Here is a 56,519-nt window from a genome sequence, read left to right as displayed (position 1 = left end):
CGTCATAAGAAACACCCCAATCGGTAATTTTAGGCGAATACAAAACCTCCAAAGCAAACTTAGATAAACGCGCCTCGATGTAACGGGAAGCCGCAGCACCGTCACCTGTTAAAATATTTCCCCAGTTTCCCTGGCAATCAATCAATAAATCTTTCTGACCTATTTGAACCATAGCATCACCAATACTCGCATCTCCGTGCGGATGATACTGCATCGTGTGTCCTACTACATTGGCCACTTTGTTGTAACGACCATCGTCCAATTCTTTCAGCGAATGCATAATTCGGCGCTGAACAGGTTTAAAACCATCCTCAATAGCCGGAACTGCACGTTCTAAGATTACATAAGAAGCATAATCCAGAAACCAGTCTTTGTACATACCGGTAACTTTGGTTATGGTATCACTGCCGTCACTTTCTTCCTGATGATCATAAAAATGCTCTCCTTCAAAAGAATGAGCTTCTACTTTAATAATTTCTTCGCTGTCTTCTCCTTCTTGATTCGCATCAATAGAATTTTCTTCTGAATTATTTTCTTCGTTATCAGGAATGATGTTATCGTCTTCTTCGTCTTTCATTTATGCTGAATTTATTTCAGTTCTTAACTTAGTAATTTTTATAACCTCTACTTTTCAAAAATGCAATTTCTTCTTGCTCATTTCCATCCTCAATAAAAAGTTTGATTCCAAATTTCTTCAATAATTCTTCCATGTCTGAATAACAATATTTTTGAAAACCGTTCAAATTACTTGAATTTCTCGAGCCAATACAGTTTATGCAAAATTCGTCATAACCAATAATATGATCTTTATTATCTCTAAACAATATCATATGTCTTGGCATATAACAGCCTGATTCCATTTCACTAGGAATACAAGTGTCACATACAATCAAATTTAAAAGTTCTTTCTCTTGATATTTATTTAAAATAACTCTTTCTCGAATCATTGTACTATCAAAAGTCAATTTATAATTATCTACCAATATTTTATTAAAAGGTTGTTTACCTTTATACGGTAAAGTATCCCATAATATCCGGTCATAATAAGAAACCAATTCAATTTTTGAAAAATTCTTTATCGGAAATTCTCTTTTTTCAATTATTTTACTAACTGATCTAGCCATCGGAATACCTTCTGTTACAGTTGACCTCTTAGTTTTCTCATTTTTGCAAGAAACTAAAACTATAATAACAACCAAAAAAAAATTCTTCATTTATTATAAATAATGGTTCAAGTTAGTTTGAAAAACAAAATCAACAATTGCGTTTTTTGAGTTTTAAATTTCGCAGACACTGTGTTTTTTTCAATATTAAAAAATACTAGACACTGTCTCGTATTTTTATTCTATTTTTAAGCTTCCTCAAGAGTATCTAATTCCACTTTCAAATTTTTGATGATAAATTCTTGTCGGTCTGGGGTATTTTTTCCCATATAAAAAGACAACAATTGCTCTACCGAAGTATTCTTGTCCATCATGATAGGATCCAAACGAATGTCTTCTCCAATAAAAAACTGAAACTCATTAGGAGAAATTTCTCCCAAACCTTTAAATCGGGTAATTTCTGGTTTTGGTTTTAATTTTTCTATAGCTGCTTTTCGCTCTTCTTCAGAATAGCAATAAATAGTTTCTTTTTTATTTCGAACCCTAAACAATGGTGTTTGCAAAATATACAAATGTCCTTCCTTGATTAATTCGGGGAAAAATTGCAAAAAGAAAGTTATCAGCAATAAGCGAATGTGCATTCCATCGACATCGGCATCGGTTGCGATTACAATGTTGTTGTAACGCAGATTTTCCATGTCGTCTTCAATGTCTAAAGCAGCTTGCAAAAGGTTAAACTCTTCGTTCTCGTACACAATTTTTTTGCTCATACCATAAGAGTTCAAAGGCTTACCACGTAAACTAAAAACCGCCTGTGTATTCACATCTCGTGATTTGGTAATCGAACCTGAAGCCGAATCTCCCTCAGTAATAAAAAGAGTACTTTCTAAATAACGCGGATTTTTAACATCCGGTAAATGCACACGGCAATCACGCAATTTTTTGTTATGCAAACTCGCCTTTTTAGCTCGGTCTTTGGCTAATTTTCGAATACCTGAAAGTTCTTTTCGCTCCCTTTCTGCCTGCAAAATTTTGCGTAACAGCAAATCAGCTGTTTCTGGATTTTTATGCAAATAATTGTCCAGATTATTTTTGACAAAATCATTGACAAAAGTTCGAACCGATGGCATTCCCGGTTCTGAACCTATTTCGGTAGAACCTAATTTAGTTTTGGTTTGCGATTCAAAAACCGGCTCCATAACCTTAATACTCACCGCACCCACAATAGATTTTCTAATATCCGAAGGTTCAAAACCTTTGTTGTAAAATTCCCTGATGGTTTTTACAATCGCTTCTCTAAAGGCAACTAAGTGTGTTCCTCCCTGAGTCGTATTTTGTCCGTTTACAAACGAATGGTATTCTTCACTGTATTGGGATTTACTGTGAGTCATGGCAATTTCGATATCATCTCCTTTTAAGTGAATGATATCGTAAACCTTATCTTCTTCGGCTATGTTTTCATTTAATAAATCTTTTAATCCGTAATCTGAAAAGAATTTTTCCCCATTGTAAATGATCGTTAATCCTGTATTCAGGTAGCAATAATTCTTTAACATTTTAACTACATACTCATTTCTGAATTTGTAGTTTTTAAAAATAGCTTCATCGGGTGTAAAAGTAACTTTAGTCCCTTTTCGCTTTGTGGTATCAATTACATCTTCTTCAAGCACTAAATTTCCAGCAGAAAACTCAGCTGCTTTTTGTTTATCCTCTCTAACTGATTCTACGCGAAAGAAATTAGACAAGGCATTTACCGCCTTAGTACCTACCCCATTCAAACCAACGGATTTCTTAAAGGCTAAGGAATCGTACTTTCCTCCGGTATTCATCTTAGAAACTACATCAACCACTTTTCCCAGCGGAATTCCACGGCCATAATCTCTCACGGCCACCGTTTTGTCTTTTATAGATACTTCAATCGTTTTACCGGCACCCATGACAAACTCATCGATACAGTTATCGAGTACTTCTTTTAATAAAATATAGATACCATCATCTGGCGAAGAACCGTCTCCCAGTTTCCCAATATACATACCGGGACGCATACGAATATGTTCTTTCCAGTCCAGTGACCGAATATTATCTTCGGTATATTTACTTTGATCTGACATTAAATTTTGTGGATTTTTTGCTAATATAGCATATCTCACCCTATTTTAAAAGGGCTTAGCAGCAAAGTTATCAAGAATGATATTGACAAAGCAAATTTAGAAATTAGAAGAACAAATTTAGATTATTTTGTAAACCATAATTCAGCGTCACAATTACTTTTAGTTTTAATAATACTTCCCATTTCAGGAACAATAAAACTCATATTTTCCTCTTTAGCCTTTTTTACAAATCGCTCAACCGGTTCTGTCCAAGAATGTTGCGCTAATGCAAATCCTGCCCAATGTACCGGCATCATGTTTTGAACTTTAGCATCTAAGGCAGCTTGTACACTTTCCTCGGGATACATGTGAATTTGATGCCAGTTTTCATTGTACTGCCCACATTCCATGAAAGCAAAATCAAAAGGGCCTAATCGCGTTCCAATTTCCTTAAAATGTGTTCCATAACCACTATCGCCACTAAACCAAATATTTTCAGTCTCGGTTTTAAAAACCCAACCACCCCAAAGGGATTTGGCTCTATCGGTCAATCCGCGACCCGAAAAATGGCGTGTAGGCGTGAATGTAATTTTTATGTTTTCAAAAACTGCTTCGTCCCACCAATCAAATTCGCTGATGCTATCGGCTTCAATTCCCCAGGAAACCAAATGTCTTTTTACGCCTAAAGCCACATAAAATTGTTTCGCTTTCGTTTTTAATTTCAAAATACTCTCATAATCCAAATGATCGTAATGGTCATGCGAAATAACAACCAAATCAATTTGGGGAAATTCATCAATCAAACCTAAAGTATTTTCACTAAAACGCTTTACTTTGAAAGGTGCAATGGGTGCTGCATCCGAACCAAACATAGGGTCAATCAAGATAGTCTTAGCGTTCAATTGCATAAAAATGGCCGAGTGCCCGTACCAAATGGCTTGCATCAAATGATTTTCTGATTCGAATTCTTTTTTTATCAAAAGGAAATATTGGAAGTGGCTTCAATGGTTCTCTGTCTTTTTTTTCACAGAATTGCTTATGCAAAAATTTAGGCAAATTGGACAAAGCAAAATCCATTTTGGTTTCTTCTAAATTTTCAAAAATACTGTCATTCCAATTCACTGATTGCGCGTACTTTCCTATATCGGATTTTGAAGGTTTTGCTCCAAATTGTTTTCTCATCTTACATTAACTATTTGAATTTTTAATCCCCAAAACTTCTTGAGCCAAAGCAATCATTTTTGCAGTTCCCGTATATTTATTTTTTTCGTCAGAAAGTTTTACCACTCCTTCCCAATGACTATTTTCAGGCTGGGTTTCTACCATTTTAATCACCATATTCATCGATGGCAAACCGACATCGTTACTGAAGTTGGTTCCAATTCCGAACGACATTTTTATTTTTCCACGGCAAAAATCAGCAATTACTTTTACCTTATCTAAATTCAAAGCATCAGAAAAAATGATAATTTTAGACTTTGGATCGATTCCTAATTTTTCATAATGAGCAATGGTTTTTTGCGCAAATACAATAGGATCTCCGCTGTCGTGACGCACTCCATCAAACAACTTAGCAAATTTTTTATTGAATTGCTCCAGAAAAACATCTGTAGTATAAGTATCGGTCAATGCAATTCCTAAATCGCCTTGATACACTTGGGTCCAATTTTCTAAACCAATGGTATTGGCCATTTTAAAACCATATTGCGCAGCGTGATACATAAACCATTCGTGTGCGTGTGTACCCGAAGGATTTTTCCCTTGCAGCATCGCAAAATGTACGTTACTCGTTCCCAAATAACTGGCTGCTCCGTATTTATTCAAAGTTTCGTTGACCAATTTATGAACTTCATACGAATGACGACGGCGTGTACCAAATTCCAAAACGACTACTCCTAAGGCATTGTAATTTTCGATTTTTTCTTTGGTAATACGTACAACCTCTTCATCGTCCACACGAACGAGATTTTGAGAAACATAAAACAGTTCGGAAATCAAAGCCATCAAAGGCACTTCCCACAAAATCGTTCGGTACCAATAGCCCTCAACAGTTACCATTAAATTGCCCCCTTCTTGAGAAATAACAACTTCGGAGGGATCATAACGATAACCTTGTAAAAAATCTAAATAAGTAGGATCTAAATACGGACAATGTGTAGCTAGGTAATTTTTCTCTTCTTTAGTCAATTGCAGCTGCGTCATCGCATCGACTGCTTCTCTAAGCAAAACTGCAAAATTAGAAGGAAAGATATGTTTTCCTCGATTGATAAAAGCATACTTAACCTGAGCTTTAGGAAACAATTTCACAACTGCATGCTGCATAGTGAATTTATAAAAATCGTTATCTAAAATCGATTTTAAAGTAACTGTTTCCATCTATTAAGATATTACAAAGCATTTATTAAATCTTTTAGTTCTTTATCCAAATCGGCATTAATGATCGATCCTTTTTCACTATCAAAATTAGCATTAAAACTAGGCAAAGAAAAAGTAGCTTTAACATTGGCACCATAGCGAGGAAAAGCATTTTTAGCAATTTCTAAAACAGTTGCTCCACCTCTTCCTCCAGGAGAAGTTGCCATCAATAACATGGGTTTTTCTTGAAATACTTTGCCTATAATTCGAGAACACCAGTCGTAAAGATTCTTGAAAGCTGCCGAATAGTTTCCGTTGTTTTCGGCTAATGAAACTACTAAAAAATCAGCAGACTCTATTTTAGACAAAAAAGCTTTAGCTAATTCATGCTGACCAATTTCGGCCTCAATATCCACACTAAAAAGCGGCATTTGGTAATCATTTAAATCCAAAACTTCTACTTCGGCATTTTCAAACAATGAAGCGGCATAGGTGGCTAATTTTTTATTGATGGAATTTTTACTGGGGCTTCCGCCAAAAGCGATTATTTTCATAAATCTGTTTTTAAATAAAAGTAATCAAATTTAAATAATTCTATTACAGCAAAAAACCTCTTTTTAAAAGAAATCACTTATAATATTTTCGCAATTTCATATTCAATTCTTTTGGATTAAATGGTTTTATAATATACTCATTCAGACCAATCTTCAATCCTTTTTCAAGATAACTATAAGATGAAGAAGCAGTTAATGCAATAATAGGAATCAACGAATTGGTACTTCTTATAAGCGCAGTTGCTTCATAACCATCCATTACTGGCATTGATAAATCCATTAAAATCAAATCATATTCATTCGATTTAAATTTTTCAACAGCAATAAGTCCATTCTCAGCAGTATCAACATTTACATTCCATTGCTTTAATATTTTTTCTGCAATTTTGATATTAATTAAATTATCTTCAACCAAAAGAACTCTTAATCCGTCTAGGTTTTCTTCTTTATAATCATGATGTACAATACTGTTTTTTAACTCTAAATTTGTCAAAAAGAAAGGTAATTCGAGAACAAAACTAAAATTAGACCCTACGCCTATTTCGCTTTGTAATTCGATATCTGAATTTAATAAATGAAGTAGTTTTTTTGTTATTGCCAAACCTAAACCTGTTCCACCAAATTGACGGGTAGTTTTGACTTCAGCCTGTTCAAACTTTTGAAATATAGATTTAAACTTTTCGACATCAATTCCAATTCCGGTATCAATAATTTGAACTTTAAAAACAGAAACAGTTCCCTTTTGTTTAATTTGATCAATTTTAATCTGAATCAATCCGTTTTTAGTAAATTTTATAGCATTCGAAACTAAATTTGTAATAATTTGTCCAATTCTTAAAGGATCACTAATTATATTGGAAGTAAAATTATCATCAATAATTACTTCAATCTTATTTAAATTTTCTGATGCTTTAATTTCTAAGGATTTTGCAATATGCGTGACCAATTCTTTAAAATCAAATGGAATTTTTTCAAGATCAATTTTCCCTGCTTCTATTTTATTAAAATCTAAAATATCATTTATGAGCATGTATAAATTTTGTGCGGAATACTTTAAAATACTCAAGTTTTCCTGAAAACTATTCAATGTATTTTCTTTCTCCATTATATAAATCAAACCTATGATTGCATTTAACGGAGTTCTAATTTCATGACTCATGATGGAAAGAAAATCAGACTTGGCTTCATTAGCTTTTTCAGCATTCATTTTTGCCGAATACAATTCTTCTTGAAATTCTTTCTTATATTCTATTTCATTACGCAAAATTTGCAGCAAGTTATTTGAATCATCTCCATTTTGAAGTTTTATTTCATTGCTATTTAATTGTTTTATAGCTTCAATTAAGTTGTTCTGGATACTTTCTTTTTTTTCTAATTCTGATTTTAGCTTTTGATTTATTTCATTGTATTCCAAATCATTCAAACGAGAGGATTGCTCAAATAAGTCGGCATCTTTCTCAAAATTTAAATAAGATAGATTTACAACTTCAATAAATTTTTGAACTGATTCATTACTAGCAATGAAATCATCCGAAAAATGCTTTTTTATCTGTCTATTAAGCTGTCTATGTATGTTCCCTTTATCCATCTATAATTCTTCATAAATAGTTGCAATAGTCATCGTTTGGTTGTGTAACTCACAGGCTACTTTTTTAAGTGTTGGGGAAATTTCTCCATAAGAATAAAAACCACAAACTAAGGTATCATCTCCAAAAATCTCTTTTGCCACTTCAAGTTCTTCTTCAATCCTATTACCCAAAACAATTTTTCTCCCTACACAACTCACCAACAAAGCTAATTGTGGTTTTGCAGATTTCTCTGAAAAAGTTTGGGAAGCAGCACTATAAGAAGCATCAATTATTTTATCTAAGTTTCCTTTCATCAATCTAACAAAAGAACCTTTAGGAATATTACCTGCAAAAGTCATCGATTTTTTTTCTTCATCAATAGATAAAATAGTTCGTACAACTGGTTCGGAATTTTTATCTTCTTTCATCGAAATTGGAAAATACAATGACGAACTCGGTAAATCTTCGGCATATTTTCCAAGATATTCCTTGTATAAATCCAATGCAAACCGATCACCTATCTTATACAAGATATTTTTTTCAGAAAGTGTAACTTCTCTTTCTGGTCCAAAATCGCTCCAACCTCCTTCAGACCCAAAACCAAAATATATTGCATCTCCATAAAAACCAACAGCTACAACTTTTCCTTGAGAAGCATCCTTATTTAAACCTACAATTGTTTTTTCAAACTTATATTCATCTCCTGCCAATCCACCAAAAATAGGAATCCTGCCATTAGTTTGTTTAATGAGTTCATTTATAAGTTCCGTACCATTTACAAAACTACCTTCGGAAAGGATTAGTATTGATTTTAAATCTTTATTGTAAAGGTCTAGATTAATTTTATTTCCCAATTCCTGAATATTTAAGTCATTCAGAATATCAATTTCAGATACTTTTATGGTTGTTTTTTCAAAATTTATAGCCGTGGCTACAATGCTTTGTTCAATCAAACTACCATTCGAAATTTGTCCGGAAGTAGAACTAATAATAATATCTGCTTCTGGATATAATTCTTTTATTTTTTTATAAGGTAATAAATCATCTAATAAAACTCTTTCACCAAAAGCCAACACCAGATTTGCTTTACTTGAGATGAAACCATCGGAAGAAAAAAGAATCCGCTCTTCCATTTTTTCATTAATAATAACTTGTTGAAGTTTCATAGTTAAAAAATTTTAGATTGGGGTATATAAAGCAACAAAAAAAAAGCCACATAACAAAAAAACACCTACAAAATATTTTTCCCCTTTTCTCTAATTAAAACACGATCAACTTCAATAATTTCTTTTTTTATCCGTACTGAATATTTATTAGGCTGAATAGAACCCCCAAATTTCTGGGCATATACTTTAGTAAACTCAGCTCCAAAATACAGAATTATAGCCGAATAATACACCCAAACGAGAATAATTATTACGGAACCCGCTGCTCCATATAAATTAGTTATCGATGAACTTCCTAAATAAAAACCTATGGCAAATTTGCCTATTATAAATAACAATGCAGTGAATGAAGCACCAATTAATGCGTCTTTTTTTTGGATAATTCCGTCAGGAAGTGTTCTAAAAATAATGGTAAACAACAAGGTAATTATCACAAAAACTATAATAATATTCACTACATAAAACAGATAAAAGATACTGTCCGGAAAGTAGTTCATAATACGCTTACTTAACACATCTAAAACCGTATTAACCATTAAACTCACTAGCATTAAAAACCCAACAGAAGCAATCATAGAAAAAGACATCAACCTGTTTTGGATAAACTTCTTCAAACCTCTTTTAGGTTTTGCACTAATTCCCCAAATAAAATTGATAGAACTTTGAATTTCGGCAAAAACCCCTGATGCCCCTATAAGCAACATCAATACTCCAAAAACGCTCACAAAAACATTACTATCAGCAAGGGCTACATTCTTAATAGCATCTTGGATCTGGATGGCTGCATCATTTCCTATTAAATTATTAATTTGCCCATATAATTGTCCCGCAACAGCATCTTCTCCATAGAAGAAACCACAAACAGTAATAATGATAATTAACAAGGGCGGAAGTGCAAAAATGGTATAATAAGATAAAGCAGCACTTAATTTAACCGCATTATCATCTAAGAAAGCCAGACCACTTTCTTTTAACAGAAATCCTGCTTTAGACAAAAATTCTTTAGCTTTCATATTTCTACATTTTATAATCCTATCAAATTTAAGCATTATAAAAAGTAAAATAATTGCAATATTTATTTTAAAATTTACAGGATAACCATATTAAATAAGTCGAAAACTTAAAAATCACAAAATCAATTTTAAACTAAAATTACTCATAAAACTCTAAATTAAATACATAAAAAAAAACTGCTCAATTACTTGAACAGTTTATCTATATTCTTTTTTCTTTTTTCTTTTTTCTTTCTTCTAAAAAAACTATACATTAAAACGGAAATGCATGACATCACCATCTTTAACAATGTATTCTTTTCCTTCTACACGTAATTTTCCGGCTTCTTTTACTTTTGACTCAGAACCATAGTTTGAGAAATCTTCATAAGCAATAACTTCGGCACGAATAAATCCTTTTTCGAAATCGGTATGGATTACTCCAGCAGCTTTAGGCGCTGTATCACCAATGTTGATGGTCCATGCACGAACTTCTTTTACTCCTGCTGTAAAATAAGTTTGCAGGTTTAATAATTTATAAGCTGCACGAATTAATACTGCCGAACCCGGCTCAGACAATCCTAAATCCTCCAAGAAAACCTGACGCTCTTCGTAACTTTCTAATTCGGTAATATCAGCTTCAGCACCTACTGAAAGTACAATTACTTCGGCATTTTCATCTTTTACTAATTCACGCACTTGATCTACATATTTATTTCCATTTACCGCAGCAGCTTCATCTACATTACATACATACAAAACCGGTTTCGTGGTAATTAACTGAAAATCTTCCATCAAAGCCTCTTCATCATTCGATTGAGGAACAATCGTTCTGGCTGATTTTGCCTGTAACAATGCTTCTTTAATACGATCCAAAAGTGCTTTTTCAGTCTGAGCTTCTTTATTTCCGGTTTTTGCAGCACGATTTACTTTTTCTAAACGTTTTTCAACTGTTTCTAAGTCTTTTAACTGCAACTCAATATCTATCGTTTCTTTGTCACGAATAGGATTTACATTTCCGTCAACGTGAACAATATTGTCATTGTCAAAACAACGCAATACGTGAATAATAGCATTACATTCTCTAATATTCCCCAAGAATTGATTTCCTAAACCTTCACCTTTACTTGCTCCTTTAACTAAACCAGCAATATCTACAATATCTACAGTAGCCATTTGTACACGTTCCGGTTTTACTAACTCCTCTAATCTAGAAATTCTAGGGTCTGGAACATTTACCACACCAATATTAGGTTCGATAGTACAAAATGGAAAGTTTGCACTTTGTGCCTTAGCATTGGACAAACAATTAAATAAAGTTGATTTCCCAACATTTGGTAATCCTACAATTCCTGCTTTCATGTTTTTTATATTTATAGACAGTACGAGTTTATGGTACGTTTTGAAAATTTTTATTTTTAAAAGTGTGCAAATATACTATATAAAATCCATAGTTAATACAATTCTAAAATTTATGCAAAGCATTTACTTCCCATAAAAAAGCCTTATCTTGCAGTTGCCTTTTTTGACTAATTAAATCCTAAACAAAAGGATCAAAAATTCTAAAATGCTATGACTAATCTCTATCCCGATGAAATGGCCGCAATATATGACGCCATGTACCAAAGCTTTATAGATTATGACAAAGAATATGATTTTTACAACAATTTACTTCAAAAAAACAAACCTAAATCTATCTTAGAAATAGGAAGCGGTACAGGAAATTTAGCACAACGTTTTGTAGAAAACCGCCAAAACTATAAAGGTCTTGACTTAAGCAAAAGTATGATAGCTATTTCCCAAAAAAGAAATCCCAACTGTACTTTTATCCATGGTGATATGCGCGATTTTAATTTGGAAGAAAAAACAGATGCTATTATTATTACCAGTAGATCCACCAGTTATCTAATTTCTAATAACGATATTAATGATACTTTTAGCAGTTTATACAATAACCTGAATCCGGAAGGCATTATTATTTTTGATTTTATAGACGCTAATCGCTACATCCCTTTTATTAAAGAAAATAAAACTATAATACACTCGGCTGAACACAATAATGTTACTTACCTGAGAAAAAGTGACTGGGAAATCAGTTCGCATGACAATTTTATATTGGAATGGACCGCTAAATATTACAAAGAAGAAATTGATGATGCTAAAACAATTGCAAACAACTACTCTACCGTCCGAGTATTTACATTAAACGAAATGCAATTATTTTTATACTTAAATCATTTTGAAGTTATCGAAATCATTGACCGAAAAACTTACGCTTACGATACTTATGTTATTGTAGCCAAAAAAAAATCCTAAGCTATTGCTCAGGATTTTTTTTAAATTGAAATTAAAATATAATTCACTATTCATTATGCAAGAAAGCTTGTCTATTCAACAAGGTTTCTTCATCCTCTACATGATTATCATCAGGAATACAGCAATCTACAGGACAAACAGCAGCACATTGTGGCTCATCATGAAAGCCTTTACACTCTGTACATTTTCCCGGAACAATATAATACACCTCATCAGAAATAGGAGTTTGAGCCTCTTCAGCATCCACTTCTGTTCCGTCAGGAAGTACTACTTTTCCACTTAATTTTGTACCATCTTTATATCTCCAATCGTCAGCTCCTTCATAAATTGCTGTGTTTGGACATTCTGGTTCACATGCACCACAGTTGATACATTCGTCTGTTATGATAATTGCCATTCTTATTAGTCTTAAAGTTAGCAAGTCTCAAAGTTAATCAGTCTTTTTTCAAATCGTTTCTATAAACTTTTTGTCTTTCGACTTTTGACTTTTGACTTTAGATGTTATTATGATTACTTTTGTGCAAAATTACAATCAAAACATTTCATAAACAAACATTATGACATTAGAAAACAAAAAAAATATTTTTATAGAACTAGGAAAATTCCTGAGTCAATTTTCTGAAGCCGAAAACAGTCCAAAGGAAGGCGTTTTAGGCAATGCTATTTTTTTTGATTCTTTTGCCAATTTGATTCAGCTTTCGCAATCGCATAATGGCTGGTATACTCCTGAACAAGTGCATTATGCCGTGCAATCATGGGCTAAAGCCTTAACAGAAGAAAACCTGAATGAGTGGTTATCTAAATACTCTTTTGAGGGCGTAAAAACTAAAAAAATCGCCTTAATATTAGCAGGAAATATTCCATTAGTAGGTTTTCATGATTTCCTATCTGTTTTGATTACCGGTCACGATGTTTTGATTAAAACCTCGTCTAACGACCAACATTTGCTTCCATTTTTAGCCAAATACCTTATTCATATTGCTCCCGAATTAGAGAACAAAATCACTTTTAGCGAAGGCAAACTGGAAAACTTTGATGCCGTAATTGCTACAGGAAGCAATAATACTGCTCGTTATTTTGAATATTATTTTAAAGACAAACCGTCAATTATTAGGAAAAGTAGAAATTCGGTTGCCGTTTTAAACGGACAGGAAACAAAAGAACAACTAGTAGCACTTGGCGAAGATATTTTTAGATATTTTGGTTTAGGATGTCGCAATGTTTCTAAAATATTTGTACCAAAAGACTATTCTTTTGATGCTTTTTTTGAAGCTATATTTGAGTACCAAGACGTGATTCACTACGAAAAATATGCTAATAATTACGATTACAATAAAGCGGTTTTCCTGATGAGTAATTTTAAATTATTAGACAATGGTTTTTTAACTATAAAAGAAGACAGCAGCCATGCATCTCCTATATCGAGTGTCTTTTATGAATATTATGAAGATCTGGCTGATATAGAAAAACGATTGGAATTAGAGGCTGAGAACATTCAATGTATCGTAAGCAATAATCTGATAAAAAATAGTGTTACATTTGGACAGACTCAACAGCCAAAATTATGGGATTATGCAGATAATATAGATACTATATCGTTTTTGTTAATAACATAGAAAAAATTTTAATAATTATTATGAATAATTTAATGCTTATTCGAGTCGTATTACCGAAATTTGCATTTTAATTTTTTGGACATAAACTACACCATGAAAAAACACAACTACAGCGCAGGACCTTGTATTTTACCACAAGAAGTTTTTGAGAAATCAGCACAAGCTATTTTAGACTTCAATAATTCAGGATTATCTATTTTAGAAATTTCGCACCGCAGCAAAGACTTTGTTGCTGTTATGGACGAAGCTAGAGCTTTGGCTCTTGAATTACTTGGATTAGAAGGAAAAGGATACCAAGCTCTTTTTCTTGCTGGCGGAGCTAGTTTAGAATTTTTGATGGTTCCTTACAACTTAATGAAAGAAGGAGGAAAAGCAGCTTATTTAGATTCAGGAACTTGGGCTACTGCAGCTATTAAAGAAGCCAAATTCTTTGGAGAAACTGTTGTTGTAGCTTCTTCAAAAGAAGACAACTACACTTATGTACCTAAAGGATATGAAATTCCTGCTGATGCAGATTATTTCCACTGTACCTCAAACAATACTATTTTTGGTACTCAAATGAAAGAATTCCCTAAAACAAATGTTCCATTAGTATGTGACATGAGTTCGGATATTTTTTCTAGAGACTTAGATTTTTCTCAATTTGATATTATTTATGCTGGTGCTCAAAAAAATATGGGACCTGCAGGAACAACCCTAGTAGTTATCAAAGAAGAAATCATTGGTAAAAACGGTCGTGCTATTCCAAGTATGTTGGATTATGCCAAACACGTTAAAGCGGATAGTATGTTCAACACTCCTCCTGTATTCCCTGTGTACGCGTCTCTATTGACATTGAGATGGATCAAGGAAAAAGGCGGAATTGCAGCGGTTGAAAAACTAAACAACGCTAAAGCTGAATTGCTTTATAACGAAATTGACAGAAACCCATTATTTAAAGGAGCAGCTGTTGCAGAAGACCGTTCTAACATGAATGTAACTTTCTTGTTAACAAATCCAGAGCACACGGAAACATTTGACAAAATGTGGAAAGAAGCTGGTATTTCTGGTCTTCCTGGACACCGTTCAGTAGGTGGCTACAGAGCATCTATCTATAATGCCATGCCTATTGAAAGCGTACAAGTATTAGTGGATGTGATGCAAGCTTTAGAAAAAGCGGTTTAAATTTTTAATTGAGGATTCCAGATTTTTAAATTTTGGATTACTAAATTCTAATTGAAATTGACAATTTGCAATTGCAATTGAATTTAAAATTGCTAGCAGAGGCTCTAGCCCCGATAGAAGTGGAAATCCTTGTGGCGGCAGGCATCTACGCCGACACAAGATTGAAATGGATAGCGGGAAACAGCTTCTAAAACATTCAATTAATTTGAGGTATAAACCTCGTAATGTAATAAAAAAACATGAAAGTATTAGCAAACGATGGGATTTCAAAAAGTGGAATCTTAGCTTTAGAAAAAGGTGGTTTTGAAGTAATCACTACAAAAGTTGCTCAAGAACAAGTAGCTAACTACATCAATGAAAATAACGTAAGCGTTATTTTAGTTCGTAGTGCGACTAAAGTTCGTAAGGACATTATTGATGCTTGTCCGGGCATTAAAATCATCGGTCGTGGTGGTGTAGGTATGGATAATATTGATGTGGATTATGCTAAAAGCAAAGGCATTCACGTAATCAACACTCCTGCTTCATCTTCAGAATCTGTAGCTGAATTAGTTTTTGCTCATTTATTATCAGGTGTTCGTTTCTTACACGATTCTAACAGAAACATGCCATTAGAAGGAGATACCAAATTCAACGATTTGAAAAAAGCCTATGCTAACGGAGTTGAATTAAGAGGTAAAACTTTAGGTATTGTAGGAATTGGTCGTATTGGTCAGGCTACTGCTAAAATGGCTTTGGGTTTAGGAATGAAAGTTATCGCTGCCGATAGTTTTATTCCACAAGTAGATGTAAAAGTAGAGTTCTTTGACGGACAAGCTATCACAACTACTATCAAAACACAATCATTAGAATCAGTATTCGCTGAATCTGATTTCATTACATTACACGTTCCTGCTCAAAACGGTTACATTGTAACTGAAAAAGAGTTTGCTACAATGAAAGACGGTGTAGGTATTGTAAACTGCGCTCGTGGCGGAGTAATCAACGAAGTTGATTTGGTTAAAGCTTTAGACAGCGGAAAAGTTGCTTTTGCCGGTTTAGACGTTTTTGAAAACGAACCAACTCCAGCTACTCAACTTTTAATGCATTCTAAAATCTCTTTGACTCCACACATTGGAGCTGCAACAGGAGAAGCACAAGACAGAATTGGAACTGAATTAGCTTCACAAATCATTAGCTTATTGAGCTAAAAGTTTAAAGCTTTTATAACACAAAAGGACTCATTACAAATTGCTAATGAGTCCTTTTTTTTATTATATTTGATAAGTAATGATATAAAAGTGAATCTCATGTTAGCACAATTAACACAATTAGTACAGGAATTTGGTGAAGATGCAGTTATAAAAAACGAAGCTATTCCGCACGAACAAAACCAAGCAGTTTTGCAGGAAATCAGCAACTCTATTTTTTCAGGCTTACAAAAAATAGCCAATAATGCTGATTTATCGCAAATTGCAGGACTCTTACAAGGCAAGGATATTGACAAAAACAATCCTACCCTACAACAAATCACAACAGACGTTTCTAATTCATTAACAGAAAAATTAGGAATCAGCTCCAGTACAGTAACTTCATCAGTTACAGCCATGATTCCAAAAGTACTAAGTTCCTTAATTCAAAAAGCTAACGACCCTAAAGATACAAGCATTAATCTTTCTGGATTACTCGATTCCTTAACCGGAGGAAACAGCCCTGAACACGCAAGCATCATGGAAGCTATCAGTGAATATGGAATTCATTTTGGCCTAGACCAAAATTCGGATGGAAAAATAGATTTAGACGACGCTATCGAGTTGACTAAAAAAGGTGGAATAGGTGGAATGCTGGGGAAACTTTTTGGAAAATAAAAACACTACTCAATTTAACAGGAATGTCATTTATTTAGTTATAAATGACATTTTTTTTTTCAGAACAATTAAAATCAATAATTTAATTCGTAAATTTAAATAAACCTAAATCCTTGATAACCATGAAAAAGACTCTTTACATAGTAGTGTTATTTTTAGGAATAATTATAATGAGTTGTAAGACAAACAAAACAAGTATTACACCTCCAAAAAACGAAGCTACCAGTAGTAGTGATACTATAAAAATTGCCAATAAAGACTTAGAATACGAAGTGATTATCATTGACCCTGGCTTTAACTTTTGGCTCAATTCTATGGCATATCCGCGCGGTTTTTACAGCCAAACCTATCTGGAAAATAAAAATCGAATCTATATCAACGAATGGAACAACCGTTTTTTACAACCACAACGCTACAACCGTAATTTGTATGAAATGAGTATTGATTATGACCCCAACATTAATTATGGTTACGAAGTCAATTATTTAATTTACAATTACATGGTTTATTTTCAAAATAATTACCATCAAAAACTTTATGGCCGCGTTCCTTTAAGATAATCTTTAGTACATTTGTAATCATTGCAAATAAAATGAAGAAATTAAAAGAGCGTTGGAAAATAAAGTCTAACTATCAACTCATAATTGTTTTTATCGTTTTTGCCATTACAGGATCGGCTTCGGCATGGATTTCAAAACCCGTATGCATCTGGTTAGGAATTCTCAAAGAAGATTTTGGTTTTTGGCATACTCCTGTTCGCTTACTTATAGTACTCCCATTATACCAAATTCTTCTTGTAATTATTGGTTTTTTATTTGGTCAGTTCAAATTTTTCTGGGCATTTGAAAAGAAAATGCTCCGTAAAATGGGCTTGGGATTTTTATTCAAAAACCAAAACGATTAGTTTTTATTTTTTAATTTATAATAATAAATCCACGTAAGCGTAAAGGTGGGAATAACATCTGTAAAAGGAAAAAATTCTTCTACAAAAGAAACAGTTCCTCCTATTTTCCCCACTGAACCTTTATACATTCGGGCCAATAAAAAACCAGATATTGGAGCCCAAACTACATCCGAGAACTCACCCAAAAACGGAATACTAAATGATAGCATCCCGATGGCATCGAAAACAATTCCTAAAATGAGTTTTTTATATTGATCCTCCATAGCAAAAAATAAGCCTACTCCTCTTTTAATTTATCTCTAAAATAAGTTTTTACTTTATCAATTTTAGGTGCAATTACAAAAGCACAATACCCTTGCGACTTATTTAGATTATAATAGTTTTTATGATAATCCTCGGCTTCATAGAAAGCACTAACCGCAGAAACCTTAGTTACAACTGGTTTATCAAAAACAGCTTCTTGATTTAGAAAACGAATAAAATCTTCCGAAATTTCTTTCTGCTCATCGTTGTGATAAAAAATCTCACTTCGATATTGTGTCCCAACATCATTACCTTGACGGTTTAAAGTAGTAGGATCATGCGTAGCAAAAAACAATTCTAATAATTCTCCAAAGGAAATAACTTCGGCATCAAAATAAATCTGAATAGCCTCAGCATGCCCCGTATCTCCTTGACAAATATCTTTATAAGTAGGATTAATGGTGTGTCCACCAATATAACCTGGCATGACACTTTCTACCCCTTTTAATTCTAAAAAAACGGCTTCGGTACACCAAAAACAACCTCCAGCAAATGTTGCAGTTTCTATCTTTTTTTCTTTTTCCATAACTAATTGTGTTTCTTATTAGAAAAATAATTTATCAACTAATTTCAAATTCTATTAACTCAAATTTATGCTTTTTACTTTAAAAATATCCTTTCCTAGATTTTATAATCATCAAAATCTTTGTTTCTTTGTAAAAACTGCCATTTGATGATACAAGCTAAAAACTTACACAAATATTACGACCAGCTTCACGTACTGAAAGGTGTTGATTTACATATTCAAAAAGGAGAAATCGTTTCCATTGTAGGAGCTTCGGGAGCAGGAAAAACAACCCTTTTACAAATTCTTGGCACATTAGATCGTCCTAATAAAGAAAGTAATATAGAACTTCGAATCAACGACGAAGACATTTTATCGATGAACGATAAAAATCTATCTAAATTCCGAAATCTAAATTTGGGATTCATTTTTCAATTTCATCAGTTATTGCCTGAATTTTCAGCGCTTGAAAACGTATGTATTCCTGCTTATATTGCAAAAAAAAGCAAGAAAGAAACCGAGGAAGAAGCTATAAAGCTACTTAATTACTTAGGCTTATCCCATCGTATCCACCATAAACCTAGTGAACTTTCCGGAGGAGAACAGCAACGTGTAGCGGTTGCCAGAGCTTTAATTAACCAACCTGCGGTTATTTTTGCAGATGAACCATCTGGAAATTTAGATACCCATTCGGCAGAAAATTTACATCAGTTATTTTTTAAATTAAGGGACGAATTTGGACAAACTTTCGTGATTGTTACTCACAATGAAGAATTAGCCAATATGGCCGATAGAAAACTCGTGATGATTGACGGAATGATTAGTGATCATTAATTTCTACTCCTAAATATGAATTTTTCTGAACTAAAAGATTTTCTTGACGAAAAGGTATTACAATACAATACATTAGATTTCATAGAAAGTGATCCGGTTCAAATTCCGCATTTATTTACCTTAAAAGAAGATATTGAAATTGCCGGTTTTTTAAGCGCTACTATTGCTTGGGGAAACCGAAAGATGATTATCAAAAACAGCCTTCGCATGATGGAATTAATGGGTAATGCACCTTATGATTTTGTAATGTCTCATACTGAAACGGATTTAGAAAAACTAGAATCCTTTGTTCATCGCACCTTTAATGGCCATGATTTTATAGGTTTTATTGTGGCTTTACAAAATATCTATAAAAACCACGGCGGACTAGAAATCGTTTTTGGACGACATCAGGAAGCTGATTCTATGCAAAAAAGCATTTCTGAATTCAAAAAAATATTCTTTGAAATTCCTCATTTAGTCCGAACCCAAAAACACATTTCTGATCCACTGAATAATTCAGCTGCTAAACGTATTAATATGTATTTGCGTTGGATGTGCCGTCAAGACAACAAAGGAGTCGATTTAGGTATTTGGAAAAGTATAGCGCCCGCTAAACTTTCTTGCCCATTAGATGTACATTCTGGTAATGTGGCACGAAAACTAGGTTTATTGTCTCGCAAACAAAATGATGCCAAAGCACTTTTAGAATTAGACACAAAGCTTCGCAAATTAGACCCTAACGACCCTGTAAAATATGACTTTGCTCTTTTTGGTCTGGGTGTTTTCGAAAGTTTCTGATTTTCATCATTAAAAATCCTTAAAAAAAGAAAACAATATTTTTTAACATTGTAGTAATTTTACATATAATTTATCAAAAAAGTGTATTTTATCGATGTTTTTACGCACTTTATCGATGTTATATTGATTTATTTATTACATTTATCTTGTAAATAAGCCCCAATTACAAAAACTTATAACCTACAAGAAAATGAATCTTACAAAAAAAATTGTTTTAGCAGAGGATAATTCTATTCTTTCAAAATTGTTACAATTTAAATTAGAAAAAGAAGGTTATCAACTCCTTATAGCTACTAATGGTAAAGAAGCTGTTGATTTAATTGCAGACAACAATCCCGACATGATTCTTACAGACATTATGATGCCATTTATAAGTGGACTTGAAGTCATTAGTCATGTTAGAAACAAACTGGAAATGAAAACACCTATTGTTGTGTTTTCTTCAGCTGGTCAGGAAGAAATGGTCTTGAATGCTTTCAATTTAGGCGCTACCGATTTTATGAGTAAACCCTTTAGTCCAAACGAATTAATAATTCGAATTAAAAGGTTATTGCAGTAAAGCTCTAAACCAACTATTATGTTAGATTTAATCCAAAATAGCATTGATGCGTTTCAAAATTCGCATCCAATCATTCAATTTTGTGCTTATACTTCTGCCCTTTTTATGATGATTATAATAGTCTTGTTAGTCTATTTAAAAAGTCTTAGAAAACGGTTAAGAATAAAAGGACGAATAGAAGCTACGTATCAAAAAAAATACGAAGCGGATCTAATCGAATATTTATATGCTGATGATGTTCCTGAAAACAGCGAACAGCAACAAAAAATAGTTGAATATTTAAAAAAGTGTATACAAAATCGTTTAAAACGAAAAATTATTATTACTACATTTTTAAAATTAAAGAATGAAATTTCAGGAGAAACAGCAGATGCTATTCAAAATTTATATTACAAAACAGGATTAATAAACTCAGCCACTTCAAAATTAAAAAGTAAAAAATGGGATGCTGTAGCTCGTGCTATCAAAGAGTTAACACAATTTGAAATCAAAGAAGCACACGATGAAATTATTCAATTAATCAATCATCCAAGAAAAGAAGTTCGTAATGAAATTCAAAAATACTTAGTTAAATTATTTCGTTTTAATGGACTTGAATTTTTAGATGTATTAGAAAGTAATTTATCCGAATGGGATCAAATTCAACTATTAGAAATTTTAGATCAATTCAATAATCTGGAAGTCCCAGACATTTCAAAATGGTTGTATTCTAAAAACGATTCAGTAGTCCTGTTTACTTTAAAATTAGCCCGAATCTACAATCAATTTGAAGCACAAGAAGCTATCAAAGCTCTTTTTAACCATTCAAATAGCGAAATTAGAGTTGAAGCCATTAATATCGTTAATCATCTAGGGATTTATGAAGCGGTAGAAATCATTAAAAAAGATCTCTTTAGCAGAAGTCTGGAGGAACAAATAGCCTTTTTTAAAATGATGGAAGAAATGGCTATGCCAAACGACATTCCTTTTATAAAAGAGCATATCCAACATGAGAATTTTTACATCAGAGTTTCTGTTATGAAAATCATGAATTTAATTACTGTTGATGACGATAATACATTTAAAGTTAATACAATTACCCCTGATTTTACAATAGACAAAAACCTAACCATAGCCAGTTAATTATGACTATAGATATCCCCCAACAACTAATCGATATTTTTGACTATTTCTTTTTCGGATTTGCAATAGCTGCTATTTCATCGTATATTATTTTAGCAATTATATCTGCATTTGAAACCGTTAATTATATGAAGAAAAATAGTTTTGTAAACTATTCTAGTATTTTATCTTCGTCTATTTCTCCTTCTATTTCTGTCATTGCACCAGCTTATAACGAAAGTTTAAACATTGTAGAAAACGTGCGTTCTTTACTTTCTAATCATTATGTAAATTATGATGTAATTATTGTTAATGATGGTAGTAAAGATGATAGTTTAGAAAAATTAATTGTAGCTTATGACTTGGTTAAAGTTGATTATTTGATTAATTATCAAATTGAAACAAAGCCACTTAGAAAAGGTGTTTTTAAATCGACTAATCCAGCTTTTGAAAAATTAATTGTAGTAGACAAAGAAAACGGAGGAAAAGCCGATGCGCTGAATTTGGGATTAAACATTAGTACCCATAAATATGTTGCCTGTATAGATGTAGATTGTTTATTGCTAGAAGATTCTTTACAAAAAATGGTAAAACCATTCCTGGAAGCCACCGATGAAAAAGTTATTGCTGCTGGTGGTGTAATTAGAATTGCTAATTCCTGTGTAATTAAAGACGGGAAATTACTGGATATCAATTTTCCAAAAAATAGAATTGTAAGAGGACAAATTTTAGAATATTTGAGAGCTTTTCTTTTAGGCCGAATGGCCTGGAGCAAACTCAATGGATTATTAGTTATCTCTGGTGCTTTTGGATTATTTGATAAAAAAACAGCCTTAGAAGTAGGCGGATATGATACTAAAACAGTAGGGGAAGACATGGAAATTATTGTACGAATGAGACGCCACATGGAAGAACAAAAAGTAAAATACAGAGTGGCTTATATTCCGGATCCTCTTTGCTGGACGGAAGCACCTGATAATTATAAAATATTCATTTCACAAAGAAACCGATGGACACGAGGAACTATAGAAACATTAAAAAAACATAAAAAAATTGGATTCAATCCTAAATATAAAGCGCTTGGAACCATTAGTTATCCGTATTGGTTTTTATTTGAAAGAGCAGCTCCCATTGTTGAAGTATTAGGTTTATTTTACTTTTTATTCCTTATTATTACCAACAATGTTCTTTGGGATTATGCCATATTGTTTTTAATAATAGCTTATCTATTTACAGTAATGTTTTCTATAATTACCATAATAACTGAAGAACTTACCTATCACCAATATCGAAAAAAAGGAATGGGTTTACAACTTATAAAAACAGCTTTTACAGAACCTATTCTCAATCATCCTTTTATTTTATATGCTGCTTTAAAAGGGAATTTTGACTACTATTTTAATAAAAAAATTAAATGGGGCGAAATGACACGCAAAGGAATGACGGCTAACTAACTAATTACAAAAAAAAAACACAAAATCTACATCGATGGACAACAATCAACCATTAAAGAGTTCCTTTAATTATGGCTTCTTGTGCCTTTCTATGGCATTCACTTTTGGATTAATTAGCATTTTCGAAATAATTGCTAAACTTTATACCGGAATTAAAATTCCATCTGTTGCCAGTACATTATTTTACAAACTAATCAATGATTTCTGGACAGTTTTGATAATTAGTCTCTTCTGTTTGCCTATTTATTTTGCATGCCATTACACTAAAAAAAGTTGGAAAGATCTTCCTATCAAGATTCTTTTTACACTAATCATTATTGGTCAATTTGCCCTAACTAAATACCATTTAACCACATTAGTGAACCTTGGAGCCGATTTTTTAGGATACTCTACTAGCGACATGTACACAACCGTTACGGCATCAGAATCCTTTTCAATATTGTATTTTGTACCATTTATTGCTTTTCCATTATTGTATTGGATCATAAACAAATACGTTTCTAGAAAAATAGTTCTAAAAAAACTATACATAGGAACAGTAATTGCTGCTGTGTTTTGTCTTGGAATTAAATTACTTATTCCTGAAGTTGCCGATACTTCATACCAAAACAAATTGGCATATTTTTCTAATGCTATTATCCAATTTCAAGAAGATAAAAAACAATTTAACGCTGCTAATTTAACATACAAAAAAGAATTCCCCTTATTAAAACCATCCTCTTCTACTCCGGATGTTTTAGGACCTTTTTTCGAAATCAATGACGAAAAACCAAACATCGTTATGATTATTGTTGAAGGCTTAGGAGATGAATTTATTGGTAAAAATGCTAATAGAGGTTTTACTCCATATTTGGATTCTATGATTCCAAAATCTTTGTATTGGGAAAATTTTGTTAGTAATGCCGGTCGTACTTTTGGAGCATTACCTTCTATTTTAGGTTCGCTACCTTATGGAGACAAAGGTTTTTTAGAAATGAAACCCTTAGCTGCCCACAGTTCCTTAATTAGTATTTTAAAATCCAATGGTTACAACACTGCTTTTTATTGTGGAGACGAATCCAGTTTTGATCATCGAAATAATTTCTTAGAATACAACAATATTGACAACATTGTCGATATCAATAAATTTGATTCTAGTTACCATAAAACTAAAGCCAATGCCGAAGGTTTTACTTGGGGGTATCCGGACGCTGAAATTTTCAGAAAAACACTTAGCGAAATTCAGTCTAAAAAAGGACCACGTTTAGATGTGATTATGACATTATCGAATCATGAGCCTTTTGATTTTCCTGAAAGAGAAGAATACCTAAAAAAAGTAGATGCTATTACGGCATCTAATAAAAATATGGCGCTTTCAAAATCAGAGGTAGAAACTTATAAAAACATTTATGCTTCTTTGTTGTACACAGATCACTCGATTCAAACTTTCATGGAATCTTATGCTAAAAGACCGGATTACAATAATACTATTTTTATTATTACAGGAGACCACCGTTTGATTCCTATTGAACAAAAAGACAAATTGTGCCGTTTTCACGTTCCCTTGTATATCTATAGTCCAATGTTGAAAAAAACACAATCTTTCAAATCTGTTTCCTCACATTGGGATATTACGCCAAGTTTAGTTTCCTTTTTAATGAACAATTATAAAATGGATAACAAAATAGAAAAAACAGCTTGGATGAGTACAGGATTAGATACGGTGAAACGCTTTAGAAATGTTCATAAAATTCCAATTATGCAAAATAAAGGCGTTATTAATGAATACATCTACAAAGATTATTTGTACTCTAACGGTAATCTATTCCAGATAGATGAGAATTTTGAAACGTCAAAAATTAGTGATGGTGATTTACTAAAAACTATTGAAGATAGTTTACAGGAGGCTAAAAAACTCAATGCTTATTTGACTCAAAAGAATAAAATTCTACCAAAATCATTACTGATCTATAGCAAAGCGTCCTTTGAATTTTCGAAAGAAGAAATGGCTGTAATCAGAAAAGAAGCTAAAGATTTAAATTACGATCAAACATTCCTGAGAGCTAGAGAATTAGCTTTTAACAGCAAACGAAAAGAAGCGCGTGTTTTGTGCAATTACATCTTAAATGAATTGCCTAATTATGCCGATGTTAGAACCCTAAAAGGTCGAACCTTAGCTTGGGACAAAGATTATAAAAATGCCGAAAAAGAACTATTAGAAGTTGTCAAAAGAACGCCTTATTACTATGACAGTTACCTTGCCTTAATGGATCTTTATTGGTGGTCCAATCAAGACGAAAAAGGAATTGATATTGCTAAAAAAGCATTAAAAAACGAAGTTAAAAATCCGGAATTAGGTATTAAATTAGCCAAAGCATACCAAAGAACCAATCATTTAGCTATGGCTAAAAAAGCGATTGACAGTATGCTTCAAAAATATCCTAATAATAGTGAGTTCCTTAAACTTAAAAACGAATTACAATGATGATAAGCAAACCTATTATCAAATTATCGATACTATTTACTTTTGCTTGGGCAATACAAACACAAGCTCAAGTAAGTCCATACAACGGAAATCCCGATACATCTTTTGAAACAGCTCGTAAACTGGCTTTTAATCAGCAAAGGAAACAAGCCCAAGATACTTTAGAAAATATTTTGACTAAATATCCTAACTATCATGACATTCGTACTTTTCTAGCTTCTACTTATTCCTGGGATGGTGATTATAAAAAAGCTCGAAAAGAGTTTGCTTATGTTATTGAAAAAGCCCCCGAAAATAAGGAAAACTGGGTCGCTGCTATCAAAAATGAATCTTGGAGTGATGCTCCATATCAAGCATTAGAAATGTCTAAATCGGCTTTGAAAATTTTTCCAAACGACCCCGAGATTAGCTTATTAGAAGCTAGTGCATTAAAAAACACTAATAATCCACTGGAAGCACAAAACGTAGTAAAAGGTCTGATTGCTAAAAATTCTGAAAATCAAGATGCCAAAGATTTTTTAGAAAGTTTAAACAGTACTTTAAGAACAAACACTATTGGTTTAAGAGCATCAGTTGATGTATACTCGCAAACTTTTGACCCAATGCAATATTATTCTTTAAGCTATAGCAAACAAACCAAATATGGAAGTATTATAGGAAGAGTCAATTTCAACCGCCGTTTCAATGAAAATGGCGCACAAGTTGAAGTGGATATGTATCCTAAAATTACCAAAGGATTGTATGCATATGTAAATGTTGGCTATGCTAATAGTTTTATTTTTCCAGACTTAAGATATGGTGCCGAATTGTATAAATCATTACCACACAGTTTAGAACTTTCTGCAGGATTCAGAACACTTAAATACAGTACAACCACTAACATTTATACTGGATCTATCGGATGGTACACTGGAAATAGTTATTGGTCCTTGCGTCCCTATTTTACACCAGGCGATGGAGGAACAAGTACTTCGGCAGCTTTAAATTATAGAAAATACCGCAGTAATGCTGATAATTACCTGAGTCTAACATATAGCATGGGAATTTCACCAGAAGTAAATCAGTTTATTTTTGACGCTAATGATGTAGCAATTATCAATCTAAAAACACAGCGTTTGAATGTAGGTTACTTTTTCTCGACTAATAAAGAAAAAAATGCTTGGGGTGCACAATTTGATGTAGCTCATCAGGAAATTAGTTTTGATCCGGGGAATTATTTTTGGATTTATTCATTGACCCTTTCCTGGAATTTAAACTTTAAATAGCAACATTTCTAAAAAATTCACAAATCTAGGTTTACCGTAAATTCGCTAATTAAAATATTTTCATCAACTGATTTTTGTTAACTAAAGTAATGTTTACTAACCCGTTCATAAGATAGTTACATTTGATCATAAATGAAAATTTGCGAATTTGCGGTTTAAATATTCCCATAGAACTAATCCTGTTCAAAGGTTATTTTAAAAAGACTATCTTTGCACAAAATATACGTTTTATGGCTACTTTCGAGCAATTCAATCTTCCTAAATCATTACAAAAAGCAATTGATGAATTAGGAATTACAACTCCTACTCCTATTCAGGAGAAATCTTTTTCTGTAATTATGTCCGGAAGAGATATGATGGGAATTGCACAAACAGGTACTGGTAAAACCTTTGCCTACTTATTACCTTTACTTAAACAATACAAATTTAGTGTAACACATACTCCTAAAATTGTCATTTTAGTTCCTACCAGAGAACTTGTTGTTCAGGTTGTTGAAGAGCTGGAAAAACTAACCCAATTCATGTCTATCCGAACCATTGGGATTTTTGGAGGAGTAAATATCAATACCCAAAAAAAATCAGTCTATGAAGGTTCAGATATTCTTGTAGGAACTCCGGGTAGAACGATGGATTTGGCTTTAGACAATGTGGTTCGTTTTGAAGACATGCAAAAACTAGTTATTGATGAATTTGACGAAATGCTGAATTTAGGTTTCCGCGTTCAGCTGACTGCCTTGTTAGCAATGATGCCCAAAAAACGTCAAAACATCTTATTCTCGGCTACTATGACCGATGAAGTTGACGCTATTTTGAATGACTATTTTGATTATCCTGAAGAAGTTACCCTTTCACCATCTGGAACTCCATTAGAACGAATCAGACAAATTACGTATAACGTTCCTAATTTCAATACTAAAGTTAACTTAGTAAAGCATTTATTAAAAAACAACGAAGACATGAGTCGGGTTTTGATTTTTGTAAACAACAAAAAGATTTCTGATATGCTTCACGAAAGTATTGAGGAAGATTTTGAAGGCCAATTTGGTGTGATTCACTCTAATAAATCACAAAATTACCGTTTGAATACCATGGCTTCTTTCCAGGAAGGAACCCTTCGCGGATTAATTACAACGGATATTATGGCGAGAGGTTTGGATATTTCAAACATTACTCATGTTATCAATTTCGAAATGCCCGAAGAACCTGAATTGTACATGCACCGTATTGGTCGTACCGGTCGTGCCGATGCTACAGGAACAGCTATAAGCTTGGTAACGCCACGTGAAGAAGAATTAAAAGTGGGTGCAGAAGTATTGATGAATATGGAATTAGACATCGAAGATTTCCCTGAAGAAGTAGAGATTTCTACAAAATTAATTGGTCCTGAAAAAGACAGACAGCCCATTAAGATTTTAATGAAAAGACCCAAAACAGATGGAGACGGAGCTTTTCACGAAAAAGCTAAAAAGAACCAAAAAGTCAATCTTGGCGGACCATCCAAAACCAAAAAGAAAACACATGGTTCTGTTAACCGAAACATGCTGAAAACAAGAGCAAAAAAGAAAAAAAAGAAATAATTATAAAGCCTGGAACATACATTTCAGGCTTTTTTTATGCTAGTTTTTAAATAGTTCTTCCAAAGGAAAATGATCAATCACACTATTTCCATAATGAGCTATTTCAATGTTTTTATCAGAACCAATTAAAAAATCAGCCGGAATTTGATGCAAGGTTCCCTCTACTTTTCCACCGGCTTTAAAACCCAGTTTAACAGCCGCCGAAAGATGCTGTATCCCTTTAATCGACATGGTTCTCATTGTTTTTAACCAGGAAGGATTTACTTTATACAAATCGTACAACTCCCGATGGGTATCGGCAATTATCGTGAAGTCAAACTGATGTCGGTTAGCTATACTTGTTTTTAAACTTTCAGCCGGGGATTCAAAAACAGTAATTAGTTTAATTCCCTTTTCAGCAAATGAATCTTTGTGTTTCATAATTTTAGAAATCTGAAGGTTGCACATAGCACATTCAGCATAGCGAAAAAAACTCAACATAATTTTTTGATTCTGGATTTGATCCAAATCTACAGTATTTCCAAAAATGTCTTTTACCACAAACAACGGGGCTTTTTGACCTGAAGCTAATTTCATAATTGATGATTTTATATTTACAATCACAAATTTGGAATTAAAACAACAATTCACACTTGATTAAAATCAAGAAATCTTAGCCCGTATCCTACTCAGGGTTTCTGGTTTCATCATCAAATAAGAAGCGATAAATTTGAGCGGAATTCTGTTAATCAGATGACCACTTCTTTTTATAAAAACTTCGTAGCGCTCATAGGGTTTTAAAGTCAACAGCTCTACTTGTCGTTGAATATGACCTGATAAGGTAAATTCAAGCATGGACTGATACCAAAGAGCAATTTCGGAATTACTTTGAATCAACGGCATCAAATCTTCCTTAGCAATGGCTACCAGTTCTGTATCAACGATTGCTTCGATACTTATCAACGAAGGTTTTCCTTCAATAAAAGTCTGAAAACAGGTGATTAACGAATTTTCATATCCAAAACCCAAATTAATCTGCTCTCCGTTTTTATCAATTACAAATAAGCGTACACAACCATTTTTTACAAAATACAAATTGGAATCTTTTTGATTAAACCCCAACAACAGTTCTTTTGATTGGAGAACTTTGTCCTTGTTCCAAAATCCCTCTAAAATCTTAGCTGATTCGGTTCCTAAAATTCTGTTTTCAGATAAAAAATTTGATATTGCTACACTCATTCTACTACAATCACAGAATTATATTTTAGTAAAAACCAAACAAACTGGTGAACACAAAGGAATGCGTTTTCCGGTATCAGTCAACTTCCCTGTGGTTTTATCTCTTTTAAAAACAATAATATCATTTGTATATTGATGGGCAACTAAAAGGAAATTCCCTGTTGGATCTATAGCAAAATTACGAGGTCCATCGCCCAAAGTACTGTTTCTGGACACCAATTCCAGTTTCCCATCTTTCAGGATCTTAAAACAACTAATAGTATTAGCTTCTTTTCTATTGGTAGCATATAAAAATTGTTCGTCAGGTGAAATATGGATATCAGCGGCTGTAAAACTTTCTTTAAACCCTTCTTCCACCACTGTAGTTTCCTGAACCAATTGTAATTTCCCTTTAGAATAATTAAAAACTGACAAAGTGCCATCCAGTTCCTGCAGTAAATAAAGTTTATTTCCATCTTTGCTAAAAGTAAAATGTCTGGGACCACTCCCCGCTTTTACGCTAATACTATCTTTAAGTTCCAATGGTTTGGCAGCATTCGCATGGTATTGGTACAAATACATTTGGTCGGTTCCTAAATCGGTTGCTAAAACAAATTGATGATTGGGTGAAAACTGCACCATGTGTACATGTGATTTCTCCTGACGCTTCGGGTTTGGTCCTTTCCCAAAATGTTGATCCAATTGCTTCAAAGGAGTCAGACTTCCGTTTTTATTTTTTCCGAAAACAGCAACGCTACCACCGGTATAATTAGCAGTTATTACCGATTTATCATCATTAATAATATAACACGGTCCTGGATTATTTATGTCTTGTTTGTTCAGAAAATCTAATTTTCCACTTTTAGAATCATATTTAAAAGCACTCACCGTACTTTTGGGTCCATCCTCATTAACCGAATAAACAAAATCATTCTTTTTAGAAAGCGTCAAAAAGCTGGGATTTACAACATTCTCCGTGGCACTTTTATATACAGTCTCTCCAGTTTCGGTATCAAACTCGTACACATAAATTCCTTTACTTTCGCAACTTTTAGTGTAAGTTCCTATAACTAAATTAAATTTCTTTTCCTGTGCCTGAATACCATTGCAAAACAATAAGACTAAAGCAACTAAAAATCCTTTTTTCATTTTATACTTTTTATTTGATAACTGCTAAAATACATATAAAAACCGAATCAATAATAGGATTTAAATCTATTTAAAAAATCCTACACTCTCCATTTAAAACTGTTTACAAATTTGTATTTTTGGATACTAAATAAAAGCCAAAACAAGAATGCAATTCAAACATCCTGAAATTTTATACTTTCTCTTTTTATTGATTGTCCCTATTTTGGTTCATTTATTTCAGTTTCGAAGGTTTAAAAAAGAATATTTTACCAATGTTCGTTTCTTAAAATCAATTTCAATTCAAACCAGAAAAAGTTCCCAATTAAAAAAATGGTTGTTGCTTGCTTGCCGTCTATTGCTACTGGCAGCTATTATTTTAGCTTTTGCTCAGCCTTATTTTGATGCAAAAGACCATAAAAACCGCTCCAACGAAATGTATATTATTCTGGACAATTCCTTTAGTATGCAAGCCAAAGGGAAAAAGGGAGAATTACTAAAAAGAGCTGTTCAAGAATTACTAGAAGAAGCACCAGAAAACAAGAACTTTTCGCTGATTACCAATACGGAAAGTTACTGGAATACCGATATCAAATCAATTAGAAGCACACTGCAGAATATAAAATACAGTGCCATTCCTTTTGACTTAAATCCAATTTTAGCTAAAATAAATGCACGTCCTGGTAATGTAAAAAAAGACATCATTATCATTACGGATGCTGTAGGATTGAATAAAAAACAACTTAAAAATATTCCTGAAACTGACGTTAGCTATTTTATCATTCCAAAATCGGAACAAAAAAACAATGTTAGTATTGACAGTGTTTTTATTGATGAAACCACCAATGATTTCTATGATATCAATGTAAACTTATCCCGTTTTGGCGAGGACATTAAATCGGTTCCAATTGCCATTTACAATCAAAAAAAGCTGATTGCTAAAACCGTAACTCATTTAGACAGTCCTAAAAAAACATTGCATTTTAGCATTCCTAAACAAGCTTTCCACGGTTATGTTTCCATTACTGATAACAGCTTAGCTTATGACAATACTTTTTATTTCAGTATTTCAAAAGTTAAAAAAATCAACATTATCAGCATTGGCGAAGCCCAAAAAAGTAACTTTTTACAACGTATTTATACCACTGACGAATTCAACTACAGCAATTCGGAATTAGCAACTTTAGATTACAACAATTTAGAGAAACAAAATGCTGTGGTTTTAAACGAATTGGATGAAATCCCACAAGCTTTACAAATTACATTGAAAGATTTTGTTCAAAAAGGCGGCAACTTAATTGTTATTCCTTCTGCTAAATGTTCCACTGCCACGCTGAACTCATTCTTAGGGAATTTTGGAAACATCCAATTCAAATCCTATGAAACGGTAGAGAAATTAATTAGTAAAATCAATTTCAATCACCCCCTATTTTCGGGTGTTTTTGAAAGTAAGATTAATAATTTTCAATATCCAAGTACCAAAACTTCCTTTGCTATTTCAAATTCCAATTCCGGAGCTTTGATTTATGATGATCAAACTGCTTTTCTTTCGGCTTTATTTACACCAGTTTCAGTCGTATATGTCTTTTCAGCACCTATCAATACAGAAAATTCTAACTTTCAACAATCACCTTTAATTGTTCCTACATTTTATAAAATGGCACAATTCAATCAAAATAACGGCATCAATGCGTTAACTATTGGTAATTCTAATCCTTTTATTGTAGCCACTTCAGTTGCTAAAGATGGCATTTTAGAAGTCAAAAACAGCAACGAACAATTTATTCCAATTCAGCAAATTATGAATTCAAAAGTTAAAATGACATTTAACGATTTGCCACAAGAAGCTGGAAATTTTGAAATTTACAATCAAAAACAATGGATAGAAAATATCAGTTTTAATTACAACAGAAGCGAAAGCAATCTCAACCAACTGGATAACAATTTACTATCCGATTATCAAACTTCTGAGTCGATTGAAAGTGTTTTTAGCAGCATACAAAGCGACCGAATGGATAATCAACTTTGGAAATGGTTTGTTATCTTTGCACTGCTCTTCCTTGTATGCGAAATAGCTATTATAAAATTCCTGAAATAAAAATATATTCTACTTATGAAACTCATTATCCGAAACGCCAAAATTATCGACCCACAAAGTCCTTTCAATAATCAAACGGTAGATATTTTAATAGTAGATGGATTCATTGAAAAAATTGGCACTTCATTAGCTAATCCAGAAAACGTTGAAGAAGTACAACTGAATCATCTTCATGTTTCTCAAGGTTGGTTTGATAGCAGTGTTTGTCTTGGCGAACCAGGTTTTGAAGACCGAGAAACAATTGCTAACGGATTGCTAGTTGCTGCAAAAAGCGGTTTCACAGGCATTGCTTTGCAACCCAATTCTTTCCCGATAATTGACAATCAATCGCAGATAAATTTTGTAAAAAACAAAGCTAATGGACAAGCTACGGAACTTTACCCAATTGGGGCATTGACAAAAAATGCCGAAGGAAAAGACATGGCGGAATTGTTTGACATGAAACAAGCAGGTGCAATTGCTTTTGGCGATTACAACAGAAGTTTAGACAATGCCAATTTGCTAAAAATTGCCTTGCAATACACCCAAGATTTTGACGGATTAGTGATTGCTTTTGCACAAGAAGAAAAAATAAAAGGAAATGGCGTAGTAAATGAAGGCGTAGTTTCAACCCGTTTGGGACTGAAAGGAATTCCAAATTTAGCTGAAGAATTACAAATTGCCCGCAATTTATTCTTACTAGAATATACTGGCGGAAAAATGCATATTCCAACCATTTCTACAGCAAAATCAGTGGCTTTAATCCAAGAAGCTAAAGCCAAAGGATTGCAAGTAAGTTGCAGCGTGAGCGTACATCATTTAACAATGACAGACGAGAAATTAGATAATTTTGACACCAGATACAAAGTGGCTCCACCATTGCGAACCGAAGAAGACCGTCAAGCTTTATTAGCCGGAATACTAGACAACACTATCGATGTAATTACCAGCGACCATAATCCAATGGACATTGAACATAAAAAAATGGAATTTGATATGGCTAAAAACGGAACTATTGGTTTAGAAACTGCCTTTAGTGCCTTATTGACTGTATTGCCTTTAGAAAAAGTGATTGAAAAACTAACGGCTGGAAAAACAATTTTCAAGATCGAAAATGCTGCTATACAAGAAGGTGCAAAAGCAAATTTGAGCCTTTTTACAACCGAAGGAACAAGTACTTTTACCAAAGCAAACATCTTATCTAAATCTAAAAACTCTGCCTTTTTAGGAATGGAGCTTCAAGGAAAAGCATACGGAATTGTCAACCAAGGAAAATTAATTTTAGCATAAAACATGAACAATACAATTGAAGAAGGAAAAACAGCAGCAATAACCAGCTATATCTTAGGTATAGGAGTTTTTATTGCCATGTCTATGAATGCCGAAGACAAAAACCCATTTGCTTCTTTCCACATCCGTCAAGGATTAGGGATTACCTTAACTTTTATTTCTTTAGGTCTTATCATCAGTAATTTTGATAGCTTGATGATCTCGGCTCCTATGTGGATATTCGTTTCCGTATTATGGACTTACGGTATTTTTAGCGCTATAAAAGGGGAAACACGTCCCATGCCATTAGTTGGTAATTTATACCAAAAATGGTTTAAAAGCATTTCTTAGTTTTTAAAAAATCCAATACTAAAAATCCAAACTCCAAGCTCAGTATAAATAGAATCAAAAAAAGAATCAAGTTCCAAAACTGATTACTGAATACTCAAAACTGAACACTTACTATGAATTTATCCTTAGAATACCTCATCAGAGAACCCAAAATAAAATTAGATAAGAATCCATTATTGTTATTACTTCACGGTTACGGCAGCAATGAAGCCGATTTATTTTCTTTTGCTTCTGAACTTCCAGAAGAATATTATGTTATTTCGGCACGTGCTCCTTATGATTTACAATATGGAAGCTATGCTTGGTACGCCATAAATTTTGATGCCAATGAAAATAAATTTTCAGATCACGAACAAGCCAAATTATCCCGTGATTTAATTGCTAGGTTTATTGAAGAATTAATTGTCAATTATCCAATTGACCCTTCAAAAATCACCTTATTAGGTTTTAGCCAAGGTGCTATTTTAAGTCAAGCCATAGCACTTTCTCATCCTGATAAAGTACAAAAAGTAATTGCTTTGAGCGGCTATATTAGCGAACCTATATTTGAAGAAAACTACAAAAACAATGATTTCTCTAATTTAAAAATCTTTGCAGCTCACGGCACAGTAGACCAAGTAATTCCGGTAGAATGGGCTAGAAAAACGAAATCTTTTTTAACTACTCTGGGAATTGAATCCGTTTATAATGAATATCCTATTGGTCACGGTGTTTCGCCACAGGTTTTTAATGATTTTAGCAACTGGTTAAAACAAAATTAATTTTACCCAAAAATTAATTGCACAAAAAATCCCGATTTACAATTGCTGTAAATCGGGATTTTTTTTTTACAACTGCTTTTAGTGACAGTTTTTATCAAGATGTTTTTTAATTCTATTTGCGTTTTCAGTACTTCCACTACAATCTGGAATAGATGCAAAAGGAGTCACTACTCCGTTTACTGTGATTTCAGATCTTGTAGTAAAACCATCCCCATCATCGTCAATATCTAAATAATCAGGAATTCCATCTCCATCAGAATCATCTGGATTAGAAACTCCATCAGCTAAAGTATAAACATATCCATCTCCATTTATATCTTCCAAATAAGAAGGAATACCGTCTCCATCTAAATCTGACCTGTTAATAGCATATAATTTAAAAGAAAATATTAATGGTGAATAACTTGGAATAGAACCTTGACCAGTATTATAATACCCTAAACCAGAAGGTAAGAACATTACTCCTGCTCCAAAATCAGTATGTACTAAGGTTCCATCTTCCTTTCCATCTGAATCTTTATAAGGTACATTATTACCAGTCTTAAATTCCGGAAAAACTTCACTCCACCCTGTAACCACTTCGTATAAATTAAAAAAGGATTGTGGATATTTCACTTCTTCAAATTCTGTAGCTGTCAATGTTGTTACTTCACTAACAGTACTTTTGTACAAATACTGCCCTCTATAAGATGTCAGAACACCATCCACATTACAAGGAGACTCTCCTGTTCCTTCTCTTAGTACTAAATAATATAAAGTATAAGTAATATCATGTAACTCAACTTCTTTTTTCAACAATTTTGGAAAAGTAGATCTGTTTAAGTAGGACATGATTGATTTTTGATTCACAACATCCGTTATTTTTTTAAATACTACATCATTATCCGCTAAATTAGGATTGTCAGCATCATCCAAATAATAAGTGTTCAAATATTCTTCAATAGTGGTATTATCTGCCGTAAATTGTTCTTGAAAATCTCTAAGCGGTTCTGGAGTATACGAGTTATCATCTTTGGAACAAGAAAATAAAAAGAGGCTTGTAATTATTACAATAAAATAATACTTAAATTTGTTCATTATAGCTAAATTTTAAGTGCGCAAGATACAATATTGATTTATTTTTGTGAACTATTTAACTCTGATTTTAGAAATTTTATGCGAATAGATAAATATTTATGGTGTGTCCGATATTACAAGACCAGAAATATGGTTACCGAAGCCTGCAAAAAGAATCATGTTACGGTAAACGGTGTTGTTGCCAAACCCTCTAAGGAAGTTTTTCCAACGGATAAAATTACTTTTAGAAAAGACCAGATTACACAAATCATCACGGTATTAGATATACCTGAAAACCGTGTAGGCGCTAAACTAGTTGATATATACCGTAGAAATGATACTCCTGCAGAAGCATACCAACATCTGGAATTATTAAAATTATCCAAAGAACATTACCGCAAAACTGGAACTGGGCGTCCTACTAAAAAAGACCGCAGGGATATTGACGAATATGGTAACGAAATCTACCGAGATGAGGAGGAGGATTAAAATTATTTTAATTTAAAAAAATAGCATTCCCTAAAAAAACAAAAACCAAAAATCCCTTCTGACAGTTGGAATTTGAGAATATCATAATGAAATTTAGAATCCTAAATTTGTACATTAGCAAAAAAAAATAAATCATGAGCAAAAACATCATACTAACCAATCAGGAAATCAAACACAAAACAAAAAGAATTGCTTACCAAATCTACGAAACTTTTATTGAAGAAGAAGAAGTTGTTCTTGCCGGAATTGCTACCAATGGTTATGTTTTTGCTGAAAAAATTGCTCAGGAACTTAAAGCTATCTCTACTTTAAAAGTAATTTTATGTGCAGTTCACATGGACAAACAAAATCCTACTGTAGCCATTCAAACTTCAATTGCTGCAGAAGAATATGCTAACAAAGGCCTAATCCTGATAGATGATGTATTGAATTCAGGCACAACCTTAATTTATGCGGTAAAACACTTTTTAGATGTGCCACTTAAAAAATTCAAAACAGCGGTTTTAGTCGATCGCAATCATAAAAAATATCCTGTAAAAGCCGATTTTAAAGGGATTTCGCTTTCTACATCCTTATTAGAACATGTACAAGTGGAATTTGAACAAGACAATAGCTACGCTTGGTTAAGCTAAAATTTCTATAATTTCTTCTACAGTTTGCGTAATAGTTTGTTTATCTACCACAACCTTATATTGCGCCTGATTGTAATAATAACTTCTTTCAAATAAATGAGTAGCAATAAACTCTTTCATCTCCTCATCATTCTTATTGGCGATAAGGGGTCTATTGCTCTTGTTTAACGACAATCGATCAACGAGGGTCTCTATGGATGCTTTTAAATAAATCGACAACACATCATCCCTTTTAAGCAATTCATGATTATTAGCATAACAAGGTGTTCCTCCACCTAGTCCAATTATAATAGGCTCAGTAAAATTCAATAATTCCACAAAACATTCGTGTTCTAATTTCCTAAAATGGATTTCTCCTTTTTCGGCAAATATCGATTTTATGGTCATTTCCACTTTTTTTTCGATAAATTCATCCAAATCGATAAAGGGGATTTCAAGCTTTTTTGATAATTCTTTGGCAATTGTTGACTTTCCACAACCCATATAACCTAACAGTATAATTTTCTTCATAGAATAAAACCCTATAAACTAAGGTGTTAAAATTTATTATTAAAAAAAGACAAATTTATAATAAAATAGCTTGGAAATAATAAAAAAAACGCCTTATATTTGCACCCGCAATCAGGGAACGATGCAAGACTCGATAGCTCAGTTGGTAGAGCACATCACTTTTAATGATGGGGTCCTGGGTTCGAGCCCCAGTCGGGTCACAATTTAAGTGATTCACTTGAAAAACGTTTTCTGATGCAATTGACTCGATAGCTCAGTTGGTAGAGCACATCACTTTTAATGATGGGGTCCTGGGTTCGAGCCCCAGTCGGGTCACAAAAGGTTAAGTAATTTTTACTTAACCTTTTTTTCTTTTAGGCCATGTGGAGAAACGGTAGACTCGCCATCTTGAGGGGGTGGTGCTCGCAAGGGCGTGAGGGTTCAAATCCCTCCATGGTCACTTGACAGGAGAAGGGATTAAAACAATCTTTTTTCCTGTTTTCATTTTTAATCAACTCACTGTTAATCTGAAAGATACGACCCACAATTACATTCATTCGGGCGGTTCGATATATCTTCCCGTCAAATTCCAATTTTTCAGGGAATATCGAACCAATTATATCCCTTTTTGTATTAACCCCACCTTCTTTGTACAGTTTACCTATGTTTGTGATACTCTGAAGCCCTTTTTCGACCAATACATCTATATTTACAGTTTTACTATCAGAATCATCTTTCCCTAACTGTTCTTCCAGCTTTTCAATCTTTTCTTTCAAGTCTTTTTTAATTTCAATATAATCCTCATCATCAAGAATTCCTGCTAAAAGTTTATTTCTTGCTATTGACAACTTTGAATTCAACTGGTCAATTTCATCCGAAATAAGCTTTTTTTGATTGGTTGGGCTTTTTACGAAAGTCTTATAATTATCTATGAAGATTTTTTTTAGATACTTTTTCATTATATCATTTATATTCAGCAGTTGCAGACCTTCTTCAAAAATCAAATTGGCTACCTCTGCTTTTTTTCGAAAACCGCACGAAGGATGACAGTGATAATAATAGTAGCGATTATTTCTACCCTTTGAAGCACTTCCCGTCAGATTACGTCCACACTTTGGACACACCAAAAAACCTCTTAAAGGTAGGTTAACATCAGAAAGAATTTTAGTTTTTGGAAGTTCTACTCTTTTATTACCATCCAATATTTTTTGAACTCTATCAAATAGTTGCTCGTTGATTAACGGTTCGTGCTGTCCTTGCACAAAATAAGCATCTTCGTCTTTATATTTTGGAATGAATACCTTACCACAATACACTGGATTACGAATAGCTAAATGAAAAGAACTACTACTTATTTTTTTTAAGCTTAAGGCATTCATTTTTAAACGTATTTGATTAGAGGCAAATAATCCCTTTGCTATTTCATTAAAAGCCCATTTCAAATTAGTAGCTTGAGGCTCTTGTAGTGCAATATATTTACTACCATCTTCTTTACATTTATTTACGTAACCGAATGGAGCCACTCCCATAACCCGTCCCTCCTTTTTTGCTCTTCTCATACCATAAAAGGTATTGAGTGCTCTACGGTCATTTTCTACTTCAGGAGCAGCCAAATAAATTGCAAGCATCATTTTGTTTTCTGGAATAGAAAGATCTAAAGGTTGTTCAACAGCTTGCGGTTCTACCCCAAGATTGGTAAGTATACTAATCATTTGATAAGCATCCCCTGCATTACGACTGAAACGATCCCATTTTGTAAAAAGTAGAAGATTAGTTTTCGAACTTTTCTTTTTCAAATTATTTAACAGTTCTACCCATCTAGGACGCTTAAAGGTTTTAGCAGAATGATCTTCATAGATAACCTGTCCGATAGTAATTTTATTTGTCGAGCAAAATCGTTTTAAACGCTCTTCCTGGTCTCTTTGTGAATACCCTTTATCTGCTTGTTCGTCGGTAGACACACGTATGTATAAATCTGCTATTTTCATGGCTAATCTCTTTTGGATAAATAATAAAATGTTTTATAGGGATTAGCTAAGATACGAAATAAACTACTCTACGTCAAAGCATTCCCGAATAACAATCATCGTGAGATTATTCAAAAATCCCATAACAAGTTCTGCTTCTTCCCTATCCATCTCCATTCCTTCTTTTCTAAAAAACTCCATAACCTCTTCGATTGGTATTTTCTTTAGTTCTTTCTTCTCCATCGCATCGCCTATTTTTCTATTTGGTCTTCCTAAAATAGAGCGTTAAATAAAAAGGTTAATTCTTATGGTATTTAACAGTATTATTTGTCATGCTTTGGCGGTATCGAAGAAAGATGCCACCAAGGATATGAGAATCCTTCTCTTTATATCCATACAAAATCCTCAAAGCACATTTATTCATCCGCTACTCTACTTCATAAAAGAGCTTAATCGGATACCTAATAAAAGCATCTTGAAAAATCCAAATCTTCACCTAAACAGTATTTTTCAAGATCCTTTTACATGGCTTTCATAGCCATATATATTTAGAAAATAATGACACTTAAAGTTTTTAGAAATTCTATCTCATTAATTGATTTTTTCAAATCACATTGAACCATTTACTCAATGCCTTTTTCATCGCTTCCACTGTTTTTTATTCAAGAGCCAGTATGCTGTTTTGTCCCATTTCAAGAGCAAAGGTATACTAGTGTTCTTAACGCAGAAACAAGGTCATGCCCTACGGGTTTGTCAAAAAATCTCCACCCATTCGGGTTGTATTTGTTTGACAAAACCTTGCTCCTGCTAAACACTAACCTTTTATGCTCCTGAAACGAAACAAAGCATACTCCGGCTCTTTAGACGAATAAAAAAAATGTGAATAATGGAAAACAAAAGCATTAGAAATGGTAATAGAGTGAAACGAAACAGCTCCTCCTCTCATTGCCGAATAAATAAAATAAAATTTAACTCTAAAAATTAAAGATTATGAACATCATCGGAAGACTGACAAGGGATGCGGAAGTACGCACAACATCAAAAGAAAAACAAGTAGTCAACTTTTCAGTAGCTACCAACGACAGCTATCGCAACAAACAAGGCGAACGCATAGAACAAACTACCTATTTCGACTGCTCTTACTGGATAAGCCCAAATGTAGTGAAGATACTCACCAAAGGCACTCTGGTAGAACTTACAGGTAGAGTTAGCACAAGACCGTGGACAGCCAATGACGGAGAATTAAGAGCAAGTTTAAATTTCCATACCTCAACTATCAAATTGCATGGAGGGGGTAAGAAAGTAGAAAACTCTCAGACAAGCACCAACGAACAGAAAACCAAAACTCCAAATCAGGAAACTGGAGACGATTTACCATTCTAACATAATTCATTTAATCTTTTTCAAATTTTAAAATCTCAATATCATGGCACATAATTTAAATTTCAACGAAGAAACTGGACGTTATTCTTTTTTAAGCGTTCAGGAAAAAGCATGGCACGGTTTAGGACAAATTGTACAAGATTATCCCACAAGTGCAGAAGCAATCCAACACGCAGGACTGGATTATGAAGTAATCAAAAGTCAGCTATACACAAAAGGTTCAGGGATTATTGAAAACACAAACACCACAGAAATTAGAGACAACGAACTAAACGTACCTAATTATTTTGCTACTATGCGCACTGACAATAACACTGTTTTGGGTGTGGTAGGCAAAGACTACCATATTGTACAAAATCGGGAGGCTTTTAGTTTTTTTGATGCTATCGTAGGAGGTACTGACGGAATCTTATACGAGACCGCAGGGGCTTTAGGTAATGGAGAGCGTATTTTCATAACTGCAAAACTGCCTGATTATATCCGTGTGGGTAATGGCGATGATGTAACGGAAAAATATATTTTCCTCACCACTTCGCACGATGGTAGCGGAAGTATTACCGCAGCCTTTACCCCTGTTCGAATTGTTTGCCAAAATACGCTTAACGCTTCACTTCGCAATATGAGTAACGTGGTACGCATCCGCCATACTTCGGGAGCTAAACAACGTTTGGACAATGCCCACAAAGTAATGGGATTGGCTAACGAGTTTAGCAACCAATTAGAAAACATCTTTAATGACTGGGCGAAAGTAAAAGTAAGTGATAAGGAGGTTGAAAAATTGATACAGTTGGCACTTTGTCCCAATAAAGAAACCCTAGAGCATATCAAAAAAGGGAATGAAGACGAAATATCCACCGTGTTCAAAAATACTGTTGAAAGTGCTTTTGCTTATGCAATGACTAATGACACCCAACAGATGGAAACCACAAAAGGAACTTTATTTGGGGCTTATAACGCTGTGACTGGCTACTACCAAAATGTACGCAATTATAAGGATGATGAAGCCAAACTACAATCCATTGTATTAGGGGGTACAGCACAAATAAAGTCACAAAAAGCATTTGAACTGTGTAGTTCATTTGCAAAAATTGGTGCGAACGCTATCAACATAAATTTTTTGATGAATGGAAGTAATTGATTTGAACGGTTGCACTATTGAGGTATCCGACCTTGATGAAGCCATCAAAATAACGGCAGAATACAAAGACTATCAACAGGAGGGTAACGATTTTTCAGATTTCAATGAAAGACAAAAAGCCTATTGGCTGGATATGCACGAAAAATTAACGGTAATTAAAAACGGATTAAACAACACTTTAAAAATTTAAAAGATGAACACTAATTTTTTCAATCAGATAGCAGAATTAGAAATCACTGGCGATTTACAGCTAACCATATCAAGAGGAGTAGAAAACAAACTGGTCGTTTCTATTTTACTCCAAAATGAACAATGTGGAGACAATGCCAAACAATTAATCCCACCTCTTAATCTTAGAGGGACAGCAGAAGAACTAGACGAGGGATTTATTGAAAGTATTGCAGTACCCTTACAAACTGCTTCGGGTTTAATGGTCAATATGGAAGCCTATATGAAGCAATTGGAAAATGCCCAAAAACAATCGGCAATGGAAAAGGAAAAAACCGATAAGGAGAAAAAAGCAAAGGACGAAAAAGAAAAGAAATACAAAGAAGCTATGGCAAAGGCTGATGAATTGGACAACGATGGCAAACCTCGTGATGCCTGGATGAAAGTACCTAATCCTAACGATTATCCTGAATATGCCGAAGCCATAAACAAACGTAAAAAGGAACTATCCGACAAATTCGCTTCCCCTAGCCTTTTCGCAGCAGAACAAGAAAATGTTTAATTTAAATTGAATCATTATGTTATTAGCCACACAATTAGAAAGAGTGTTCCTGTTTAACGATAAGGGACAAGAAATCAAACTCACAGACCCCGAACCAAAATGGAGTGTACAAACAGTACTAAACTTTTATTCCAATACTTATCCCATACTTACAACAGCAAAAGTATCTGCTCCAGTAATAAATGATGATACGGTACAATACCGCTTTGAAAGTGCTATAGGTACAAAAGGTTAAACTAAAACAATAAATCATGACTTATGCAATCAAATATCATAGCGGGTACGATACAGCTACCCAAAGAATCCAAACAAAAGCAACTACACCGCCAATTAGGCGAGTTCGCAAACTGGATGAAACGAACAAAAGATGCAAACGAAATCCGCAAGGACAAACAGCAGTCTGTACCAGTACCGATGTTACCAATGGTTTTTTAAGAACTTCGTTTCTGCCTGTTTTGGCAGAAACTAAAACGGCACAGGCTTGTAAGAAAACAGCAAAAACGGAAAGAGATTTTCACCAATCTCTTTCCCAACTTGCATCGCATTATAACATTAATCCCATACACACCCAATCTTTTGGCTTTCCCTATAATATCGCTTTGGCTATATGGGACATCAAAGAACAACTAAAAGATAAGGTTAGAGATTGGGAAGAAATCAAACTCGTACAGGATAATAAAAAAAGCTTTTTTACAAGTGAAGAACGATACAATACAAATTCTACTCTTTTTTATATTCCAATAGTACCGCTGTACAGCTTGTTAAAAAACAGAAAACGAAAACATAGTGCACAACTTTTATTATCGATCTGTAGTTATCTCTATCATGGCGTTAACATACCCTATTACAGACAGGAAAATAGTTTTCTTTATTATCAATACGAGATGTTGAAAGAATGGCTACTAACTGATGATGATGCCGAAGAAACATCCATTTATATGCATGAATTCGAGCAAGCAGAATGGATTGGCGACAAAATGGAACAAAAAATCTTCAATATTGCCAATTTAACTTTTTTCAAAAGACAATTAAACCGTTTTAAATGCAAAGACGCATTTGAACATGATTGTTTAAAATTAGCTCAAGAAGCCTATGCCCTTTTAGAGCAATATCCAAATGAAAATGTATTTCGAAATGCAAGACCTAACGAAGAAGTGGACGAAGACGAAATAGAAAACATTTTAACAATGGATTACTATGTATCCTTTTATGCTGATGGAAAAGGTTGGCTGAATGAAAATATTATTCAATGTGTAAATAGCGAATTACAAGAATACGGACAAATTGAAGAGCCTCGTATTCTTAAACGTTTTGACGGAAGTGACATCACAACAACCAATCTTGATTTTGAAAATAGGTTGTTTGTCCTTATCGAAGAATTGACATACCTACTGAACAATTTTTAAAACAACAGTGATGAACGATATAACAGAAAATTTTGGAACGCTATACTATCCTAAATCTGCATTAGTATTCTATCAGACTAAAGGAATGAATTCAGACACCTATGTAGAATATTTTGACATGGATAAAAATGGAAATCCGATTAATGCCCACCCTTTAACTGTAAGAGAGGCAAACCAACTGGCAAAGACATTGAAGACAGCAAAAGAAGAAAAAGAAGCTTGTTTAAAATCAGAAGGGATAATGAGCAATTCTATTTTACATATTGACCCTATTCAAAATAAAGCAATTTGGTTTTCCAAAGCCATGCAAAGAGAACTGTATTTTACAGAAAGTTTAGGCATTTCAAAAGGCATGGCAAATATCCCTGCTATGTTATGGATAGCAAATAAAAATAGTCTTTCTGTTTTTGCTTTGGGAAGTAACCGCAGACCTAACGAAAATACAAAACTATACCATGCTCCTTTTTTCAATGTATATGAAAATGGCAATGTGTGCATGGGAACGGTAGATGTTCAGATGAAGAAAATTGCTTCATTAGAAGATTTTACAATTGCATGGGAAAGTTATTTTTTCAACAGCTATTTCAGTCATTTGATGCAGGACTATAACCCGATAAAAGGAAACTGCGTGGCACTTTGGGAAAGTCTTATAAATACAAATAAAGCTTTCCCTAAAGAAGTATTAAAAAAGAGTGGTAAAACCTTAAAAGATGTATTGTCATGAATTTAGAAAAAACAAAAGTCCATTTTACGGACAACTATTTAATAAATCCCACAAATCCAATAGCAGTAAACCTTATAGGTGCAGGTGGTACAGGTTCAAAAGTATTAACTTCTTTAATTGAAATGAACCATAGTCTTATTGCATTAGGTCATGCAGGTTTAAACGTTCGTCTATGGGATGATGATATAATAACCGAAGCCAATTTGGGCAGACAACGATTTGCAGATTCTGAAACAGGACTGTACAAATCGGTTGCATTGATAAACCGCGCCAATCGCTGGTCGGGTACAAACTGGAAAGCGGAAACCATAAAATTTGAAAAAGACAGTTTGGAAAGATTACCCGAAAATGTAGGAGCAAGTATTTTTATTAGTTGTGTGGATAGTGTAAAGGCTCGTTTTGAAATTGCTGACATTTTGAAACAACTCAACAACAGCAATGCTTATTCTAATCGTCCCCGTTATTGGATGGATTTCGGCAATAGCCAACATACAGGGCAAGTTATACTATCTTCTATAGGCAATATAAAACAACCTAATTCAGAGAAATATGAAACCGTTGCTAACTTGCCTTTTGTGACCGAAGAATTTCCCGAACTGTTGGGACAGTCCGAAATTACAGATGACACTCCAAGTTGTTCCCTTGCGGAAGCATTAGAAAAACAGGATTTGTATATCAATTCCGCACTCGCACAAATGGGAAGTTCTCTTTTATGGGGGTTGTTTCGCAACGGGCTAACCCAATACAGAGGCTTTTTTCTCAATTTGAAAGATTTTAGGTCACAGCCCGTACCAGTTGGCTAAGCTCAAAATCGGGCTGCAAAAAGACATTCCCTTCCGATGGTCGGGAAAGTCTTTTTGCAGAAGAGTGTTGCAAGCACTTTGGTAAAATGCGAATCTTCCCATGTTACCAAAAAGCTTGTGAGTTTTGCGTGAGGATATTTACTATCCTTATTATTTACTTTTGTCCGACTTCTTTTCTTTCCAAATAAGCGACCAAAGAAAAGAAGCAAAAGAACGCCGCTTTATTATTTATATCATTTTTATAAAAGCTTTAAAAAGTTTTTCTGTATTTATTTAATTTGGTTTTAATGCTGATTTAATAGTACGAATTAAAGTAAAAAGACACTCCCTTCCGATGGTCGGGAAAGTCTTTTTTCAGTATAAGGATACAACCACTTTGTCAAAATGTGAATTGTCCCATTTTACCAAAAAGGTTGTGAGTTTTGCTTGAGGATATTCACTATCCTCATTATTTATTTTTGATCGACTTCTTTTCTTTCCAAATAAGCGACCAAAGAAAAGAAGCAAAAGAACGCCGCTTTATTGTTTTGAATTTTGTGTTTCGATTAAAACTACTTTTTCTTTCTCTTTCGTTTGTCTTGAATAACCCCAGAAGAACAAAAGTCCAAAAACAATCAGAATAAAAGCAATCCATTTTCCGGTAAGCTCCAAAAAAGAAATCAATACTGATTTTTCATAACTCGAAAAACCTTCGGCTCCCATGGGGCTTCTTCTATAAAATTTTCTTCTGTTAATCCAGTAACGAAGACCAAAACCACTTAGCAAAGCTAAAATACTTAAAACCAATGTTGGATTCATAAGCTGTACTTTTATATTTCACTTTTTAATTTACAAAAAACGTTTTAAAACCTAAATTATTGTTTTAAAACAAGTTATAAAAACAATAATATTTCAACAAATAGAAAAAAGGCTGCTTCACTAATTGTGAAACAGCCCTTTTTCAGTTTTTAAAATCAATTAATCTTCAACTTCATATTCTTAATAAGCTTTGCCTTGACCAAATCAGAATTTTCTATTTGTAATAGCTGTTGCCTACCACCGTTCTTTTCGAAAATTTCTATCCAAAGTACTTTGTCATCGGCAATAGTAAATTGATCCAACAGAAATACATTTCGTTCTACTGAATTGCCCGCAATTTCGTTCAGTGGTTTATAGACTCGCAATGGAACTAGCGTTCTTTCCTGTATCACAGTACGTTTAGCGATCTTTTTATCTACTACTTTGAAATTAATAAAATCGATTCTGAACGGCACATTAGTAAAATTATGGATCTCGGTATGAAAATAGAATTTATCGTCATGAATATAGATTCCTTTTAATAAAAACTTAATCCCAAAACTCTTAGCCCTAATATGTCTTATAAGCTGTTTATCTTTTTTATAAATCGTTTCCAATAACTCGCCTACTAATGATGGAGAATTTTTTCCTAGTTCCTCAAAAAGAACATCATTAGTATTTCCTCTGTTTATCCCCTTTTGCATTTCCAAAAGATTGTAATTCATAGTAACTGGAAAAGAGTTGTAAAGTACATTGAAATTATAAAAACGTCCATCTTCGGTAATTACCGAAAAATTAGTTTCTTCTTTAAAATCACGAACTGCTGCCTTTACTCGCAATACATTTTCGGCATCTTCTGCTTTGGCTGCAACCAGATAATCGCTTCCTAAATCCACGTAACGGATAGCAGCAGGAAATATCAAGTGAGAAGTTTTACTGTAAGTTACCTTTATCTGATACGGTTCTATTTTTCCCAAATTTAACTTTGTCGTATTACAAACTGACTGTTGTGCTCTAAAAGTAGTTTGATAGCCTAATACTAAAATCAATACTATTAATATATGTTTCATCGTTGTTTTCATATTGTCTAAAATTTTAAAGAATTAAATATTTATTTTTTGGAAACGAGGAACACCTGATGCCCTGCTTTCAATGTTACTTTTGGGGTTCTCATTTTTTTAGAAAAATACCCTGAGACACCTTGTACAAGCCCACGACTCAAATCTCCTGTTATCTGTTGCCCTGCAGAATTTGTCATCATAATATTGCTGCCAGAGGTTTGACTCATATTAGCTGCCATTTCAGTAAGGGCATTCATTTCTGGAGAATAAGGCACAAACAAACCTTCTTGTCCATCCAGTCCATACACTATAATATCAACGGAGAAGATACTTCCCTCCAACTCTATTGAAGTAATTTGCATTTGGAGACGTCCCTGTTGAATTTTTGAATTTGCAGTCAATACTTTTCCTTTTGGAATAATATGATTTCCTATTTTGGCTGATTCTAATAAACGTAAACGAACACTACTCTCCCCTGTTACCAGCTGTGTTTGTTGAATAACAGCACGGATACTATTTTTGGGCGGCATTTCCTTTTCAGTTTTTCCCACAGTATAAAATCCACGGTTGCGATTTTCACTCCAATTAGCTATAAATGTGCTATCCGTGCGAACTCTATATAAAGAAGAAACTACATTTTTATGAGCTGGAGTAAACGTAACAAAAGTTTCTTTTTGGTTTGATGAACCTGAAACAGCTGTTGTTGTTACCTTTGGCTGTTCCCCTGAAACTAGATTAGTTGGAAGATACTTTGCAGCCATCTGATAGGACTTCTCCATTAATTCCAGTTGGCTTTCCACAGGATCAATTGGTGTCTCATTCTTTTTAGCCAATTGTTCTTTTAGTTCATCTAGTTGTTTACGCAATTGCAATGTCTCCAAATTATCACTCTGATAAAAATTCCCTAATGTATTCTGAGCATTGCGATAACTATTCAAAGAAGTATTATCATTGTTTAAAGAACTATTATATACTTCACTTTTTTCTGAAACATCCTGAGCATTTTCATTTGTGCTGTCTTCATTCCAATAGTCAGACAAAGATGTTAGCGCATTTTGTTTTTCCAGATTCATTTTCTCCAACATTTCCTCTTCATAAGCTTTTTGCTTATCATCCTGTAAACGGATATCAGTTGCCTGAGGAACAGAATCGTTTAAGCCTATATCTTCTGTCTTTTTTCTATTTTCGGATGGTTTAAATATCAAATACATACATCCCAGGAATACAATCCCCATCAATACAAAGATGACTGTCTTTTTGAATTTATCGCCTTTATTCATACTACTTTCCAGCACTATCTCTGAAGTTTTATTTAAATTACCATCGGTAACAAAGACGGTACTTTTTTTGTTTTCACTTTCTTTCATATCTTCTATTTTTTATTATTTTAACAATGAATCCTGTATTGATATAGCGGATTCTTTCTTTTTTTCAACGGGATTTTCAATGTGTTCGATAGCCAGGCTATAGTTGGTTTTTCCTGTATCATACCAAACCTTTAGAATAACAACTATCGTTAGAATCAAATAACTCAGGAAACAATATAAGAGGTACTTATACTGTTGCCGCACAGGAAGTGCTCGCCAACGATTATCCACTTTATCAAAATACCTTTTCATATTTTCTCTTATTTTTTTATACTTTAATTTTTATCAGATTTCAGGAGTTTAAACCTCCTGCTTTGAGAAGACAACTGTTGCTTAGGTTTATCTGACACTTGAGCAATAGCCTCTTTTACTGTCGGAATAGAACTTGCTGTAAGAGCAATCAGTTTAGATTGTTTCAGTAATTGACCATAACGGTCAATGCTTCTTAGATACATTTCTGTTTCTTGTAAATCGAATTTTCCATTCTCATATTTTACATACATATTGCATTCAATCTTGGGTCTGTCTTCACCATTCCATTGGAGATAAGTAGATAAATGCAGATAATTTGCTAATAATGGAGCTTCTTTACCATTGTCCCAAACTTTCAAAAATTCACTGATACTATCCTTCAGTTTACCTGCACAACAGCCCTCTGTATGGAAATAACCGTCATACCCTTTATCAGTAAGGATTTTTGAGAATGCGTCTAAATCAAATTGATGTTCCATATGCTTTGTTTTTAACGTTCTATAATTTCTACATCATTGTTCTCAATTACATTAAACTTTTCTATGTTAAAGCCTTGTGGATTGTTATCAGAGCGAACAGAATTCACGAGGTAGCAAGAGGTCACCAGATTACGCTTGGTTACATTACTTGATCTAATAATAAATTGCTGAGCATAAGATTTTACAGCATAAGGATAGTTGTCAAAGTTGCATACAACACTATCTATTTCGATACGCTGTTGTACATTCCCTGAAATAATACGATTGTAATAGCCTTTTTCAGAGAGGTCTTTGTAATAATCAAAAGCACTTTTGTCTGCAAGATTAAATGCTCTTTTCATATTATTTTCTATAGCATTTTTGTCTGGTGCCAGGGTAAAGAAAAGCTCGTGGAAACGGCGTATATGCTCACGAGCTTCAACGGGACGATTGATGGAAGCATCCTGTGCAAGAGCCAGCATTAACGATTTTCCGTTGTCCAACACATACACCTTTTGTCGTTGCAACTCTGCAAATCGGTAAGATTGCCATACGGCATATCCTGTTACTGCAATACATACTAATGCAAATACAATAGCATAGAGTCTGATTTGCTTGAAACTGTTCTCAATATTTCTTAATGTTCTAAATTCCATTTTACTGATGATTAATATTATTATTTCAATAACCTACCTCCGATATTACCTGCAACTGCACCTGTACCCGCCCCAGCAATATTTCCAGTTTTTGTTGCGGTTTGGTTTACATTTCGCATAAAATTACCTGCTCCACCAGCCTGAATAATCCAACCCGTTACTGTAGGAATAGTGAAGTATCCAATGATGCCAATAATCATAAAGATGATATACACGGTGTTGGATGAATCAGGAATAAAATTAGGATCTGATAAATTTTCGATATCCTTCTGTAGTATTAAGGATTGTATCTTGGACAACATGGCACTAAAAAGATCGGCAACAGGCAACCAGAGATAGACACTGATGTATCGGGTTAACCATTGCGTCAGTGTGGACTGAAATCCATCCCAGACTGAAATGGCAAAAGCTATCGGACCTAATATGGATAAAACAATAAGGAAGAAAGTCCGTATCGTATCGATGACCAGTGCAGCAGCCTGAAACAGTATTTCCAAAAACTCCCGAAAGCCATCACGAATTTCCTTCTTAACTCCGTACATTTCTCTTTCCATATACATTCCTGACATAGTGACCAAATCTGAAGGTGACCAACCTAGTTCATCAAGTTTTTTATCGAACTCTTCATCTGAAACTAGGTAAGCGGTTTCAGGGTTGCGAAGCATTGCTTCCCTTTCCAATTGGTCTTTCTGTTGCTGTAAGGCATTCAAGTCCAAAACTTGATTTTCTAAGATACTATGTGTCCCTTTTACTACTGGACTAAGAATCGCATTGAGTGTCCCCAACACCATAGTTGGAAAAAACATAATACAGAGTCCTAAAGCAAAAGGTCTGAGTAGCGGATAAACATCTATTGGCTCTGCACTGCTAAGTGCCTGCCATACCTTTAATGCAACATAAAATAAAGCTCCCAATCCTGCCAGACTTTTAGCCACCGCTGCCATATCTGCTGATAGTGGCATCATCTCGTCATAGAGCGACCGCAATACTTCATGAAGATTAGTAAATTCCATGATTACCAATATTTTTGGTCAGCAGTTCCATAAAGCTCCAATACCCTTTTGCTATTATTGGCTTTTTTAGCTCTTAGATAACTGACCGAAATGTTTTTGTTTGTGAAGTAACGTACAAGATTATGGTACTCTTTTACTTCCTTATACACACCATCAATAATATCCATACGCTCTTTGTCATTCAAAGACAAAGTAGAAGCATTTACAATTTGTTTGAGTTCTTTAAGTAGTTCTGTACTTTCATTAAGTAAAATGGAATACCCATTAGCAATTGCTGAAAGTTCCTGTGCATTGAAATTAGGATCGTTCATCATTTTCCCAAAATTCTTTACGTAAATCTCAGAAACATCACCTACAAGCAATACAGTCTGTTGTACTTTTCGGGCATCTTTCACCAGATTATTTACTGCCTTTAGTTTATCATAGTATTCTTTTCCTTGATTATACACTTTTTGCACTTCTTTAAAGTTGTTAATCATATTGGTAGCTGTAGTTGAAGTCTGTACAATCTGTCTTGCTGTATTGACAATACCCTGAGCCAAATTGGAAGGATCTGTTACTACCCATTGTGCTTTAACTGTTGGTGTAACAGCAAATAGCAACGCTGTAGACACCATAAACATTAACTTTTTCATTATTTTCAATTTTTAAAATGGTTATTATTTATTTTCTTTTTTCTGAAGAACTATCCGTTTAATAGCCTGTTCTACATTTCCATCCAGTTCTCCGGCAAGACGCATTACTTCCAACTTTTCGGTTTCTTCTGTGGTGTAAGCAAAATACTCCTCCAAACTAACTTCTGTAGCATATACTGCCGAATGCGTGCCTCCCAACCCAATCCAAACTTCTTTGTATAAGCGTCTGGGATCGTTATTCATGTTGATGGAAAGTACCTGTGCTTTTTCTTTTTCAGTGAGACCAAGCATGGCTTGGATATCATCAAATTTGTTCATGTATTTACGCTGATCCAACAGTATTTTACAATCCGAATTATTGATAATGCTTTCCTTTACAATGGGCGATTGAATAATGTCATCTACTTCCTGAGTTACCACAATCGCTTCTCCAAAAAACTTCCTTACCGTTTTAAAAAGATATTTGATGTATTCAGCCATTCCCTCTTTTGCAATAGCCTTCCAGGCTTCTTCAATTAAGATTAACTTCCGTACTCCTTTCAAACGACGCATTTTATTGATAAAAACCTCCATTATGATGATGGTTACAATCGGAAAAAGGATTTTGTGGTCTTTAATCGCATCAATTTCAAACACAATAAATCGTTTAGTAAGTAAGTCTAGTTGCTTGGCGGAATTCAGTAAGTAGTCGTATTCACCACCCTTGTAATAAGGCTCTAATACATTGAGAAAATTGGCAAGATCAAAATCCTTTTCTCGAACCTGCTTCTCTTCCAGTAGCTTTTTGTAATCAACCTTCACATATTCATAAAATCCATTGAACGAAGGAGATTCATCCTCTTGTTTGATCCGTTCGATGTAACCACTTACGGCATTAGACAATGCCACTTCTTCTGAGCGGGTCGGTGGTTCGTCATCACGTTTCCATAAGGTTAATATCAAGGTTTTGATACTTTCTCTTTTCTCTATGTCGAACACACCATCATCCGTATAGAAAGGGTTAAAGGCTATAGGATTGTCTTCCGTATAAGTGAAGTAAACACCATCTTCTCCTTTTGTTTTTCCTTTGATGAGTTCGCACAATCCCTGATAAGAGTTCCCTGTATCCACCAGCAGTACATGAGCACCTTGCTCATAATATTGTCTAACCATGTGATTGGTAAAGAATGACTTCCCCGAACCTGAAGGACCTAGTATGAACTTGTTTCTATTGGTTATAATTCCACGCTTCATTGGCAAATCGGAAATATCCAAATGAATGGGTTTTCCTGTAAGCCGGTCAGCCATCTTAATCCCAAAAGGTGATGGAGAACTTTGATAGTTGGTTTCCTCTGTAAAAAAACACAGAGCAGGTTCTATGAAAGTATAAAAGCTTTCCTCACTCGGAAAATCTCCTGTATTCCCCGGCATTCCTGCCCAGTAGAGTGTGGCAACATCTGTGGTGTTGTGCCTTGGTTTGCATTCCATCAGTGCTAAGGCACTACCGGTATCATTCTTTATCTGTTTTAGTTCAGCAGGATCTTCCGACCAAGCCATTACATTAAAATGAGCCCGAATAGAAGAAAGCCCGAAAGAATGAGCTTCGTTCAGGTAGCGTTCTATCCATTCCTTATTGATTTGGTTCGCTCTGCTGTAACGTGCCAATGAGTGCATGTTTCTTGCTGATTTCTCAAACTTACGCAGGTTGTCTTCGCTGTTATCCAGAAACAGATACTGATTGTAAATGTGATTGCAGCTCAACAGCAAGCCTACTGGTGCAGCAAAAGACAACAGACAATCACTTCTGTCTGTTGATAGTTTTTCATAACGAGTATCTGCCGAAACAGTACTGGGTAAATCATCTGTATCTGACAAGGTGTGCATGCAAAGTCTTTTGTTTCCAATGCGTACTTCTTCTGATCCCAAAGCAATGTCTTGCATCGGTGTTCCATATTCCCTTGAAAGCGTTAGGTATTGTTCCAATATTCCTTGCTTGTCCTCTGTTCCGAGGATGTCTTCTTCTCTTAATCGTTCTAGTTTTACAAAACCACTGTCATTTACTATTCGTTCAAACTGTGTTACGGCTTCCATAAAACGATGGATTGTTTCTTTATCCCTTATTTCTTTTGGAATAAGAACACCTTTGCAAAGCGAAGAGAAATTACTCTGCATTCGCATACGCTCCTTAGTCGTTTTGGTTAGAAATAAATAGCAATAATGATTCAGAAACGGGCGTTCATTAAAGTGCTGTTGGTAGGATTTTGCTAAAAAACTTAAATCTTCCTGAGCAATATCAGGAGTATAATTTTCCTTGATATACCAATCCTGTTTATGTATAACAGTAAAATCAGGCAAAGTCTTAATAGCCTTATGCCAAGCGGAATGAATGGCTTCATATTCGGCAGAAGCAACCGTGAAAAGCTCTAGTAGTTCTACCCGAAAACAAGCTGTAATATCCGCATCTTTTGATATAATGCAATTATTCTCTACTGCTAACAACGGAAACTTACTTTCCAATGTAGTCGCTTTTGATTTATTCCTCATGCTTTCCTGGATTTAGTTTTGAACTCAAAATAACGACCTACAGACTTACGACAGATGATGTAATGTGGATGCCGTTTATGGGCACTTATTTTCATCAATCCATGTTCTCCATACTTTTTATTCAGCGAAAAAGTCTGCCATACGATTAGCAAAGCACCTCCAACTCCCAGAAAAAGACAGACAAAGGAATTGACCCCGACCATGTACAAAATCATTACCAGAATAAGAATCCCAAGCAATCCACCAGCGAATAGGAACAGGTATTGTGCTTTCAAACCCTTAAATTCTACTGTTCTCCCAATGCCTTTGTTGATGTTGTAAGTACTCATCAGTCAAAAGATTAAAGGAAAAAAGAACGTAAAATAGTAGCTGATACAATCAGGAAAATACAGGCTCCAAACCAACTCGCTGCGGTCTTGCTGGTATCAGGATCTCCACTACTGAACTTGTTATACACCTTAACCCCTCCTATTAGACCAACTACCGCTCCGATGGCGTAGATAAGCTTTGTCGCAGGATCAAAATAAGAAGTTACCATTTGAGTCGCTTCATTGATTCCCGCTGAACCGTTTCCTTGTGCGAAAGCACTAATTCCTGACAGCATAGCCACAGCTGACAACCAAAGTTTTTTTCTTTGTTTTTCCATGATTTAATGAATTTATCTGTTAGACATTCCTGCTCTTTGCAGGATTTTGGAACAAATGTCTCATGGAAACAGGAACATATTAATGAGTTGTCGTTGAGTGGAGTTATTTGGCAGAAGAAGACGTGATAATTTACTTTATGATAATAAGAATCTCTAAATTTAAGTAAATGAATATTTCACATATCGCAAATCGCAATATGCGATATATGTTTTCAAAAAATTGTTTACTATAAATTTTATAACTAATATTGCATATCGCAATATGAAATATTACCATGGCACAAGCAAAAAATAATCTTAAACCGCAAGACATTGTAATTTTGTTAAAAATCATTGCATTAGGTGAAAATCCTTGGTTTCATCATACTATTGCTGAGGAATTAGGTATGAGCCAATCTGAAGTAAGCCAGTCGTTAAATCGTTCAAAATATGCAGGACTGATTGACGATGCCAGAAAAAAAGTAAACAAAATTGCTTTTAACGAATTCTTAATTCATGGTGTAGGCTATGCTTTTCCACAGCAACCGGGAGCATTAGTGAGAGGAATGTTAACAGCTCATTCGGCGGAACCTTTAAATAAAATTATTCAGGCAACTGACAACTATGTTTGGCCTTATGCAAAAGGATCAGACCGCGGCCAGGCAATAGAACCTTTATACCCTACTCTTGTAGCAGCATCATTAAAAGACAAGGATTTATACGAATTATTAACTTTAGTCGATGCCATTAGAGTGGGAAGAGTAAGAGAAAAAGAAATGGCAAAACGTGAATTAGAAAAAAGGATACTGAATGTACAATAAAATAATCAATCTGGCATTAGTAGCTCAAGTTGCTAAAGGTTTAAAGGAATTAAATGAAAAAATGGTCTTTATTGGAGGGGCTGTAATTAGCTTATATACCGATGACCCGGCTGCAGAAGAAATTCGTCCCACTTCTGACATAGACATGACCATTAATTTAGCTAATTATTATGAATGGACCCAAATGCAGGAAAGATTAGCTGAGCTTAATTTC

61 protein-coding genes, 3 tRNA genes and 1 pseudogene (2 of these 65 running past the window's edge) are annotated in these 56,519 nt (G+C 33.9%); 34 read left to right on the top strand and 31 right to left on the bottom strand.

Annotated elements, in window-relative coordinates:
• The 11 genes from AC4FRF_RS06825 to ychF form a co-directional block, all read right to left on the bottom strand.
• Positions 1-577, bottom strand: the 5' portion of a protein-coding gene (locus AC4FRF_RS06825; protein ID WP_491158738.1) for a DNA gyrase/topoisomerase IV subunit A. The gene continues 2,159 nt to the left of window position 1, outside the view; only the first 577 of its 2,736 coding nucleotides appear in the window; its start codon is at positions 575-577; the stop codon falls past the left edge of the window.
• 28 nt (positions 578-605) lie between these two features.
• On the bottom strand, positions 606-1,124 hold the full coding sequence (locus AC4FRF_RS06820; RefSeq protein WP_491158737.1) for a hypothetical protein: 519 nt from the start codon (positions 1,122-1,124) through the stop codon (positions 606-608).
• A 227-nt stretch (positions 1,125-1,351) separates the two neighbouring features.
• Complete coding sequence (locus AC4FRF_RS06815; RefSeq protein WP_491158736.1) at positions 1,352-3,214, bottom strand: DNA topoisomerase IV subunit B; 1,863 nt, start codon at positions 3,212-3,214, stop codon at positions 1,352-1,354.
• A 122-nt stretch (positions 3,215-3,336) separates the two neighbouring features.
• Entirely contained in the window at positions 3,337-4,137 is an 801-nt protein-coding gene (locus AC4FRF_RS06810; RefSeq protein WP_491158735.1) for an MBL fold metallo-hydrolase, read from the bottom strand.
• The gene (locus tag AC4FRF_RS06805; protein WP_491158734.1) at positions 4,085-4,375 is read right to left on the bottom strand and encodes a hypothetical protein; all 291 of its coding nucleotides are present in this window, start codon (positions 4,373-4,375) and stop codon (positions 4,085-4,087) included. The genes AC4FRF_RS06810 and AC4FRF_RS06805 overlap by 53 nt, the downstream gene beginning before the upstream one ends.
• A 6-nt stretch (positions 4,376-4,381) precedes the next feature.
• Complete coding sequence (pncB, locus tag AC4FRF_RS06800; protein WP_491158733.1) at positions 4,382-5,569, bottom strand: nicotinate phosphoribosyltransferase; 1,188 nt, start codon at positions 5,567-5,569, stop codon at positions 4,382-4,384.
• Positions 5,570-5,580: 11 nt separating this feature from the next.
• Positions 5,581-6,102 carry an NADPH-dependent FMN reductase gene (locus AC4FRF_RS06795; RefSeq protein ID WP_491158732.1) on the bottom strand — a complete coding sequence of 174 codons (522 nt, stop codon included), beginning with the start codon at positions 6,100-6,102 and terminating at the stop codon, positions 5,581-5,583.
• 73 nt (positions 6,103-6,175) lie between these two features.
• The gene (locus tag AC4FRF_RS06790; protein WP_491158731.1) at positions 6,176-7,690 is read right to left on the bottom strand and encodes a response regulator; all 1,515 of its coding nucleotides are present in this window, start codon (positions 7,688-7,690) and stop codon (positions 6,176-6,178) included.
• Positions 7,691-8,836 (bottom strand): FIST signal transduction protein, encoded by a 1,146-nt coding sequence (locus AC4FRF_RS06785; RefSeq protein ID WP_491158730.1) that lies wholly within the window; start codon positions 8,834-8,836, stop codon positions 7,691-7,693.
• A gap of 65 nt (positions 8,837-8,901) precedes the next feature.
• Positions 8,902-9,849 (bottom strand): YihY/virulence factor BrkB family protein, encoded by a 948-nt coding sequence (locus AC4FRF_RS06780; protein ID WP_491158729.1) that lies wholly within the window; start codon positions 9,847-9,849, stop codon positions 8,902-8,904.
• Between the two features lie 246 nt (positions 9,850-10,095).
• Positions 10,096-11,190, bottom strand: coding sequence for a redox-regulated ATPase YchF (gene ychF / locus AC4FRF_RS06775; RefSeq protein WP_491158728.1), 1,095 nt, complete (start codon positions 11,188-11,190; stop codon positions 10,096-10,098).
• Between the two features lie 210 nt (positions 11,191-11,400).
• On the opposite strand from ychF, the gene AC4FRF_RS06770 reads away from it, so the two are divergent.
• Positions 11,401-12,144, top strand: a complete 744-nt coding sequence (locus AC4FRF_RS06770; RefSeq protein WP_491158727.1) for a class I SAM-dependent DNA methyltransferase — start codon at positions 11,401-11,403, stop codon at positions 12,142-12,144.
• A 46-nt stretch (positions 12,145-12,190) separates the two neighbouring features.
• On the opposite strand, the gene AC4FRF_RS06765 is transcribed toward AC4FRF_RS06770, so the two are convergent.
• A complete protein-coding gene (locus AC4FRF_RS06765; protein WP_491158726.1) occupies positions 12,191-12,541 on the bottom strand; it encodes a 4Fe-4S dicluster domain-containing protein in 351 nt (116 codons plus the stop codon).
• 160 nt (positions 12,542-12,701) lie between these two features.
• On the opposite strand from AC4FRF_RS06765, the gene AC4FRF_RS06760 reads away from it, so the two are divergent.
• From AC4FRF_RS06760 to AC4FRF_RS06735, 6 genes are all read left to right on the top strand, one after another.
• On the top strand, positions 12,702-13,760 hold the full coding sequence (locus AC4FRF_RS06760) for an acyl-CoA reductase (RefSeq protein WP_491158725.1): 1,059 nt from the start codon (positions 12,702-12,704) through the stop codon (positions 13,758-13,760).
• A gap of 93 nt (positions 13,761-13,853) precedes the next feature.
• A complete protein-coding gene (gene serC, locus AC4FRF_RS06755) occupies positions 13,854-14,924 on the top strand; it encodes a 3-phosphoserine/phosphohydroxythreonine transaminase (RefSeq protein WP_491158724.1) in 1,071 nt (356 codons plus the stop codon).
• Positions 14,925-15,163: 239 nt separating this feature from the next.
• A complete protein-coding gene (locus tag AC4FRF_RS06750; RefSeq protein ID WP_491158723.1) occupies positions 15,164-16,114 on the top strand; it encodes a D-2-hydroxyacid dehydrogenase in 951 nt (316 codons plus the stop codon).
• 99 nt (positions 16,115-16,213) lie between these two features.
• On the top strand, positions 16,214-16,771 hold the full coding sequence (locus tag AC4FRF_RS06745; protein ID WP_491158722.1) for a hypothetical protein: 558 nt from the start codon (positions 16,214-16,216) through the stop codon (positions 16,769-16,771).
• A 122-nt stretch (positions 16,772-16,893) separates the two neighbouring features.
• Positions 16,894-17,331: a DUF6146 family protein gene (locus AC4FRF_RS06740; RefSeq protein ID WP_491158721.1), complete on the top strand. Its 438-nt coding sequence runs from the start codon at positions 16,894-16,896 to the stop codon at positions 17,329-17,331.
• A 32-nt stretch (positions 17,332-17,363) separates the two neighbouring features.
• Positions 17,364-17,675, top strand: a complete 312-nt coding sequence (locus tag AC4FRF_RS06735; protein WP_491158720.1) for a DUF6787 family protein — start codon at positions 17,364-17,366, stop codon at positions 17,673-17,675.
• Here the strand turns inward: AC4FRF_RS06735 and AC4FRF_RS06730 are convergent.
• Together AC4FRF_RS06730 and msrA are read right to left on the bottom strand one after the other, a co-directional pair.
• Positions 17,672-17,938, bottom strand: a complete 267-nt coding sequence (locus tag AC4FRF_RS06730) for a hypothetical protein (protein WP_491158719.1) — start codon at positions 17,936-17,938, stop codon at positions 17,672-17,674. The genes AC4FRF_RS06735 and AC4FRF_RS06730 overlap by 4 nt on opposite strands.
• A 14-nt stretch (positions 17,939-17,952) precedes the next feature.
• The gene (msrA, locus tag AC4FRF_RS06725) at positions 17,953-18,504 is read right to left on the bottom strand and encodes a peptide-methionine (S)-S-oxide reductase MsrA (protein ID WP_491158718.1); all 552 of its coding nucleotides are present in this window, start codon (positions 18,502-18,504) and stop codon (positions 17,953-17,955) included.
• Positions 18,505-18,651: 147 nt separating this feature from the next.
• Here msrA and AC4FRF_RS06720 point away from each other — a divergent pair, with 147 nt between their 5' ends.
• From AC4FRF_RS06720 to AC4FRF_RS06685, 8 genes are all read left to right on the top strand, one after another.
• A complete protein-coding gene (locus AC4FRF_RS06720) occupies positions 18,652-19,317 on the top strand; it encodes an ABC transporter ATP-binding protein (protein WP_491158717.1) in 666 nt (221 codons plus the stop codon).
• A 15-nt stretch (positions 19,318-19,332) separates the two neighbouring features.
• On the top strand, positions 19,333-20,097 hold the full coding sequence (locus tag AC4FRF_RS06715) for a TIGR02757 family protein (protein WP_491158716.1): 765 nt from the start codon (positions 19,333-19,335) through the stop codon (positions 20,095-20,097).
• A 190-nt stretch (positions 20,098-20,287) separates the two neighbouring features.
• Positions 20,288-20,656, top strand: coding sequence for a response regulator transcription factor (locus AC4FRF_RS06710; RefSeq protein WP_491158715.1), 369 nt, complete (start codon positions 20,288-20,290; stop codon positions 20,654-20,656).
• Between the two features lie 18 nt (positions 20,657-20,674).
• On the top strand, positions 20,675-21,778 hold the full coding sequence (locus AC4FRF_RS06705; protein WP_491158714.1) for a HEAT repeat domain-containing protein: 1,104 nt from the start codon (positions 20,675-20,677) through the stop codon (positions 21,776-21,778).
• 2 nt (positions 21,779-21,780) lie between these two features.
• Entirely contained in the window at positions 21,781-23,211 is a 1,431-nt protein-coding gene (locus tag AC4FRF_RS06700) for a glycosyltransferase family 2 protein (RefSeq protein ID WP_491158713.1), read from the top strand.
• 34 nt (positions 23,212-23,245) lie between these two features.
• A complete protein-coding gene (locus tag AC4FRF_RS06695) occupies positions 23,246-25,675 on the top strand; it encodes a sulfatase-like hydrolase/transferase (RefSeq protein WP_491158712.1) in 2,430 nt (809 codons plus the stop codon).
• Positions 25,672-26,940, top strand: a complete 1,269-nt coding sequence (locus AC4FRF_RS06690; protein WP_491158711.1) for a YaiO family outer membrane beta-barrel protein — start codon at positions 25,672-25,674, stop codon at positions 26,938-26,940. Before AC4FRF_RS06695 ends, AC4FRF_RS06690 begins: the two co-directional genes overlap by 4 nt.
• 230 nt (positions 26,941-27,170) lie before the next feature.
• Positions 27,171-28,517: a DEAD/DEAH box helicase gene (locus AC4FRF_RS06685; RefSeq protein WP_491158710.1), complete on the top strand. Its 1,347-nt coding sequence runs from the start codon at positions 27,171-27,173 to the stop codon at positions 28,515-28,517.
• Positions 28,518-28,556: 39 nt separating this feature from the next.
• Here AC4FRF_RS06685 and AC4FRF_RS06680 read toward each other — a convergent pair whose 3' ends face one another.
• From AC4FRF_RS06680 to AC4FRF_RS06670, 3 genes are all read right to left on the bottom strand, one after another.
• On the bottom strand, positions 28,557-29,093 hold the full coding sequence (locus AC4FRF_RS06680) for a peroxiredoxin-like family protein (RefSeq protein WP_491158709.1): 537 nt from the start codon (positions 29,091-29,093) through the stop codon (positions 28,557-28,559).
• 66 nt (positions 29,094-29,159) lie between these two features.
• A complete protein-coding gene (locus tag AC4FRF_RS06675) occupies positions 29,160-29,735 on the bottom strand; it encodes a Crp/Fnr family transcriptional regulator (RefSeq protein ID WP_491158708.1) in 576 nt (191 codons plus the stop codon).
• 18 nt (positions 29,736-29,753) lie between these two features.
• Entirely contained in the window at positions 29,754-30,863 is a 1,110-nt protein-coding gene (locus AC4FRF_RS06670; RefSeq protein ID WP_491158707.1) for a lactonase family protein, read from the bottom strand.
• Positions 30,864-31,011: 148 nt separating this feature from the next.
• Between AC4FRF_RS06670 and AC4FRF_RS06665 the strand changes: the two genes are divergently transcribed.
• The 4 genes from AC4FRF_RS06665 (at position 31,012) to AC4FRF_RS06650 (ending at position 35,300) form a co-directional block, all read left to right on the top strand.
• Positions 31,012-32,940, top strand: a complete 1,929-nt coding sequence (locus tag AC4FRF_RS06665; RefSeq protein ID WP_491158706.1) for a BatA domain-containing protein — start codon at positions 31,012-31,014, stop codon at positions 32,938-32,940.
• A gap of 15 nt (positions 32,941-32,955) precedes the next feature.
• Positions 32,956-34,209 carry a dihydroorotase gene (locus tag AC4FRF_RS06660; protein ID WP_491158705.1) on the top strand — a complete coding sequence of 418 codons (1,254 nt, stop codon included), beginning with the start codon at positions 32,956-32,958 and terminating at the stop codon, positions 34,207-34,209.
• Positions 34,210-34,212: 3 nt separating this feature from the next.
• Positions 34,213-34,539, top strand: coding sequence for a hypothetical protein (locus AC4FRF_RS06655; RefSeq protein ID WP_491158704.1), 327 nt, complete (start codon positions 34,213-34,215; stop codon positions 34,537-34,539).
• A gap of 113 nt (positions 34,540-34,652) precedes the next feature.
• Complete coding sequence (locus tag AC4FRF_RS06650) at positions 34,653-35,300, top strand: alpha/beta hydrolase (protein WP_491158703.1); 648 nt, start codon at positions 34,653-34,655, stop codon at positions 35,298-35,300.
• Between the two features lie 78 nt (positions 35,301-35,378).
• Here the strand turns inward: AC4FRF_RS06650 and bamM are convergent, their stop codons facing one another.
• Positions 35,379-36,377, bottom strand: coding sequence for a BamM family beta-barrel-assembly machinery protein (bamM, locus tag AC4FRF_RS06645; protein ID WP_491158702.1), 999 nt, complete (start codon positions 36,375-36,377; stop codon positions 35,379-35,381).
• A gap of 78 nt (positions 36,378-36,455) precedes the next feature.
• Between bamM and AC4FRF_RS06640 the strand changes: the two genes are divergently transcribed.
• Together AC4FRF_RS06640 and AC4FRF_RS06635 are read left to right on the top strand one after the other, a co-directional pair.
• A complete protein-coding gene (locus tag AC4FRF_RS06640) occupies positions 36,456-36,845 on the top strand; it encodes an RNA-binding S4 domain-containing protein (protein WP_491158701.1) in 390 nt (129 codons plus the stop codon).
• A 134-nt stretch (positions 36,846-36,979) separates the two neighbouring features.
• Entirely contained in the window at positions 36,980-37,477 is a 498-nt protein-coding gene (locus AC4FRF_RS06635) for a phosphoribosyltransferase family protein (protein WP_491158700.1), read from the top strand.
• Here the strand turns inward: AC4FRF_RS06635 and AC4FRF_RS06630 are convergent.
• On the bottom strand, positions 37,469-37,987 hold the full coding sequence (locus AC4FRF_RS06630; protein ID WP_491158699.1) for a shikimate kinase: 519 nt from the start codon (positions 37,985-37,987) through the stop codon (positions 37,469-37,471). The two genes, AC4FRF_RS06635 and AC4FRF_RS06630, sit on opposite strands and share 9 nt — an antisense overlap.
• A gap of 127 nt (positions 37,988-38,114) precedes the next feature.
• Here AC4FRF_RS06630 and AC4FRF_RS06625 point away from each other — a divergent pair.
• The 3 genes from AC4FRF_RS06625 (at position 38,115) to AC4FRF_RS06615 (ending at position 38,426) form a co-directional block, all read left to right on the top strand.
• Positions 38,115-38,187: transfer RNA gene (locus tag AC4FRF_RS06625), tRNA-Lys, on the top strand.
• 42 nt (positions 38,188-38,229) lie between these two features.
• A tRNA-Lys gene (locus tag AC4FRF_RS06620) sits at positions 38,230-38,302 on the top strand.
• Positions 38,303-38,343: 41 nt separating this feature from the next.
• A tRNA-Leu gene (locus tag AC4FRF_RS06615) sits at positions 38,344-38,426 on the top strand.
• Between the two features lie 595 nt (positions 38,427-39,021).
• Here the strand turns inward: AC4FRF_RS06615 and AC4FRF_RS06610 are convergent.
• Positions 39,022-39,954, bottom strand: a pseudogene (locus AC4FRF_RS06610) (recombinase family protein); the annotation flags it as partial.
• A 63-nt stretch (positions 39,955-40,017) separates the two neighbouring features.
• A complete protein-coding gene (locus AC4FRF_RS06605) occupies positions 40,018-40,176 on the bottom strand; it encodes a hypothetical protein (protein ID WP_491158698.1) in 159 nt (52 codons plus the stop codon).
• Between the two features lie 747 nt (positions 40,177-40,923).
• Between AC4FRF_RS06605 and AC4FRF_RS06600 the strand changes: the two genes are divergently transcribed.
• Genes AC4FRF_RS06600 through AC4FRF_RS06565 form a run of 8 tightly spaced genes read left to right on the top strand, consistent with a single transcriptional unit; the run spans position 40,924 to position 46,117 of the window.
• On the top strand, positions 40,924-41,316 hold the full coding sequence (locus AC4FRF_RS06600) for a single-stranded DNA-binding protein (protein WP_491158697.1): 393 nt from the start codon (positions 40,924-40,926) through the stop codon (positions 41,314-41,316).
• Between the two features lie 43 nt (positions 41,317-41,359).
• The gene (locus tag AC4FRF_RS06595; protein ID WP_491158696.1) at positions 41,360-42,454 is read left to right on the top strand and encodes a DUF932 domain-containing protein; all 1,095 of its coding nucleotides are present in this window, start codon (positions 41,360-41,362) and stop codon (positions 42,452-42,454) included.
• Positions 42,441-42,644, top strand: a complete 204-nt coding sequence (locus AC4FRF_RS06590; RefSeq protein WP_491158695.1) for a hypothetical protein — start codon at positions 42,441-42,443, stop codon at positions 42,642-42,644. Before AC4FRF_RS06595 ends, AC4FRF_RS06590 begins: the two co-directional genes overlap by 14 nt.
• Before the next feature lie 3 nt (positions 42,645-42,647).
• Positions 42,648-43,184, top strand: a complete 537-nt coding sequence (locus tag AC4FRF_RS06585) for a PRTRC system protein E (protein WP_491158694.1) — start codon at positions 42,648-42,650, stop codon at positions 43,182-43,184.
• 16 nt (positions 43,185-43,200) lie between these two features.
• Entirely contained in the window at positions 43,201-43,419 is a 219-nt protein-coding gene (locus AC4FRF_RS06580) for a PRTRC system protein C (protein WP_491158693.1), read from the top strand.
• A gap of 16 nt (positions 43,420-43,435) precedes the next feature.
• On the top strand, positions 43,436-44,590 hold the full coding sequence (locus tag AC4FRF_RS06575; protein WP_491158692.1) for a hypothetical protein: 1,155 nt from the start codon (positions 43,436-43,438) through the stop codon (positions 44,588-44,590).
• Positions 44,591-44,600: 10 nt separating this feature from the next.
• The gene (locus tag AC4FRF_RS06570) at positions 44,601-45,314 is read left to right on the top strand and encodes a PRTRC system protein B (RefSeq protein WP_491158691.1); all 714 of its coding nucleotides are present in this window, start codon (positions 44,601-44,603) and stop codon (positions 45,312-45,314) included.
• Positions 45,311-46,117 (top strand): PRTRC system ThiF family protein, encoded by an 807-nt coding sequence (locus AC4FRF_RS06565; protein WP_491158690.1) that lies wholly within the window; start codon positions 45,311-45,313, stop codon positions 46,115-46,117. The genes AC4FRF_RS06570 and AC4FRF_RS06565 overlap by 4 nt, the downstream gene beginning before the upstream one ends.
• 519 nt (positions 46,118-46,636) lie before the next feature.
• Here the strand turns inward: AC4FRF_RS06565 and AC4FRF_RS06560 are convergent.
• The 10 genes from AC4FRF_RS06560 to AC4FRF_RS06515 form a co-directional block, all read right to left on the bottom strand.
• Positions 46,637-46,915 carry a molybdenum ABC transporter permease gene (locus tag AC4FRF_RS06560; RefSeq protein ID WP_491158689.1) on the bottom strand — a complete coding sequence of 93 codons (279 nt, stop codon included), beginning with the start codon at positions 46,913-46,915 and terminating at the stop codon, positions 46,637-46,639.
• A 155-nt stretch (positions 46,916-47,070) separates the two neighbouring features.
• Positions 47,071-47,976 carry a conjugative transposon protein TraN gene (traN, locus tag AC4FRF_RS06555; protein WP_491158688.1) on the bottom strand — a complete coding sequence of 302 codons (906 nt, stop codon included), beginning with the start codon at positions 47,974-47,976 and terminating at the stop codon, positions 47,071-47,073.
• 29 nt (positions 47,977-48,005) lie between these two features.
• Positions 48,006-49,322: a conjugative transposon protein TraM gene (traM, locus tag AC4FRF_RS06550; protein ID WP_491158687.1), complete on the bottom strand. Its 1,317-nt coding sequence runs from the start codon at positions 49,320-49,322 to the stop codon at positions 48,006-48,008.
• Positions 49,323-49,597: 275 nt separating this feature from the next.
• The gene (locus AC4FRF_RS06545; protein ID WP_491158686.1) at positions 49,598-50,053 is read right to left on the bottom strand and encodes a hypothetical protein; all 456 of its coding nucleotides are present in this window, start codon (positions 50,051-50,053) and stop codon (positions 49,598-49,600) included.
• 11 nt (positions 50,054-50,064) lie between these two features.
• The gene (gene traK / locus AC4FRF_RS06540) at positions 50,065-50,688 is read right to left on the bottom strand and encodes a conjugative transposon protein TraK (RefSeq protein ID WP_491158685.1); all 624 of its coding nucleotides are present in this window, start codon (positions 50,686-50,688) and stop codon (positions 50,065-50,067) included.
• A gap of 20 nt (positions 50,689-50,708) precedes the next feature.
• Complete coding sequence (gene traJ / locus AC4FRF_RS06535; protein ID WP_491158684.1) at positions 50,709-51,701, bottom strand: conjugative transposon protein TraJ; 993 nt, start codon at positions 51,699-51,701, stop codon at positions 50,709-50,711.
• Between the two features lie 2 nt (positions 51,702-51,703).
• The gene (locus AC4FRF_RS06530; RefSeq protein WP_491158683.1) at positions 51,704-52,336 is read right to left on the bottom strand and encodes a DUF4141 domain-containing protein; all 633 of its coding nucleotides are present in this window, start codon (positions 52,334-52,336) and stop codon (positions 51,704-51,706) included.
• Positions 52,337-52,360: 24 nt separating this feature from the next.
• Complete coding sequence (locus tag AC4FRF_RS06525) at positions 52,361-54,859, bottom strand: TraG family conjugative transposon ATPase (protein WP_491158682.1); 2,499 nt, start codon at positions 54,857-54,859, stop codon at positions 52,361-52,363.
• Positions 54,856-55,188 (bottom strand): DUF4133 domain-containing protein, encoded by a 333-nt coding sequence (locus tag AC4FRF_RS06520; RefSeq protein WP_491158681.1) that lies wholly within the window; start codon positions 55,186-55,188, stop codon positions 54,856-54,858. Before AC4FRF_RS06520 ends, AC4FRF_RS06525 begins: the two co-directional genes overlap by 4 nt.
• Before the next feature lie 11 nt (positions 55,189-55,199).
• A complete protein-coding gene (locus AC4FRF_RS06515) occupies positions 55,200-55,505 on the bottom strand; it encodes a DUF4134 domain-containing protein (protein ID WP_491158680.1) in 306 nt (101 codons plus the stop codon).
• Between the two features lie 275 nt (positions 55,506-55,780).
• Between AC4FRF_RS06515 and AC4FRF_RS06510 the strand changes: the two genes are divergently transcribed.
• Positions 55,781-56,305, top strand: coding sequence for a hypothetical protein (locus AC4FRF_RS06510; RefSeq protein WP_491158679.1), 525 nt, complete (start codon positions 55,781-55,783; stop codon positions 56,303-56,305).
• A protein-coding gene (locus AC4FRF_RS06505; RefSeq protein WP_491158678.1) for a hypothetical protein crosses the window boundary here: on the top strand, positions 56,295-56,519 show its beginning. 471 nt of this gene lie beyond the right edge of the window; only the first 225 of its 696 coding nucleotides appear in the window; the start codon lies at positions 56,295-56,297; the stop codon falls past the right edge of the window. Before AC4FRF_RS06510 ends, AC4FRF_RS06505 begins: the two co-directional genes overlap by 11 nt.

The organism is Flavobacterium sp. ST-158 (genome assembly GCF_058309975.1).
This window is presented reverse-complemented; position numbering and strand designations above follow the sequence as displayed.

What these genes read in the sequence shown, in the direction of transcription:
- AC4FRF_RS06820 (WP_491158737.1), bottom strand. Translation starts at nt 1,124, where the DNA reads ATGGCTAGATCAGTTAGTAAAATAATTGAAAAAAGAGAATTTCCGATA.
- AC4FRF_RS06815 (WP_491158736.1), bottom strand. Translation starts at nt 3,214, where the DNA reads ATGTCAGATCAAAGTAAATATACCGAAGATAATATTCGGTCACTGGAC.
- AC4FRF_RS06810 (WP_491158735.1), bottom strand. Translation starts at nt 4,137, where the DNA reads ATGCAAGCCATTTGGTACGGGCACTCGGCCATTTTTATGCAATTGAAC.
- AC4FRF_RS06805 (WP_491158734.1), bottom strand. Translation starts at nt 4,375, where the DNA reads ATGAGAAAACAATTTGGAGCAAAACCTTCAAAATCCGATATAGGAAAG.
- pncB (WP_491158733.1), bottom strand. Translation starts at nt 5,569, where the DNA reads ATGGAAACAGTTACTTTAAAATCGATTTTAGATAACGATTTTTATAAA.
- AC4FRF_RS06795 (WP_491158732.1), bottom strand. Translation starts at nt 6,102, where the DNA reads ATGAAAATAATCGCTTTTGGCGGAAGCCCCAGTAAAAATTCCATCAAT.
- AC4FRF_RS06790 (WP_491158731.1), bottom strand. Translation starts at nt 7,690, where the DNA reads ATGGATAAAGGGAACATACATAGACAGCTTAATAGACAGATAAAAAAG.
- AC4FRF_RS06785 (WP_491158730.1), bottom strand. Translation starts at nt 8,836, where the DNA reads ATGAAACTTCAACAAGTTATTATTAATGAAAAAATGGAAGAGCGGATT.
- AC4FRF_RS06780 (WP_491158729.1), bottom strand. Translation starts at nt 9,849, where the DNA reads ATGAAAGCTAAAGAATTTTTGTCTAAAGCAGGATTTCTGTTAAAAGAA.
- ychF (WP_491158728.1), bottom strand. Translation starts at nt 11,190, where the DNA reads ATGAAAGCAGGAATTGTAGGATTACCAAATGTTGGGAAATCAACTTTA.
- AC4FRF_RS06770 (WP_491158727.1), top strand. Translation starts at nt 11,401, where the DNA reads ATGACTAATCTCTATCCCGATGAAATGGCCGCAATATATGACGCCATG.
- AC4FRF_RS06765 (WP_491158726.1), bottom strand. Translation starts at nt 12,541, where the DNA reads ATGGCAATTATCATAACAGACGAATGTATCAACTGTGGTGCATGTGAA.
- AC4FRF_RS06760 (WP_491158725.1), top strand. Translation starts at nt 12,702, where the DNA reads ATGACATTAGAAAACAAAAAAAATATTTTTATAGAACTAGGAAAATTC.
- serC (WP_491158724.1), top strand. Translation starts at nt 13,854, where the DNA reads ATGAAAAAACACAACTACAGCGCAGGACCTTGTATTTTACCACAAGAA.
- AC4FRF_RS06750 (WP_491158723.1), top strand. Translation starts at nt 15,164, where the DNA reads ATGAAAGTATTAGCAAACGATGGGATTTCAAAAAGTGGAATCTTAGCT.
- AC4FRF_RS06745 (WP_491158722.1), top strand. Translation starts at nt 16,214, where the DNA reads ATGTTAGCACAATTAACACAATTAGTACAGGAATTTGGTGAAGATGCA.
- AC4FRF_RS06740 (WP_491158721.1), top strand. Translation starts at nt 16,894, where the DNA reads ATGAAAAAGACTCTTTACATAGTAGTGTTATTTTTAGGAATAATTATA.
- AC4FRF_RS06735 (WP_491158720.1), top strand. Translation starts at nt 17,364, where the DNA reads ATGAAGAAATTAAAAGAGCGTTGGAAAATAAAGTCTAACTATCAACTC.
- AC4FRF_RS06730 (WP_491158719.1), bottom strand. Translation starts at nt 17,938, where the DNA reads ATGGAGGATCAATATAAAAAACTCATTTTAGGAATTGTTTTCGATGCC.
- msrA (WP_491158718.1), bottom strand. Translation starts at nt 18,504, where the DNA reads ATGGAAAAAGAAAAAAAGATAGAAACTGCAACATTTGCTGGAGGTTGT.
- AC4FRF_RS06720 (WP_491158717.1), top strand. Translation starts at nt 18,652, where the DNA reads ATGATACAAGCTAAAAACTTACACAAATATTACGACCAGCTTCACGTA.
- AC4FRF_RS06715 (WP_491158716.1), top strand. Translation starts at nt 19,333, where the DNA reads ATGAATTTTTCTGAACTAAAAGATTTTCTTGACGAAAAGGTATTACAA.
- AC4FRF_RS06710 (WP_491158715.1), top strand. Translation starts at nt 20,288, where the DNA reads ATGAATCTTACAAAAAAAATTGTTTTAGCAGAGGATAATTCTATTCTT.
- AC4FRF_RS06705 (WP_491158714.1), top strand. Translation starts at nt 20,675, where the DNA reads ATGTTAGATTTAATCCAAAATAGCATTGATGCGTTTCAAAATTCGCAT.
- AC4FRF_RS06700 (WP_491158713.1), top strand. Translation starts at nt 21,781, where the DNA reads ATGACTATAGATATCCCCCAACAACTAATCGATATTTTTGACTATTTC.
- AC4FRF_RS06695 (WP_491158712.1), top strand. Translation starts at nt 23,246, where the DNA reads ATGGACAACAATCAACCATTAAAGAGTTCCTTTAATTATGGCTTCTTG.
- AC4FRF_RS06690 (WP_491158711.1), top strand. Translation starts at nt 25,672, where the DNA reads ATGATGATAAGCAAACCTATTATCAAATTATCGATACTATTTACTTTT.
- AC4FRF_RS06685 (WP_491158710.1), top strand. Translation starts at nt 27,171, where the DNA reads ATGGCTACTTTCGAGCAATTCAATCTTCCTAAATCATTACAAAAAGCA.
- AC4FRF_RS06680 (WP_491158709.1), bottom strand. Translation starts at nt 29,093, where the DNA reads ATGAAATTAGCTTCAGGTCAAAAAGCCCCGTTGTTTGTGGTAAAAGAC.
- AC4FRF_RS06675 (WP_491158708.1), bottom strand. Translation starts at nt 29,735, where the DNA reads ATGAGTGTAGCAATATCAAATTTTTTATCTGAAAACAGAATTTTAGGA.
- AC4FRF_RS06670 (WP_491158707.1), bottom strand. Translation starts at nt 30,863, where the DNA reads ATGAAAAAAGGATTTTTAGTTGCTTTAGTCTTATTGTTTTGCAATGGT.
- AC4FRF_RS06665 (WP_491158706.1), top strand. Translation starts at nt 31,012, where the DNA reads ATGCAATTCAAACATCCTGAAATTTTATACTTTCTCTTTTTATTGATT.
- AC4FRF_RS06660 (WP_491158705.1), top strand. Translation starts at nt 32,956, where the DNA reads ATGAAACTCATTATCCGAAACGCCAAAATTATCGACCCACAAAGTCCT.
- AC4FRF_RS06655 (WP_491158704.1), top strand. Translation starts at nt 34,213, where the DNA reads ATGAACAATACAATTGAAGAAGGAAAAACAGCAGCAATAACCAGCTAT.
- AC4FRF_RS06650 (WP_491158703.1), top strand. Translation starts at nt 34,653, where the DNA reads ATGAATTTATCCTTAGAATACCTCATCAGAGAACCCAAAATAAAATTA.
- bamM (WP_491158702.1), bottom strand. Translation starts at nt 36,377, where the DNA reads ATGAACAAATTTAAGTATTATTTTATTGTAATAATTACAAGCCTCTTT.
- AC4FRF_RS06640 (WP_491158701.1), top strand. Translation starts at nt 36,456, where the DNA reads ATGCGAATAGATAAATATTTATGGTGTGTCCGATATTACAAGACCAGA.
- AC4FRF_RS06635 (WP_491158700.1), top strand. Translation starts at nt 36,980, where the DNA reads ATGAGCAAAAACATCATACTAACCAATCAGGAAATCAAACACAAAACA.
- AC4FRF_RS06630 (WP_491158699.1), bottom strand. Translation starts at nt 37,987, where the DNA reads ATGAAGAAAATTATACTGTTAGGTTATATGGGTTGTGGAAAGTCAACA.
- AC4FRF_RS06605 (WP_491158698.1), bottom strand. Translation starts at nt 40,176, where the DNA reads ATGGAGAAGAAAGAACTAAAGAAAATACCAATCGAAGAGGTTATGGAG.
- AC4FRF_RS06600 (WP_491158697.1), top strand. Translation starts at nt 40,924, where the DNA reads ATGAACATCATCGGAAGACTGACAAGGGATGCGGAAGTACGCACAACA.
- AC4FRF_RS06595 (WP_491158696.1), top strand. Translation starts at nt 41,360, where the DNA reads ATGGCACATAATTTAAATTTCAACGAAGAAACTGGACGTTATTCTTTT.
- AC4FRF_RS06590 (WP_491158695.1), top strand. Translation starts at nt 42,441, where the DNA reads ATGGAAGTAATTGATTTGAACGGTTGCACTATTGAGGTATCCGACCTT.
- AC4FRF_RS06585 (WP_491158694.1), top strand. Translation starts at nt 42,648, where the DNA reads ATGAACACTAATTTTTTCAATCAGATAGCAGAATTAGAAATCACTGGC.
- AC4FRF_RS06580 (WP_491158693.1), top strand. Translation starts at nt 43,201, where the DNA reads ATGTTATTAGCCACACAATTAGAAAGAGTGTTCCTGTTTAACGATAAG.
- AC4FRF_RS06575 (WP_491158692.1), top strand. Translation starts at nt 43,436, where the DNA reads ATGACTTATGCAATCAAATATCATAGCGGGTACGATACAGCTACCCAA.
- AC4FRF_RS06570 (WP_491158691.1), top strand. Translation starts at nt 44,601, where the DNA reads ATGAACGATATAACAGAAAATTTTGGAACGCTATACTATCCTAAATCT.
- AC4FRF_RS06565 (WP_491158690.1), top strand. Translation starts at nt 45,311, where the DNA reads ATGAATTTAGAAAAAACAAAAGTCCATTTTACGGACAACTATTTAATA.
- AC4FRF_RS06560 (WP_491158689.1), bottom strand. Translation starts at nt 46,915, where the DNA reads ATGAATCCAACATTGGTTTTAAGTATTTTAGCTTTGCTAAGTGGTTTT.
- traN (WP_491158688.1), bottom strand. Translation starts at nt 47,976, where the DNA reads ATGAAAACAACGATGAAACATATATTAATAGTATTGATTTTAGTATTA.
- traM (WP_491158687.1), bottom strand. Translation starts at nt 49,322, where the DNA reads ATGAAAGAAAGTGAAAACAAAAAAAGTACCGTCTTTGTTACCGATGGT.
- AC4FRF_RS06545 (WP_491158686.1), bottom strand. Translation starts at nt 50,053, where the DNA reads ATGGAACATCAATTTGATTTAGACGCATTCTCAAAAATCCTTACTGAT.
- traK (WP_491158685.1), bottom strand. Translation starts at nt 50,688, where the DNA reads ATGGAATTTAGAACATTAAGAAATATTGAGAACAGTTTCAAGCAAATC.
- traJ (WP_491158684.1), bottom strand. Translation starts at nt 51,701, where the DNA reads ATGGAATTTACTAATCTTCATGAAGTATTGCGGTCGCTCTATGACGAG.
- AC4FRF_RS06530 (WP_491158683.1), bottom strand. Translation starts at nt 52,336, where the DNA reads ATGAAAAAGTTAATGTTTATGGTGTCTACAGCGTTGCTATTTGCTGTT.
- AC4FRF_RS06525 (WP_491158682.1), bottom strand. Translation starts at nt 54,859, where the DNA reads ATGAGGAATAAATCAAAAGCGACTACATTGGAAAGTAAGTTTCCGTTG.
- AC4FRF_RS06520 (WP_491158681.1), bottom strand. Translation starts at nt 55,188, where the DNA reads ATGAGTACTTACAACATCAACAAAGGCATTGGGAGAACAGTAGAATTT.
- AC4FRF_RS06515 (WP_491158680.1), bottom strand. Translation starts at nt 55,505, where the DNA reads ATGGAAAAACAAAGAAAAAAACTTTGGTTGTCAGCTGTGGCTATGCTG.
- AC4FRF_RS06510 (WP_491158679.1), top strand. Translation starts at nt 55,781, where the DNA reads ATGGCACAAGCAAAAAATAATCTTAAACCGCAAGACATTGTAATTTTG.